General features: G+C 44.6%; 70 protein-coding genes (1 of these 70 running past the window's edge). 38 read left to right on the top strand and 32 right to left on the bottom strand.

Going from position 1 to position 55,180, the window contains the following annotated elements; all coding sequences use genetic code 11:
* The 4 genes in view from QUB25_RS13930 to QUB25_RS13915 are tightly spaced (at most 5 nt apart) and all read left to right on the top strand, a layout consistent with a single transcriptional unit that may run on beyond the window.
* Positions 1-823, top strand: the 3' portion of a protein-coding gene (locus QUB25_RS13930) for a phage terminase large subunit family protein (protein WP_333183794.1). Its footprint begins 419 nt before the window's first position; 823 of the gene's 1,242 nt are visible here — the last part of the coding sequence; its start codon lies off the left edge, out of view; the stop codon is at positions 821-823.
* 5 nt (positions 824-828) lie between these two features.
* Positions 829-2,196 carry a hypothetical protein gene (locus tag QUB25_RS13925; RefSeq protein WP_333183793.1) on the top strand — a complete coding sequence of 456 codons (1,368 nt, stop codon included), beginning with the start codon at positions 829-831 and terminating at the stop codon, positions 2,194-2,196.
* The gene (locus QUB25_RS13920; protein ID WP_333183792.1) at positions 2,196-2,513 is read left to right on the top strand and encodes a hypothetical protein; all 318 of its coding nucleotides are present in this window, start codon (positions 2,196-2,198) and stop codon (positions 2,511-2,513) included. The genes QUB25_RS13925 and QUB25_RS13920 overlap by 1 nt, the downstream gene beginning before the upstream one ends.
* Before the next feature lie 3 nt (positions 2,514-2,516).
* The gene (locus QUB25_RS13915) at positions 2,517-3,440 is read left to right on the top strand and encodes a hypothetical protein (protein WP_333183791.1); all 924 of its coding nucleotides are present in this window, start codon (positions 2,517-2,519) and stop codon (positions 3,438-3,440) included.
* On the opposite strand, the gene QUB25_RS29810 is transcribed toward QUB25_RS13915, so the two are convergent.
* On the bottom strand, positions 3,378-3,632 hold the full coding sequence (locus QUB25_RS29810) for a helix-turn-helix domain-containing protein (protein ID WP_445251947.1): 255 nt from the start codon (positions 3,630-3,632) through the stop codon (positions 3,378-3,380). The genes QUB25_RS13915 and QUB25_RS29810 overlap by 63 nt on opposite strands.
* Before the next feature lie 104 nt (positions 3,633-3,736).
* Here QUB25_RS29810 and QUB25_RS13910 point away from each other — a divergent pair, with 104 nt between their 5' ends.
* The 23 genes from QUB25_RS13910 to QUB25_RS13800 all read left to right on the top strand — a co-directional run bounded on the left by QUB25_RS13910 (position 3,737) and on the right by QUB25_RS13800 (position 25,651).
* Positions 3,737-5,656, top strand: a complete 1,920-nt coding sequence (locus tag QUB25_RS13910; RefSeq protein WP_333183790.1) for a hypothetical protein — start codon at positions 3,737-3,739, stop codon at positions 5,654-5,656.
* A gap of 52 nt (positions 5,657-5,708) precedes the next feature.
* Entirely contained in the window at positions 5,709-5,966 is a 258-nt protein-coding gene (locus tag QUB25_RS13905; RefSeq protein ID WP_333183789.1) for a hypothetical protein, read from the top strand.
* Positions 5,966-6,769 carry a phage tail fiber protein gene (locus QUB25_RS13900; protein WP_333183788.1) on the top strand — a complete coding sequence of 268 codons (804 nt, stop codon included), beginning with the start codon at positions 5,966-5,968 and terminating at the stop codon, positions 6,767-6,769. Before QUB25_RS13905 ends, QUB25_RS13900 begins: the two co-directional genes overlap by 1 nt.
* Entirely contained in the window at positions 6,769-7,425 is a 657-nt protein-coding gene (locus QUB25_RS13895) for a hypothetical protein (protein ID WP_333183787.1), read from the top strand. Before QUB25_RS13900 ends, QUB25_RS13895 begins: the two co-directional genes overlap by 1 nt.
* A gap of 5 nt (positions 7,426-7,430) precedes the next feature.
* The gene (locus tag QUB25_RS13890) at positions 7,431-7,868 is read left to right on the top strand and encodes a hypothetical protein (protein WP_333183786.1); all 438 of its coding nucleotides are present in this window, start codon (positions 7,431-7,433) and stop codon (positions 7,866-7,868) included.
* 1 nt (position 7,869) lies between these two features.
* Positions 7,870-8,259: a hypothetical protein gene (locus QUB25_RS13885; protein WP_333183785.1), complete on the top strand. Its 390-nt coding sequence runs from the start codon at positions 7,870-7,872 to the stop codon at positions 8,257-8,259.
* On the top strand, positions 8,238-8,678 hold the full coding sequence (locus tag QUB25_RS13880; RefSeq protein ID WP_333183784.1) for a hypothetical protein: 441 nt from the start codon (positions 8,238-8,240) through the stop codon (positions 8,676-8,678). The genes QUB25_RS13885 and QUB25_RS13880 overlap by 22 nt, the downstream gene beginning before the upstream one ends.
* A complete protein-coding gene (locus tag QUB25_RS13875; protein WP_333183783.1) occupies positions 8,668-9,375 on the top strand; it encodes a hypothetical protein in 708 nt (235 codons plus the stop codon). Before QUB25_RS13880 ends, QUB25_RS13875 begins: the two co-directional genes overlap by 11 nt.
* Positions 9,375-9,599, top strand: a complete 225-nt coding sequence (locus QUB25_RS13870) for a hypothetical protein (RefSeq protein WP_333183782.1) — start codon at positions 9,375-9,377, stop codon at positions 9,597-9,599. The genes QUB25_RS13875 and QUB25_RS13870 overlap by 1 nt, the downstream gene beginning before the upstream one ends.
* Positions 9,586-10,128 (top strand): hypothetical protein, encoded by a 543-nt coding sequence (locus tag QUB25_RS13865; protein ID WP_333183781.1) that lies wholly within the window; start codon positions 9,586-9,588, stop codon positions 10,126-10,128. Before QUB25_RS13870 ends, QUB25_RS13865 begins: the two co-directional genes overlap by 14 nt.
* Before the next feature lie 107 nt (positions 10,129-10,235).
* A complete protein-coding gene (locus tag QUB25_RS13860; protein ID WP_333183780.1) occupies positions 10,236-10,517 on the top strand; it encodes a hypothetical protein in 282 nt (93 codons plus the stop codon).
* On the top strand, positions 10,518-10,961 hold the full coding sequence (locus QUB25_RS13855; RefSeq protein ID WP_333183779.1) for a hypothetical protein: 444 nt from the start codon (positions 10,518-10,520) through the stop codon (positions 10,959-10,961).
* A gap of 66 nt (positions 10,962-11,027) precedes the next feature.
* A complete protein-coding gene (locus tag QUB25_RS13850) occupies positions 11,028-11,843 on the top strand; it encodes a C39 family peptidase (RefSeq protein ID WP_333183778.1) in 816 nt (271 codons plus the stop codon).
* A 38-nt stretch (positions 11,844-11,881) separates the two neighbouring features.
* Positions 11,882-13,945 (top strand): hypothetical protein, encoded by a 2,064-nt coding sequence (locus tag QUB25_RS13845; protein ID WP_333183777.1) that lies wholly within the window; start codon positions 11,882-11,884, stop codon positions 13,943-13,945.
* 96 nt (positions 13,946-14,041) lie between these two features.
* Positions 14,042-14,380 (top strand): hypothetical protein, encoded by a 339-nt coding sequence (locus QUB25_RS13840; RefSeq protein WP_333183776.1) that lies wholly within the window; start codon positions 14,042-14,044, stop codon positions 14,378-14,380.
* Positions 14,381-14,471: 91 nt separating this feature from the next.
* Complete coding sequence (locus QUB25_RS13835; protein WP_333183775.1) at positions 14,472-14,927, top strand: hypothetical protein; 456 nt, start codon at positions 14,472-14,474, stop codon at positions 14,925-14,927.
* Positions 14,928-14,929: 2 nt separating this feature from the next.
* Positions 14,930-22,489, top strand: a complete 7,560-nt coding sequence (locus QUB25_RS13830; protein WP_333183774.1) for a hypothetical protein — start codon at positions 14,930-14,932, stop codon at positions 22,487-22,489.
* A 60-nt stretch (positions 22,490-22,549) separates the two neighbouring features.
* A complete protein-coding gene (locus QUB25_RS13825; protein WP_333183773.1) occupies positions 22,550-22,708 on the top strand; it encodes a type II toxin -antitoxin system TacA 1-like antitoxin in 159 nt (52 codons plus the stop codon).
* Positions 22,709-22,763: 55 nt separating this feature from the next.
* Entirely contained in the window at positions 22,764-23,357 is a 594-nt protein-coding gene (locus tag QUB25_RS13820) for a hypothetical protein (protein WP_333183772.1), read from the top strand.
* A 151-nt stretch (positions 23,358-23,508) separates the two neighbouring features.
* Complete coding sequence (locus tag QUB25_RS13815; RefSeq protein ID WP_333183771.1) at positions 23,509-24,231, top strand: GIY-YIG nuclease family protein; 723 nt, start codon at positions 23,509-23,511, stop codon at positions 24,229-24,231.
* Between the two features lie 203 nt (positions 24,232-24,434).
* Positions 24,435-24,929, top strand: a complete 495-nt coding sequence (locus tag QUB25_RS13810; protein WP_333183770.1) for a hypothetical protein — start codon at positions 24,435-24,437, stop codon at positions 24,927-24,929.
* A complete protein-coding gene (locus tag QUB25_RS13805) occupies positions 24,904-25,263 on the top strand; it encodes a hypothetical protein (RefSeq protein WP_333183769.1) in 360 nt (119 codons plus the stop codon). The genes QUB25_RS13810 and QUB25_RS13805 overlap by 26 nt, the downstream gene beginning before the upstream one ends.
* Before the next feature lies 1 nt (position 25,264).
* On the top strand, positions 25,265-25,651 hold the full coding sequence (locus tag QUB25_RS13800) for a hypothetical protein (protein WP_333183768.1): 387 nt from the start codon (positions 25,265-25,267) through the stop codon (positions 25,649-25,651).
* Between the two features lie 18 nt (positions 25,652-25,669).
* Here the strand turns inward: QUB25_RS13800 and QUB25_RS13795 are convergent, their stop codons facing one another.
* Entirely contained in the window at positions 25,670-26,161 is a 492-nt protein-coding gene (locus tag QUB25_RS13795) for a KilA-N domain-containing protein (RefSeq protein WP_333183767.1), read from the bottom strand.
* 145 nt (positions 26,162-26,306) lie between these two features.
* Between QUB25_RS13795 and QUB25_RS13790 the strand changes: the two genes are divergently transcribed.
* Genes QUB25_RS13790 through QUB25_RS13780 form a run of 3 tightly spaced genes read left to right on the top strand, consistent with a single transcriptional unit; the run spans position 26,307 to position 31,631 of the window.
* Entirely contained in the window at positions 26,307-28,946 is a 2,640-nt protein-coding gene (locus tag QUB25_RS13790; protein WP_333183766.1) for a hypothetical protein, read from the top strand.
* 6 nt (positions 28,947-28,952) lie between these two features.
* Positions 28,953-29,249, top strand: coding sequence for a hypothetical protein (locus tag QUB25_RS13785; protein ID WP_333183765.1), 297 nt, complete (start codon positions 28,953-28,955; stop codon positions 29,247-29,249).
* Positions 29,250-29,252: 3 nt separating this feature from the next.
* Positions 29,253-31,631 (top strand): hypothetical protein, encoded by a 2,379-nt coding sequence (locus tag QUB25_RS13780; RefSeq protein WP_333183764.1) that lies wholly within the window; start codon positions 29,253-29,255, stop codon positions 31,629-31,631.
* On the opposite strand, the gene QUB25_RS13775 is transcribed toward QUB25_RS13780, so the two are convergent.
* Entirely contained in the window at positions 31,617-32,375 is a 759-nt protein-coding gene (locus QUB25_RS13775) for a glycosyltransferase (RefSeq protein WP_333183802.1), read from the bottom strand. The two genes, QUB25_RS13780 and QUB25_RS13775, sit on opposite strands and share 15 nt — an antisense overlap.
* 109 nt (positions 32,376-32,484) lie before the next feature.
* On the opposite strand from QUB25_RS13775, the gene QUB25_RS13770 reads away from it, so the two are divergent.
* Positions 32,485-33,303, top strand: a complete 819-nt coding sequence (locus QUB25_RS13770; protein WP_333183763.1) for a sulfotransferase — start codon at positions 32,485-32,487, stop codon at positions 33,301-33,303.
* Between the two features lie 354 nt (positions 33,304-33,657).
* Positions 33,658-34,110 (top strand): lysozyme, encoded by a 453-nt coding sequence (locus QUB25_RS13765; protein WP_333183762.1) that lies wholly within the window; start codon positions 33,658-33,660, stop codon positions 34,108-34,110.
* Here QUB25_RS13765 and QUB25_RS13760 read toward each other — a convergent pair.
* The 7 genes from QUB25_RS13760 to QUB25_RS13730 all read right to left on the bottom strand — a co-directional run bounded on the left by QUB25_RS13760 (position 34,098) and on the right by QUB25_RS13730 (position 38,219).
* A complete protein-coding gene (locus QUB25_RS13760) occupies positions 34,098-34,556 on the bottom strand; it encodes a hypothetical protein (RefSeq protein ID WP_333183761.1) in 459 nt (152 codons plus the stop codon). The genes QUB25_RS13765 and QUB25_RS13760 overlap by 13 nt on opposite strands.
* Entirely contained in the window at positions 34,557-34,949 is a 393-nt protein-coding gene (locus QUB25_RS13755; protein ID WP_333183760.1) for a hypothetical protein, read from the bottom strand.
* Positions 34,950-35,092: 143 nt separating this feature from the next.
* On the bottom strand, positions 35,093-35,317 hold the full coding sequence (locus QUB25_RS13750; protein ID WP_333183759.1) for a hypothetical protein: 225 nt from the start codon (positions 35,315-35,317) through the stop codon (positions 35,093-35,095).
* Complete coding sequence (locus tag QUB25_RS13745) at positions 35,317-36,072, bottom strand: hypothetical protein (RefSeq protein ID WP_333183758.1); 756 nt, start codon at positions 36,070-36,072, stop codon at positions 35,317-35,319. Before QUB25_RS13745 ends, QUB25_RS13750 begins: the two co-directional genes overlap by 1 nt.
* Positions 36,073-36,313: 241 nt before the next feature.
* Complete coding sequence (locus tag QUB25_RS13740; protein WP_333183757.1) at positions 36,314-37,576, bottom strand: DNA cytosine methyltransferase; 1,263 nt, start codon at positions 37,574-37,576, stop codon at positions 36,314-36,316.
* Positions 37,573-37,890, bottom strand: coding sequence for a hypothetical protein (locus QUB25_RS13735; RefSeq protein WP_333183756.1), 318 nt, complete (start codon positions 37,888-37,890; stop codon positions 37,573-37,575). Before QUB25_RS13735 ends, QUB25_RS13740 begins: the two co-directional genes overlap by 4 nt.
* A gap of 65 nt (positions 37,891-37,955) precedes the next feature.
* The gene (locus QUB25_RS13730; RefSeq protein WP_333183755.1) at positions 37,956-38,219 is read right to left on the bottom strand and encodes a BRO family protein; all 264 of its coding nucleotides are present in this window, start codon (positions 38,217-38,219) and stop codon (positions 37,956-37,958) included.
* A gap of 97 nt (positions 38,220-38,316) precedes the next feature.
* On the opposite strand from QUB25_RS13730, the gene QUB25_RS13725 reads away from it, so the two are divergent.
* On the top strand, positions 38,317-38,853 hold the full coding sequence (locus QUB25_RS13725; RefSeq protein ID WP_333183754.1) for a hypothetical protein: 537 nt from the start codon (positions 38,317-38,319) through the stop codon (positions 38,851-38,853).
* Positions 38,854-39,594: 741 nt separating this feature from the next.
* Here the strand turns inward: QUB25_RS13725 and QUB25_RS13720 are convergent.
* The 4 genes from QUB25_RS13720 to QUB25_RS13705 all read right to left on the bottom strand — a co-directional run bounded on the left by QUB25_RS13720 (position 39,595) and on the right by QUB25_RS13705 (position 42,469).
* Positions 39,595-40,281, bottom strand: a complete 687-nt coding sequence (locus tag QUB25_RS13720; protein ID WP_333183753.1) for a hypothetical protein — start codon at positions 40,279-40,281, stop codon at positions 39,595-39,597.
* 85 nt (positions 40,282-40,366) lie between these two features.
* The gene (locus QUB25_RS13715; protein WP_333183752.1) at positions 40,367-40,600 is read right to left on the bottom strand and encodes a hypothetical protein; all 234 of its coding nucleotides are present in this window, start codon (positions 40,598-40,600) and stop codon (positions 40,367-40,369) included.
* Between the two features lie 75 nt (positions 40,601-40,675).
* On the bottom strand, positions 40,676-41,983 hold the full coding sequence (locus tag QUB25_RS13710; RefSeq protein ID WP_333183751.1) for a hypothetical protein: 1,308 nt from the start codon (positions 41,981-41,983) through the stop codon (positions 40,676-40,678).
* A 147-nt stretch (positions 41,984-42,130) separates the two neighbouring features.
* Positions 42,131-42,469, bottom strand: a complete 339-nt coding sequence (locus tag QUB25_RS13705; protein ID WP_333183750.1) for a helix-turn-helix transcriptional regulator — start codon at positions 42,467-42,469, stop codon at positions 42,131-42,133.
* 139 nt (positions 42,470-42,608) lie between these two features.
* Between QUB25_RS13705 and QUB25_RS13700 the strand changes: the two genes are divergently transcribed.
* From QUB25_RS13700 to QUB25_RS13680, 5 genes are all read left to right on the top strand, one after another.
* Positions 42,609-43,361 (top strand): BRO family protein, encoded by a 753-nt coding sequence (locus tag QUB25_RS13700; RefSeq protein ID WP_333183749.1) that lies wholly within the window; start codon positions 42,609-42,611, stop codon positions 43,359-43,361.
* A 41-nt stretch (positions 43,362-43,402) separates the two neighbouring features.
* The gene (locus QUB25_RS13695; protein WP_333183748.1) at positions 43,403-43,807 is read left to right on the top strand and encodes a hypothetical protein; all 405 of its coding nucleotides are present in this window, start codon (positions 43,403-43,405) and stop codon (positions 43,805-43,807) included.
* A 110-nt stretch (positions 43,808-43,917) separates the two neighbouring features.
* Positions 43,918-45,501 carry a hypothetical protein gene (locus tag QUB25_RS13690; protein WP_333183747.1) on the top strand — a complete coding sequence of 528 codons (1,584 nt, stop codon included), beginning with the start codon at positions 43,918-43,920 and terminating at the stop codon, positions 45,499-45,501.
* Positions 45,502-45,546: 45 nt separating this feature from the next.
* Complete coding sequence (locus QUB25_RS13685; RefSeq protein ID WP_333183746.1) at positions 45,547-45,741, top strand: hypothetical protein; 195 nt, start codon at positions 45,547-45,549, stop codon at positions 45,739-45,741.
* 70 nt (positions 45,742-45,811) lie between these two features.
* Positions 45,812-46,096: a hypothetical protein gene (locus QUB25_RS13680; protein WP_333183745.1), complete on the top strand. Its 285-nt coding sequence runs from the start codon at positions 45,812-45,814 to the stop codon at positions 46,094-46,096.
* On the opposite strand, the gene QUB25_RS13675 is transcribed toward QUB25_RS13680, so the two are convergent.
* The 18 genes from QUB25_RS13675 to QUB25_RS13590 form a co-directional block, all read right to left on the bottom strand.
* Positions 46,093-46,530, bottom strand: a complete 438-nt coding sequence (locus tag QUB25_RS13675; RefSeq protein ID WP_333183744.1) for a hypothetical protein — start codon at positions 46,528-46,530, stop codon at positions 46,093-46,095. The genes QUB25_RS13680 and QUB25_RS13675 overlap by 4 nt on opposite strands.
* Positions 46,531-46,929: a GIY-YIG nuclease family protein gene (locus tag QUB25_RS13670; protein ID WP_333183743.1), complete on the bottom strand. Its 399-nt coding sequence runs from the start codon at positions 46,927-46,929 to the stop codon at positions 46,531-46,533.
* Complete coding sequence (locus tag QUB25_RS13665) at positions 46,922-47,122, bottom strand: hypothetical protein (protein WP_333183742.1); 201 nt, start codon at positions 47,120-47,122, stop codon at positions 46,922-46,924. Before QUB25_RS13665 ends, QUB25_RS13670 begins: the two co-directional genes overlap by 8 nt.
* Positions 47,123-47,185: 63 nt before the next feature.
* A complete protein-coding gene (locus tag QUB25_RS13660; RefSeq protein WP_333183741.1) occupies positions 47,186-47,452 on the bottom strand; it encodes a hypothetical protein in 267 nt (88 codons plus the stop codon).
* Between the two features lie 167 nt (positions 47,453-47,619).
* Complete coding sequence (locus tag QUB25_RS13655; RefSeq protein ID WP_333183740.1) at positions 47,620-49,254, bottom strand: hypothetical protein; 1,635 nt, start codon at positions 49,252-49,254, stop codon at positions 47,620-47,622.
* Positions 49,238-49,705 (bottom strand): hypothetical protein, encoded by a 468-nt coding sequence (locus QUB25_RS13650; RefSeq protein WP_333183739.1) that lies wholly within the window; start codon positions 49,703-49,705, stop codon positions 49,238-49,240. Before QUB25_RS13650 ends, QUB25_RS13655 begins: the two co-directional genes overlap by 17 nt.
* 4 nt (positions 49,706-49,709) lie before the next feature.
* Positions 49,710-49,904, bottom strand: coding sequence for a hypothetical protein (locus tag QUB25_RS13645; protein WP_333183738.1), 195 nt, complete (start codon positions 49,902-49,904; stop codon positions 49,710-49,712).
* 2 nt (positions 49,905-49,906) lie between these two features.
* Positions 49,907-50,542, bottom strand: coding sequence for a hypothetical protein (locus QUB25_RS13640; protein ID WP_333183737.1), 636 nt, complete (start codon positions 50,540-50,542; stop codon positions 49,907-49,909).
* Positions 50,543-50,608: 66 nt separating this feature from the next.
* Positions 50,609-50,860 carry a hypothetical protein gene (locus QUB25_RS13635; RefSeq protein WP_333183736.1) on the bottom strand — a complete coding sequence of 84 codons (252 nt, stop codon included), beginning with the start codon at positions 50,858-50,860 and terminating at the stop codon, positions 50,609-50,611.
* 160 nt (positions 50,861-51,020) lie between these two features.
* Complete coding sequence (locus tag QUB25_RS13630) at positions 51,021-51,629, bottom strand: hypothetical protein (RefSeq protein ID WP_333183735.1); 609 nt, start codon at positions 51,627-51,629, stop codon at positions 51,021-51,023.
* The gene (locus QUB25_RS13625; protein ID WP_333183734.1) at positions 51,616-52,050 is read right to left on the bottom strand and encodes a hypothetical protein; all 435 of its coding nucleotides are present in this window, start codon (positions 52,048-52,050) and stop codon (positions 51,616-51,618) included. Before QUB25_RS13625 ends, QUB25_RS13630 begins: the two co-directional genes overlap by 14 nt.
* Positions 52,051-52,110: 60 nt before the next feature.
* The gene (locus tag QUB25_RS13620; RefSeq protein ID WP_333183733.1) at positions 52,111-52,347 is read right to left on the bottom strand and encodes a hypothetical protein; all 237 of its coding nucleotides are present in this window, start codon (positions 52,345-52,347) and stop codon (positions 52,111-52,113) included.
* A gap of 87 nt (positions 52,348-52,434) precedes the next feature.
* Complete coding sequence (locus QUB25_RS13615; RefSeq protein WP_333183732.1) at positions 52,435-52,689, bottom strand: hypothetical protein; 255 nt, start codon at positions 52,687-52,689, stop codon at positions 52,435-52,437.
* A 75-nt stretch (positions 52,690-52,764) separates the two neighbouring features.
* Positions 52,765-53,061, bottom strand: coding sequence for a hypothetical protein (locus QUB25_RS13610; RefSeq protein WP_333183731.1), 297 nt, complete (start codon positions 53,059-53,061; stop codon positions 52,765-52,767).
* Positions 53,058-53,408 (bottom strand): hypothetical protein, encoded by a 351-nt coding sequence (locus tag QUB25_RS13605; RefSeq protein ID WP_333183730.1) that lies wholly within the window; start codon positions 53,406-53,408, stop codon positions 53,058-53,060. The genes QUB25_RS13610 and QUB25_RS13605 overlap by 4 nt, the downstream gene beginning before the upstream one ends.
* The gene (locus QUB25_RS13600; protein WP_333183729.1) at positions 53,405-53,911 is read right to left on the bottom strand and encodes a hypothetical protein; all 507 of its coding nucleotides are present in this window, start codon (positions 53,909-53,911) and stop codon (positions 53,405-53,407) included. Before QUB25_RS13600 ends, QUB25_RS13605 begins: the two co-directional genes overlap by 4 nt.
* Before the next feature lie 62 nt (positions 53,912-53,973).
* On the bottom strand, positions 53,974-54,261 hold the full coding sequence (locus QUB25_RS13595) for a hypothetical protein (RefSeq protein WP_333183728.1): 288 nt from the start codon (positions 54,259-54,261) through the stop codon (positions 53,974-53,976).
* Between the two features lie 326 nt (positions 54,262-54,587).
* Positions 54,588-54,956 (bottom strand): helix-turn-helix transcriptional regulator, encoded by a 369-nt coding sequence (locus QUB25_RS13590; RefSeq protein WP_333183727.1) that lies wholly within the window; start codon positions 54,954-54,956, stop codon positions 54,588-54,590.
* Positions 54,957-55,180: the final 224 nt, after the last annotated feature.

The following is a 55,180-nucleotide window of genomic DNA, read 5'->3' as shown; positions in this document are numbered from 1 at the left end:
CGTCGCAATTTGGAGCACCCACAACGGTAAAGACAATTATTTTAATCAGCTAATCGAGAAGTGCAAAACCGGGGAACTCAATTATTCCTACCACCGCTATGATTTGGCTACGGCGATCGCAGATGGACTTTACCGCCGCATTTGTTTAGTGTCAAATCAGCAATGGTCGATCGAGCGCGAATACGCATGGATTGAGCAACTACGCAAAGACTACGGCATCAACGCCAGAGAGGAGTTAGACTGCATCCCATTTGAGGCGAAGGGTGCGGGTTCAGTCTTTAAGCGCGAATGGTTTGAGGTGGTCGATCAAGTACCAGCGGGCGGCCGAATTGTTCGGTTTTGGGATTTAGCAGCAAGTGCCAAAATCTCTGCTTGTTACACTGCCGGGGTTAAGATGAAAAAAGTTGACGGTATAATTTATGTTATGGATGCGATCGCCGAACAATTTGAGCCAGCACAAACTAACAACTTATTGAAAAATACTGCTGTTCGCGACACGGTAAACACAAAAATTGCTTGGGAATTAGAAGGCGGTTCTTCCGGCCCCCGCGATCAAGTTCGCATCCGGGAATTATTAGAAGGATTCCACTGTGCAGGCATTCGACCGCGTGAGAGTAAAATTGTTCGAGCGAGTCACTTTGCCAGCGCCGCACTTCGGGGCGAAGTCCGAATACTAAGGGGCGATTGGAACGAACAATATTTAGATGCGCTCTACCATTTTGACGGTAGTTCAAAACCTAAGATTACCGATTTAACCGACGCCAGTTCAGGAGCTTATAGCTTTTTGGATGGGCAAAAAATCATCCAACCCGACTTTAATTAACCCTAATGCGATCGCCAACCCCAACTCCCGGCAGAAACAAAACTCTAGAGAACATTTGGCAAAGCATTGTCAACTACAGTCGGACGCTGGTTGGCGGTCAATCCAAACCTGTCTCCCAATATCACGGATATGCCAGCGACAGCATCCACGGTCGTCAGTATGACTTTGAGATTCGCGAACCGATCGTGCGAGATAACGGTCACACCCGCGAACTTGTGCGGATGATTGAGCTGTCATCTGAAATAACTCTGGCGCTCGACTTGCGACGGGATGCAATTTGGAGCAACCCCACAGGCGATGACCAGGGTTGGGATATTGCTCCCACACTCAACGACAACGTGACGCCGATCGACCCCGGAGTTTACAAGGTTTTGCAGCGGTTGCGGGAGGAGGTTATCGGCGGGTTGGCGCTGAATGCAGGGCCGGAGTTGTTGATGGCGTGGGGCGATTGGTTTTTGTCGATCGGGGTCAATCTTAAATCTTCTCGGATTGAACGGGTATTGTTCCCGCCAACTTTTGAGATGTTCCGCATTGAGTCAGTGACAGGGGAGTTGTTGGGATTTCAACAGCGCAAGAATTCAACCAATGAAGTCAGCGCTCTGGATTTTCACCCGATCGTCTGTGCCCATGCCCGTTACCGCTGGAGGCCTCCACATCTCTACGGGCGATCGCTTTTTGAAGAGTGCATCCCCGACTGGGTGGGAGCAGAAAACATTAAAGCTGACCTGCTGAGCGCTGCTAGAGCCACCGGGGTAAACTCTCGGTTACACTTTATGCCGTGTGAGTACACGGACGCGGATGCCCAACAGTACAAAGAAGCGCACCGAGAAAGACTTCGACAGCACGGTAGCATTACTGACTATTACTTGATGAATGGCGCAGAAATTAGACAACTGTCTAACAGCAACCCAGACTTTTCTGGGTTGATTTCAGTGCTTAAAGAATTTCAGTTAATTATTGCTAGAAAGTCTAAAGTCCCTTTATATCTGATGGGATATAGCTGGGGGGGCGCTCAGGATATCGCGACTCAACCAATGCTTAATTATGCAAGAAGCTTAAACGCCGATCGAATGCTGATAACTTATTCAATAATTAAGCATTTGTGCAATTTAGAGTTGGCGCTTCAGGGCTACAGTAAAGACCAATGGATTTATCGAATTATCTGGCCCAAACTATACGTCAATCCTTTTGAGGAACAGATGAACCCATTGGAAGCGGAAGAATCTAACACAAAAGGAGTTGAAGATTTAGACGTTTTGCCTAAGCCAAGCTTGCACCATCTTGACTGGTTAAGCACTGCTACCGATGCTGATATACGTTCAGGATTAGAGGCACTTAAGTCTAAAGATTCTCGACTGTTGGAGGTAGGGTGATGCCGATTGGAACAGCGGAAAGAGGAAAAATATTGAGACATTTGGAATTGCCAATAACTTCGCTGCCCATCATTAATGTTTTGTGTGATTCAGTCCAGCAAACCTCTGAACAATTGGCGCAGCAAGTAAACGAAATAATACAGCAGCTTGACGCTAACTCCGAAGAAATTAGAAAAGCGTCGAGCGGAATTGTCAAGCTAGATGTTATTGAATGGAAGCCTGATCGCAAATGCGATTTGCACAGTTATCGGAAATACTTAGTCAAGCAATTATCTAATGCGATCGGCTACACAATTATTACAATGCACCCTTGGTAAAATATGAAAACTTTATTTAAAATTGGCGACGAAGTTAGCTGGGATTCTTCCGTGGGAACGGTTAGCGGGATTGTAGAACAAGTTGTTTTAGATGGATTAATCCCCAAAATCAGTATAGATATTGCCACAACAAAGACCACACCGGGTTACTTGATTAAGCTAGCCAACAGGCAAGATGATGTGTTTGTTGGTAAGTTGCACTCGGATTTGCGAGAGCCAAAGACTGAAGTTGCAGTAACAGAAGTTGCGCCCGATCGACACGACACTCTCCCCTATCTGACTAAACCGCAACTTGCCAAATTAAATAAGTTCAGACCTTCTGGCTTTCCGTTAATAGCGGACGAGACAATGGTTGCAATTTCTTTTGTCGTTGCCGACAACTTAATTAACAGAAGCAAAGGCAAGTGGACAGAAAAAGATTTGGCAAAAATGGCAAAAATGCTCGATCGAATGGGATTGCCCCACATCTTGAACCACAACTGGGAATCTGTGGAGGATGTGCAAGGAATAATTATTGAAGCTAAACTGGTCAAGTCTAAGCCACCTTCTGAGCTTGTAGATGCACTGCAAAATGGCGAGTTAAACCGCCAAATTGTTAAGAATGAAGAGTTTGTGCAGGTTGTGGCGACAGTCGCTTTTCCTGCAAATTCTGGAATTGTTGACAAACTTAAAATAGGGCTTGGTCGGGCGGTATCGTTGGGCGGGTTCTCGTTTAAGGATTATGTTTGCCCATTGTGTAACACCAGCTTTTCTTTCAAGAATTGCCCGCACTATATTCCTGATAGCTGGACAGAATGGGACGCTGACCCGTCTTTGGTTGCACCCTATTATATCCGCGATGGGCTTTATGACTTGGGCGAATTATCAACCGTGGTTATTGCAAACCTGCCGGGGGCTTCTTTGGTCACAGCCGGGAATGGTGTTTAGTATTAACGACTCTGGTTCAACGCCTAAAGCTTTTGCCCATACAAAAATTTCTGAGTAAGTTAGCTCCCTATCGTTGGTTTCAACTCGACAGACGATCGAAAGTGATCTACCGACAGATTTTGCAAAACTTTCTTGAGTTACCTGTTTTCTATCGCGTAAAATTTTAATTCTTTCACCTATTGTCAAAATCATACTTGACTAATTTTTGCGTGTACCGCTAATTTTTGCGTGTACCGCAATTTTAGCATAGTGTTAAAAAAACTTTGATAAGTTGGTCATAGTATCCTGGTAAACCAATGCCAACAAAATCAAAACCTAAAATAATTGGCAGCGATGCAGTCGCAGGTGTTAATGAACGCGACGCGATTAATCGAATTAATGCTACAAAAAAGAATAAGTCGGGAAACAATAGTTTTAACTCAGACGGCGTAGTTCCAGCAGAGCAGTTGCCACCTCTATCTAACGTGACTGGCTCTGATTCCGTTACCGAACCAGCGCCATCTTCACCTGCACCAGCCCCTCAGTCTTCAACTGTCACTGCACCTACTCAAGCGGCGATGACTTTTAACGAAGACGGAACCATGACTCTTACCGAGTCTCAGTTCCGAATGCTGGTTGATAGCGGTGTCCGACAAGAGACTCAACAAACTCTCGCGCAACTGCAACAAGCAGCCGATCAAATTGCACAATTGAAGCAACAGCAAGACGCTGCGGAGGAGAAGGCTAGGAAAGATCGAGAAGAACTTGAAAAGCAAGTTGAGAACGAGCGCAAGCAACGCGACACTTTAGCTAGGGTATTCGGTCAATTTGGCTATGCTCACCCCGAGACTGCTGGAGCCGATCGCGCACCTCTTCCCTCCCAAGCTTTTATCTCCCCGTTGGCTAACCGGGGCGGTATTTCTGCCAAGGATGCGGTTCGGGAATTCGAGCGCCGATGTAATGACGCAGCCACAACTGAAGCTCGACTCATTACGACATCTACAGGTAGTTACGTTCAGCGAAATTCCCGGTACACCGATCAGTTTTTTGTTGAAAATCGCAAGGTGTTGCGCGAAGGTATTGACGCGATCGCCCGTCAACATGGATTACTTCAAGGTCGGAACCAAGTCTGGGGCGGTAAAGACGCGCCAACAACTTTTGCTAACTTCCCGATCGCGCTTCGCGAATACCTTAGCCAAGTTGTGCGGATTGAACACAGCGCCCGGTTCGTTTTGTGGCAATTCTGCAACAAGGCAATCCACACGGGCATTCCTATCAATCAGACAGTCTTGGTTCCCCGCGTCCGCCATCTTAACGTCGGTGTTACCTCTTCTGATTGGCGTTTGACTCCGGGTATCCCGATCGTCCCAACTCGTCAAAACTTAAACGGCAATGGCGTCTCTGTTCCGATCTTGGAATGGGGTATGGGTAAAGATGCAGTTGTTGAACCGTTGGGCATTCACGAGCTGGTCAACGCGGTGACGATTATTGATATTGAGCGACTTGTGCAGGAACGGATTGGCTACAACTACGGGATGTGGGAAGATTTGTTGCTGTTTGAAATTTTGCTCAGTTCAACAGTTGTTAGCTACAACAACAACGGCACAGTTGTTAATACTGCCGCTGGAGTTCCGGCGGGTGGTGGCGGTCAATTAACAATGAACTTTTTTGGTTCGCTGCGAGCTCGGATGGTGAACGACAAAGTGCCGCCCCTCGACGATGGCTGCTTTATTTTTGTTGGTACCCCCGATCATTTTGCATCCCTAGAAAACGACATGGCTGAGAAATCCCAATATGCGGATAACTCCCAAGTTGAAGGCTTGACCAATATGTTGCAACTGAAAACCCGCCAACAATACATGGGCAAGGTTAACGGTTACAAAGGTCGAGTTCGCGGGTTCCACTGTTTTGAATCTACTAATATCAGTTCGGGTTTGCCCGGTTCTCCCGGTGTTCAGACTGAGACCTTGGGAGGCAATCCTGTTACGACCCGATCGGGTTTTGCTCTTGGTGCCGATGCGTTGGGTATGGCTGAATCTATGCCGATGGAAATTCGGGAATCTGACGACACCGATTTCGGTCGGATGCGATCGCTGATTTGGAAAACTCATGCAAACGCAACTGGTTTGGATGTTGACCCAAATCGTACACTTTTACCAAACGAAGTGGCTCGCGCTGTTGGCGGTGAGGAGCAGTTACGGGTTTACGAAGTTCGATCGTCCACAACAAAGGTCTAATAGTATGCCCTCAAGTTCTGCGCCTGCACCTCCTCCTAGTCCTGAGAATCCTTTGTCTCCAGAGACATTAGAAACACCAGACCCAGCCCCACTAAAACCAAAAGTGGAGGCTGGTGTTAAGAAACCAAGTGATGCCTCAAAAGTAACCGCACCGTCAGGTAAAGCTGATTATGCGTCAGACTATTTCAAAATGTTGGGTTTGCAAGTTTGCCCTAAATGCGGCAATAAAAAACAAACCGATGGCTACAACAATGTGATTTGTGGAATAGGTGAATCCAGTTGTCCAATGGTTGAGGAGTCTAAAAAATAATGGCAGTTGGACACTTAACAAATACAGGTAGCAACATCTACCTCAATCACCTTTTTCGGGGTCAACAAAAAAACACTGGCACTCCCTACCTTGCGCCGTTTCTGACGATGCCTTCCAAGCAAGGTCCCGGTTCTGAACCGACAGGTGCAACCAGAATTATGATGACTGCCCAAGACTGGCAAGCGCCTGTAGGTGGCTCAACGACTACTATCAAAAACTTGGTTTTTCCAAGGTCTACCGGGTGGAACGGCAACATCGTTGCGCTTGGAGTTTTTGACAGTGCCTCCGGTGGCAGTTGTCTTGCTTATTTCATCCCTGACGACGGGGAATTGATTGAAGTCAACGATTCTTTAATTGTGCTTGCGGGTGGATTGCTGCACCGGTTTGACACCGGGTTCATGTCCTTGAATTTGCAAAATGCAATCCTCAACGATTTATACCGCAGCATTCCGCTGCCTCTGTTCCCCAGCCTGTCGGTGGCTCATTACAGTAGCGCCCCCGCGCCTAATGTTTCTCCAACGATCGGCGGGACGGAACCGACAGACAGCGCGTACAACCGCCAGCCAGTAGCGGTTAACGGGACTGCTTTTGGCGCTGCAACTGCTGGAAAAATTTCAACAATTATTCCTTTTTCTTTTGCTGCGGCGACGGCGGCACAGGGGCTAAGAACACATTGGGGCTTGCATGACGCTCCTACTGCAGGCAACTTCCAAGTTGGTGGCGTGCTCGTTCCACCTAAAACAGTAGATGCGGGCGATCCGTTTACGTTAACTGAACTCACGATCGGATTGGATGCAGCGTAATGCCTACTCAATTCGCCACAGCGACGGCAACAGCCACAACAGTGACAGAGACAGACGATGAGTTGATAGTTCGCAATCGGCACTCAGCCGGAAGTGGGTTAGTGTCAACCAGTGCGATCGCGCTGTCGCTAGGTCGAGACAGGTACGTTCTCGGTATGAACGCGCAGACCGCTGTTTTTGGGTCGGCTGTTGCAACGAGAGAGCGAGCTGTCAGCGCGATCGGGATGCAGTCAACTCAAACAGGTTGCAACAAAGTTGTGTCAATGCCTGCTGTCTTGGCTCCTGAAGGTAAACTCTGGCTTAACGGAAAACCGTTAATAAACCAGCCATTACAAAAAGGTCAGTCTTTGCAAATTAGGTTTGAGCTTTTAGGTCGGAAACTTTCAAACCTTAAAGCAAGGTTTAGGTTGTTCAATTTGCAAGGAGTTAGTCTGCTTGACAAACTTGAAAATATTGCACCGGGTGGTTTAGAAGTTGATTCAGAAACTGTCCAGCCCGGAGGATTGACAACTTACATCGGTTACATCTTCATTGATCGAATCGAAACTCTTTTTGCAGAATTCGCCCGCGAGTTTGAGACAGAATATGAGTTTGAAATTGGTAATTCTAGACTCAATTATCCGATCGAACGCGGCTTTTTAACTTTTAACGGATAGCAACTATGAACTCGCTTTACATAGATATGCGTTACGAAAGCAACAATATGAAATTTGATGGAGCAGAGCAGCCTGTTTTTGTTCGATCAGATAGTGTGGTTGTTGTTGGGCCGATTGCTGGCGCTAATTTAACCGGATTGACCGTCAAAGCTTCGGTCTGCAAAGTGTTGCCCGATGGTTCAAATAGCCCACCAATCTATTCTCGAACTGTTGGCAGTGGAATTACGCTTAGCACTTTAAATGCTAGTGAAAAAAAAGCAGCCATAGTTTTAATTCAATCAGGCGACAATGCCGCCGATGAACCAGGGCAAAAGTATGTTGCGGATATTGAGTTTAGCTACGATCAAGATTTTACAGTCGGCACAACAGTTGGAACGGCAACACCAATGCGAAAAACAATTAAAGGAGGGTTTAGCATTGAGGAAGATTACACGGTGATTTAGTATGGCTTCTGAATTTCTAGAGTATGCAAATTCTAAATTATTTGTGTTGGTAAATTCAATAGAAATAGAGACAGACGAGTGGGGAAATATCCAACCTAAAAAGCAATTAGTAGAAGTCGAAACTTTTCTTAAAGAGTCTCGTGGAACAGGTGGGCAACCAGTAATTTCTAAGCCAGATGACAAACAAGGAGCAAATTCATTGAGAACTTACTTAAAAGGTTATTTAGTGAACCCCATGCAATGGCCCGGAAATATCAGACCGACCGAATGTGAGGTTGAATACTACGGAAAAACAGGAAAGCTTCAAGTTTTGTCTCAATTTCCCCGACCGTTTGACACTGAGCTATTAACAGGAGCAATTGTGGAAGGATGGGCAACGTTTCAAGCTTAAACGACGAAATTATTGCACTTAAGACAGCAATAGAAACGCTGGCAGGATTGGGGACTTATTTATTCCCAACTGGTCAAACTTTAAAAGCTGTTGCAGTAGCCAAGCCCAACTTTCCACCAGCAGGGACACAAACGCAGGGGTTAGAAGTTGTAATTATCCCAGCAGAAGAGTTAACGGTGACGCCAATGCTCAACCAAGGAATGGGTTGGGTGCGATCGCACAAGATAACTCTTAAGCAATGGGATAACCAAGACACAACCTTAAAAATAATTGAGCCGTTAATCCAGTTGTTAATGAATCTTAATTATTCAGTAAATGTCGGATTAAGAATTATTCCCAATCCCAAAATTGGCAATATAGAAACTAGAAATCTGACAATATCTAAAACTATTGTAAGCAGGAGAAAACATGGGAACTAGCTATCAAAACCGGGAGTTACAAAAAGGTTGGAAAACTTCAGTCTACTGCTGGAAACAAAAAACAAAACCTACATTACCTTTTGCGCCTGTTACGCTGACACTGACAGCGGCAGCAACAGAAGGAGCTACAACAATGACTGTGACTGGCGCTCCTGCTGCCGCAATAGAGAAAGGCAACGTTTTGCTTTTTGTTGATTCTGACGAACTAGCTTATTTAGCAGAAATAACGACAGACAGTACGGGCGGCGCGTTGACTGTTCGAGCTTTGGCTGAAACTATTCCATCAGGTGCAACGGCGATGTGGCCGCCTGAATTGCTCGATCGGACAGATGCTGAGATTAGCCGAACGGTTGACACCACCGATACCCAAACTTTTAACACGGGTGGCAACAAGTTAATCACTACGACTACCAGCAGCCGATCGTTGAGTCTGCCGGGTCCTTATATGCTGAAAAATGGCGGGTATTGGACGGCGTTTTTCTCAGCAGAAGAGAAAGTTGCACTGTGGTTTGCAATCCAACACGAAGCGCCCGATCAAGATTTGGGAACTATTAAGGAAGCCCCATTTATTGCCAAGGGTTATGTCACGGACAACACGACATCGGCTGCTGCTGATGGGTTTAGAATGGGCGACTTATCGGTCGATATTACGGGCGCTCCCATTAGCGATTTTAGAGTTGTCGGAATTGCCGCCTAATGGCTAAAGCTTCGTCGCTTCAAACTAAAGGTGTTTTTGCTTGCTGCTGCAATATTCACGATCGCACAATCCATTGTGAAATGTTGGCTGTTAGCGGGAACCAAGAAATTGAAGCAAGTTTACTAGACGTAGAAACAGGTAAGCGCTATTCGGTTCGTTTACCTGCTGGCGCACACATACTATGGGATTACACTATGGAGAGAGTTGTAGATGTTGCCATTTAAGACTACTGCCACACAGCAGGGAGAAAATATAGCGCTGGTTGAGGATGGTTTTGGCAATTCGATCGAGATTCCGAAATATGGATGCCTGACATACAACGAAGAGAACGCCATCAGCCAGTATTATATCGGACTTAAAGATGGGGTTAGTCGAGTTGATGCACGGTTGTCAGAAATTACCATTTTACTTCGCTCTAGATTTAAACTTCCTGAGTTGACAACTGATCAAGTTGCCGATCAAGCCTCAACAATGCCAATGATCGATCGCCTGTACGAATTTGTACTGGGCGAACGCACTCGGTGGATACCCAAGGAAGTTTTACTCGAACTGACTGGAGAGGTCGCTAAAGAAATGGCGATCGAAACAGCCCGCCAGTATAAAGGCATTGTCGCCGGACGCCCTGACCTTGAACTAGAAAAACGCTGGGTAGTGTTTGCAAAAAAAGGGCCTTGGCTCGAAGGGTTTGAAATTCTCAAAGACTTTGCGGAAGATGAGCCGATGGGAAAGCCACTGACTCGAAACCTCAACTGATTGACTGGGAGAGTATTTACTGGAAACTAAGGTTAAATTATCCATCAGACGATCGGTTTAATTCTGATAATTTTGCAGACCAACCCCTGATAATTATTGAACAAGCTTTGGAGGCGATCGGCAAAAGAGAAATTGAATTAGGCAACCTGATAGCAACTCCAATCAGTAGAGCGATGTTGTACATCCTTTCTAGTAAGGGAGTTAAACGCCCAGAAAAAGAACTTAATTCAATTAACCCGTACAACCAAGCGATTGAAAGCGAGATTGCGAAGAAAAAATATTCTAAGGAATTTGTCAAAACGTTTTTAAAGTTACTTAAAAACGGCAAAGTCCCTCACTGGCTCACAGGTCAGCTAGATATTGAATCCATAACATTAGCAGGAGAGTAAATGAGCGTTTTAAAGTTTAAATTATTAGCAGAAGTTGTTACACGAGAGATTGATATTTCAGACAATGTAGGAAATATTATCAGTATTCCTAGCAAGGGTGTTTCTGATTATCAAGAATACAAACAAGCAATGGGACGTATTTTAAAAGCACAAAACAACCCTAATGCGGCTGCTGGAATTGAGATTGAAATTGTTCTTGTGTGTCTTAGATATAGGTTTTCTATTGATTCCAAGATTAGTGATGAAGAAATTTTACAACTAGACAATGGAGAATCAATGAATGTTTCAATGATCCAAAAATTATTTAGATTTTTTGCCAACGAGTTAGGAATAGAAGGGCTTGCGCCAAAACAATCTGGACAAATGGAAGATGCCACGCCCTATGTAGATCAATCAAAAAATGAGGGAACTAAAGGATTTAAAAAGTCTAAGCTGCTACATTAATTTACCTGCGTGTTTTGCGTTTGATTCAACGTTCATGAATACAAAATGTCTTTAAAAATATAAACGATGGTTACTCTAGAGTTAAAAGTTCCTTATCTTTCTCAGCGTGACAATTCTCTACATCCCGGCGGAACGTGCAACACGACCTCGATCGCGATGTGTATGGCTTACCACGGGGAACCTATTAAACGTCTGGACGGGGAGCAACTAGAAGATTATTTGACTAACTATTGCTTAAGTAATGGGTTGTCCCGCCACTCTCCCGGCGACCTTGAGGTATTGGCACAGAGACACGGGTATCGCCCTAAATTTAGCGCTCACGCCACATGGGAACAGGTCAAGGCTCACATCAATTCGGGTAAGCCATGTGTGACTCACGGATGGTTTACACCTTCCGGTCACATCATCACCATAATTGGGTACAACGAAAAAGGCTGGATTGTTCACGATCCTTGGGGTGAATGGTATCGAGACGGCTACGACACCGGGGTTTCGGGAAAAGGTTTAGTTTATTCCTACGGCATGATGTCAGACTTGTGTGGCCCCGATGCCGAAGGTCAGCTTTGGATACACTTCTTTTCTGGTAAGTCCGAGGACAAAAGAGTCTGGCAGCCCGGAGAGCTTGGGGGTCTTCGACTTCAGGATATCTATGAACGCAAGCTAAATCTGTCTCTAGTAGAGGTAAAGAAAGACATTGGACTGGTGAAGCAGATCCAGATTTGCCTTGCTCGGTTCCCACAGTTTCAACCAGGAACTCCGGATGGTAGTTGGGGCCCGGTAACTCAGAAAGCTTTTGAAAATTTGGCTTTTAACTTTCAGATTGACGCAAAAGCGATCAACTTTAAAACTGCAAAAATTCTGATTGAGGGTAAATATAGATAGTTTGTAATCTAAGCTAGATTTAACTTAAGAATTAAAAGATGCCTAACGCTTACGGACGCGCTTTTACCACTGCTAATTTTCTTTCCAATTTGGCTACTTTGAAGGCCATAAATTTTGGCGCGTCCGATCCAGCAGGAGTTTGGTTTGTTGTGCCTAACGCCTTCACTAATAATATTGAGGTTTGGGTGTGGCAGCCGGACTCGATCGTTGCAACTGATGAAGTTTCTGTAATTCGACCAGATTCAATACTTCCCGGTAGTCCTGGGCGTTGCATTCAAAGATTAAAATTTGATGCTAGCCAGTTAGGAGGGATTCTTGCAGCGATCGCAGCGTTGACAACAACAGGATTGATCGAGCTTTCCGTTGGTGGCACGGTAAGCACTTCTCCAGTAACTGATTTTATAAAAACACTGTTGAACGATGTAGACGCAGCAGCCGCGCGATCGACGCTTGGATTAAGCGAAGCTGCAACGCGGGCGATCGGGACAGACAGTGGACAAATCCGAGATGCGGCAGATGAGGCTTACTCAAATGCTCGCAGTCCTCTTTCTCATGCGAATACCCACTTATCAGGAGGGGGAGACTCACTTGGACTGGGGGCTGCTGCTTTTCGGTCGATCGGGAATAGTGGCGGGCAAATCCGAGACGCAGCAGACGGAGCTTACTCAAATGCCCGCACTCCAACATCTCACGCAAGCACTCACGCAGTTGGTGGAACAGACGTTGTTCCTGTTTTTGGCTATCTGGCAGTTTTGGCAAACACAACGCTCACGACTGCTAATCAACGCCAGTTGATTGACGTAAATGCCGCAGTCGCAGCTATCGCTATAACTTTGCCTGCCGCCGCAACAGTTGGCAGTGGTTGGGCGGTGCAAATTCGCAAGTCAGATAGCTCGGCAAATATAGTCACAATTTCTAGGTCGGGAAGCGATACTATTAACGGTGCAACCACACTGCCACTAGCGGTTCAGCATCAAAGCTTTATTCTGTTCAGCTTGGGTGGAACGAGTTGGGGTGTTATCGCTGGATTCCCCGGCTCCCTCCCGGCTAATAGCTTACTTGGCAGAGGTGGAACGGCGGGCGCTCCAGAGGTGATTGCAAGCAACACCTTTGCTCTTAGCTCTGCTTTGACAACTAAGGCAGATTTGGTTGGTGGCTTTGTCCCCAGCTCTCAGCTTCCAAGTTATGTTGATGACATTTTAGAATACGCGACCCTTGCAAATTTTCCAACAACGGGAGAGATAGGGAAGATTTACGTTACGATCGACACAAATCTTACTTATCGGTGGTCAGGAAGCGTTTATGTTGAGATATCAGCGTCTCTAGCATTAGGGACTACTTCTGGCACAGCTTACAGAGGCGATCTTGGAAATACGGCATACCAACACTCTCAACTAACAATAGGGAATCCGCACAACGTCACTGCTTTCCAGGTTGGACTCGGAGCGCTTACTAATAACTTGCAATTGACAGTTGCCAACAATTTAAGTGATTTAAACAGTCGCCAAACGGCATTAAATAATTTAGCTGGAGGTATTACAGCAAACCGTTTTTTAAAAGGGAATGGCACAAATGTTGTTTTTGGTCAAGTTGATTTAGCTACTGCCGATATAACAGGAATTTTGCCAATTGCAAACGGTACAAACTTTGTTGCTATAAGTGGAGATCAATCAGGAATTGGGGGTAATAAAACATTTACAGGTGCAATTAATATTACTAACGCTACCCAATCTACTTCAACTACGACTGGCGCACATATAGTCAGTGGGGGTCAAGGAGTCGGGGGGAATCAATATATAGGAGGATTTACACAACTAGGAGATAATATTGCTATAAAACAAAAGCAAATATCTGGAACTACCGGGACTGGTGGAGCTGATGTAGCTGTTACACATGGAATAACCGGAACCATTAGAGGAGTTACTTGTATTGTTACAGATGTCGCTAATAGATTAATGTCCCCCGGTATGACTCTATCGGGGGCACAAAACGAGTATTATGTTTATACCACTTCTACTCAATTTATTGTTTATGTCCCCCCTACTAATTCTGCCAATGTAGTCAGCAGACCTTTTGTTGCTTTAATTACGTATAGTGCATAAAATTATGCAAATTATTCTTGTAAGATTGAGTAATATTCCTATTATCCAAATTATCAAACAACTAGAATTAACTTTTAATGATATAGGAGTTTAAAAATGCCAGTTGACCTACCAAATTCTAACGGAATAATGCGACGCGACGTTGCGGAACGATTCCAGATTCTCAATCTTTTGGAAGCTAAAGAAATGGTTTCTAAAATGCGAATGGAGGCGTATTTTGTAACTTCCATATATCTAGACGGCGAAAAGCTTTCCGAAGCATGGAATAGTCAAGTTTTAGTTTTTGACTGTGAAAATGATCCAGAACTGGAAACGGCAATGCAAATAATTCAAAATCGAATTGGGCAGAAACGATACTTACAAATTACAACGCCACCAGAAATTCCTGAGCCTGTAGAAAATCTAAAAATAATACCATTAATTGAAAACAGTTAAAAAATAATGAAACCAAAAATAACATTTAACGGCGCTGCAATTAAAGGCGCTGCGCTCCAAGCTTTTCAAGAAGTTATTGAGGATGTAAAAAATGCCAATACGCGGTAAAGTTTCTGTTAATTTTAATGGTACTGCTTTACGAGGGGCCGCTTTACGTGCTTTTGAGCGCACAATGAAAGATTTAGGTAATACTTTTCAAGAAGTCATTGGTGAGGTTGGGGCCTTTCCTGACTTTCCACAAAGTGACATCATTGACACGGGCGTGTTAAAAGAATCACAAACTGTCGCTTTCCCGTCTCCGGGTTCTGTTGTTTTTGATTGGTCTGTAGAATACGCGCCTTATGTTCATGATGGTTATACCTTGCAAAACGGCGCGCAACAACCCGGCAGACCGTGGACATCCTTGGGCTTGCAAAAGTTTGATCCAGTGGTGCAGTATACCGCAAACTTAAACGCTGAACTAGCTTTCGTCCCGATCGCGATGCGTCGAGTTGGGCTAGTTGCTCGAAGAAAACTTACAACCCGATTATCTAACTGGCAGGTTTAATTATGTACGGTGGCGTCAGTATTCCAGTCAGTTTGGGTTTAGGCGGATTTCAGCAACAAGTCGGAGTAGCTACGCGAGCACTTCAAGGTGTGGGACTAGCAGGCGGCACAGCAAGTTCAAGAGTTGCCCAAGTTGCGATCGCAGCAAAGCAATTTGTCAATCTAGCTGTCCCTGCGTCTATTTTTGCTAGCCAAATAGCACAGTCAGTTTTTGGCATGACACAACTTTCAACAAAGATAGCTGGTGTTGCCAACTTTTTTGCTGCAAATTATTTTCCATTACCTTTCCTTAGTCCAATTAACCAAGGAATACTTCAAACAGTCGTATTCCTACGACAGGCTGGAACAATTAATTCTGTAATTTCTTCTGCTATTACAGGTTTTACTAATCTTGGATTTTCGGGGAAACTAGCTTTTTCCACAATCTTAACAGGTGGATTAGCTGCTGCGCCGCAAGCAATGGCATTTTTGCTTAATCAGTCTGCACTTGTTAATCAAGTGTTTGTTACTGGCTTGATTCCAAACATAATGACAGTTAATGCGTTGATGATGACTTATCAAAGTCTTTTTGCAACTGCATTAGCCAATCCAGTTAGATACACAGATTTAGTCGTTTTAGGTGGAATACTTAAAGAATTAGTTCCTAAAGCATCACTTCTGGGTCAAACATTAAATACTATGATAACTCCCATTAAATTTGGGAGAGCCGCTCAAGGATTTATTGCTTATTTAAATTTATTAGGTACTGAAGTTACTGCATTAACAATGCAAGTAAATACGCTCACCACGGGGCTTGCAGCAAGCGCAGCAAGTTTAATTGGTGGTGGGAGTTTTCTGTTGCCAGGGCAATTATCTCCAGGCCCTACTGTTGTCGATATGTTTCAAAATCAGCAAGGGGTAGAAGAAGCAGTACAGTATCAAATCCTTACTGATAACTTGCGAGCGTTAAGCGAAACTAGCGGCGCAACTGCCACACAAATAGACAACGTAAATAGAGCAATATTTAGTATTGGCACAAGTACCAAGCAAAATATAGACCAAGTTGCAAATAGTGCTTCTGCATTGAAACGCGCTGGGGTAGATGTAGAAGAATTGCCAGCCGCTTTAAAAAGTTTGGGTTATGCGGCTAGTGCCACAAATGAAGACATGATGGCACTTGGTAAAACCACGCTAGATCTGACAAGCGCTTTTACTGGGTTAACGATTCCCGAAGCGGCCGACGTATTAACAGCAATTAGCACACAAACAGGTGTAGCTACAAATCAATTAGCAACAAGTATAGTTAGTGCTAGTGGAATAGCCAAATCTGCGGGTTTAAATTTCAAGGAAACTGCGCTTTTAATTGGATCTCTGGGTGCTGCCGGAATTAGTGGAGCCAATGCAAGCGGTACTCTTGAAGCCGCGATAACATCTTTGCAAGGAATAGCAGGAGATTACAATAAAAATACCAAATCAAATGGCGTATCCGCTCTTAGCGCTCTTGGACTTTCTAAATCAGATATAGTTGATGCTAGTGGCAATGTAAATAATATTGAGTCTATTATTCAAAGTTTTCAGGGTCGAATAGCAGAGTTTAATAACGCAGGGAAACAAAGTCAAGTTGCTCCTTTAATTTCTCAAGTATTTGGATCTCAAAGCGCTAACGAAATGTTAGCTTTGTTCAATCAGTCTTCATCCGCAATTAATAGTTTAAAGCAGTCAATTAACAACGCAGGTGGAGTTAGCCAGAAAGTTAGCGACAGTCAAATGACTTCTTTGGCTGGAACTTTGGACAGATTAACTGACGGTGCTCGTGCAGTTTCAATTACTGTCGGTCAATTTCTAAGCCCTATATTGAGTTCGTTTTTGCAACCAGTAGCTGCATTAACAGAAGGATTTTTAAAGCTTCCTCCAGCTCTTCAGTTAACCGCTTTATCTCTCAGCGTTGTGGGGCCACTAGCTTTAGTAGTATTTCAAGGTACAAAGCTTTTAGTAACTTGGACTAAGTTATGGGCGGCAGCTCAAATTGCTGCTGGTGTTGCTGCTGATATTTTTACAGGAAAGCTAACCGCATTGCAAGTTAAGCAAGCAATTGCTGTACAATGGACGGAAATTACCACTAAGGTTACACAAGCTTATTCTTTTGCGTTAGGTGTACTAACAGGTCAAATAAGTGCCACAGAAGCTAAGCAAGCAATTTTAAATGCAAGTCAAGCATTTGGTGCGGCTAACAGTAGAGAGTTTTTTAATACCACCAAAGCGTCTATTGCTATCTTAGGTGATTATGCCAAACATTTGATTATTGGTACAACAAATATTAGATTGTTCTCAATCTCTCAGTTAGCCAGTGCAGCAGCTACTGGGATTAAGAATACAATTATAAATACAGCAATTGCTCTCACTAAAGCGCAAACCTATGTAGATTTAGCGCAAAACGCTGTTACATTAACTCAAATTGGAATCAATAAAATAGTTAGTGGATCTATTGCAGCAAAAACATTTGTTTTAGGATTGTTCACTAGGCAACAGGCTACAGCAAACACTCAACAGTCACTTAGTACAACTATTTCATTAATAGCCGCTCAAGCTAAGAATATTTATGCAATCGCCGTAGGCCGAGCATCAGCGGCAACCCTAGGGTTTATTGGTACAATGGCAACGCTGGCGGTTAGGTTTGCGCTTCTTACTGCCGCTGCTTGGGCTGTATCGCAAGCGTGGAATTCGTTTTCGGTGGGAGTCAAAGAAGCTAATGGGATTAAAGAAACCGCAGATAACATCAACAAATTAACGACAGAGTTGACCGGGCTACAGGCAAAAGCGAATGATTCTGGAAATGCTTTTCAACAGTTCTGGGAAAGCGTGCAAAAGAAAGGGCCGATTGAAGCTACTCAACAAGCATTATCTACAGTAACTGGCGGCTCTTCTGCTGACATTTATGGCAAAGATTTTTCGGTCATAACAGGCTCTCAATTAGCAGCACAACGGGCAATGTTTGCCACTGAAGAAGTTTCTAAAGCTGTCAATACTCAGCTAGAGCTAGGTGTTGGCGTTATGCAAAAATATGGAATAGAAACCTTAGACGCTGCCGACAAGCAAAGACTAGGGGCGCAAGGTATAGCTGATTTCAAGGTTGAAGCTACTCGCCAAGTAGATACTTTAAATAAAACGTTAGAGGCATTAAAAGCTCAAAAACCTGTCAATGACGAACAGAAAGTGTTTTTGCAAACAAATATCAAATTAACGGAGCAACAGATTCGGATTCTGCGCGGTAAAATAGTCGCATTAGAATCTGAAACGGCTACAACCAAAATACATATTTTAACTCTAGATGAGTTAACTAAAAAGTATAAAGAGGTGGCTTACGCATCCGAAATGGCTACTCAAAAATCATTAGCTTCGATCGAAGAAAGGGTAGCAAAAGGGAAAGGACGAGGTGGTATCGACCAAGAACGAGGAGACGAATTAAAGTTAGGGCTTGAAAAAGTTGGAGTGACCGAACGCACTCGAACAAACGCAAGTCAACTCAAAGACTTAAAAGCTGCAAGCGTTGGGGCAAAACCCGAAGATACAGCTAAAATTGCTGAAGAAATTAAGCGAATAGAACTAGACCAAGTAAAAACTAGGATTGACGCGGCTAAGCTTGAGCAGCAGGCGCGAAAAAATCTTAACGATGATATCTTAGGAAATGTCAAAGAACGAGAGGACGCTGTAACAGCTAAGCAGCAGTTGTCCAGTCAAAATCAAATAACTGCAATTAAGAAAGCGCAAGCCGCCCGCACGTATTCAGCAGAAGAAGCAGCAGCTAAAATTGCCGCGATTGAGTCTGCCGACTTGCAAGCATCGATCGCCCACGAAACCGAGAAGCAGCAAAAGCTGAATCAACTTCGGCAGTGGGGAGTAATTTCAGAGGAAGAAGCCCGGAAAGGTATGCGTGAGTCTGTCGGTGAAGTTGCCAAAATCCAAGGGCAAATTGCTGAAGCTGGACTTAAGAAAACCGAAGAACAAGCAGCGGCGCAACTCAAGTCAATCAAAGACCGCGAGGACTCGCTGACAACTGCTCAAGAACTGTCCAGCCAAACCCAAATAACAGCTATTAAAAAAGCTCAGGCGGCTAAAGTCTACTCGGCAGAAGAGGCTGCCGCAAAGATTGGGGCGATCGAGACGGCAGACTTGCAGGCATCGCTCAACCGAGAAGTCCAGAAACAGCAAAACATAAATCAACTACGCCAGCGCGGGCTAATTTCCGAAGAGGAAGCTCGGAAAGGGTTGGGTGAATCCGCAATTGCGATCGCGAAAACTCAAGGTCAACTTGCCGAGGCTGAAGTTAAAAGATCGGAAGAACGGGTTGCCGCTAGAGTTAAAGCGATCGAAGAACAAGCAAAATTTGCTAAACTCAGACCCGAACAGGAACTGGCAAAACTAGACGCCAAGTCGTTCGCAAGCGACCAGCAAGGAAAACTGACGACGGCTCAATCGGGAGTTGGCGACGCCCGATCGGAACTAGACAAACAGCGCTTAGGGTTTGCCTTACAGTTGGCTGAGCTCAACAACAATCAGTCGCAGCAAGAGCAAATAAAGAACCAGATTTACCAGCAGCAGTTAGCCTCGCTTACTCAACAGCAAGAGGCTAAGCGGCAAGAATTGGTGCTGAGTCAACAGCAGCAATCGATTGAGCTTGAGCGCAAACGCATTCAATCAGAACTCGCAGTTCTTGAGGCACAATCAGCGCTACAGATTGCCCAAGCTCAAGGTGCATCAGCCGCCGAAATTGCGGCGCTACAGCAGTCAGTCTCGCTCAAACAGCAAATTGTCGCACAGGTTGCCACGGAACAAGCTAACCAAGGTAAACTCAACAGTCTGTCCAGCGAGCAGCTAGCCATTCAACAGCAGACGGCTAAGGAAGGGCTGGAACAGCAACGCCAGATTGATTTGGAGCGAGAGGCGATCGAGAAAAAGACCAAAGCTATTGAGGAAGGGTTGAACCGGGCGCGGGCCCTGTCAGAAGCGCGATCGCAAGGACTGGAATTTAAAGGACAAGACATCGGTGCCGAAATCAACAAGCAAAAGTTGCTAGCCGACATTTCCCAGTCTCAATCCAACTTGCAAAAACAACGCCTAGAATTCAGTTTACAAACGGCAGAACTAACGGGTCAGGAGTCTACCAAAGAACAGCTTAAGCAGCAAATATACCAACAGCAGCAGGCGTCGTTAATTGCCCAGCACCAAGCTCAGAAAACCAGCCTTCAGTTATCCAATCAGCAAGCGGCGATCGAACTTGAACGCAAACGCATTCAGGGCGAAATAGCGCTCCTAGAAGCCCAAGCAAACCTGGAATCAGCCCAAGCCAAAAACGCATCCGCCGCCGAGATTAGCAGCTTGCAAGCAGTCATCGCTCTGCGCCAAAAGTCGGTTGACTACATCTCAACCGAAGAAGCCAATCAGAACAAAATCAACCAGCTAACCAGCCAGCATCTCACCCTAGAACAGCAAATTGCCAGAGAAGGGTTGGAACAGCAGCGCCAACTAGAGACGCAAAAGTTGGCGATCGAGAAGCGGACTAAGGCGATCGAGGATGGTTTGATCCGATCACGCACGGCAATGGAGGGGCAATCCCAGAGTCTCGAATTTAAGGGGCAAAACGTCGGCGGTGAGATTGACAAGCAGAAGGGCGTCACCGACCTACAACAGTCACAGGCAGCATTGCAAAAACAGCAGCTAGACTTTGCCCTACAACGTGCCGAACTTACCGGGAACGAATCGGCTAAGGAGCAAATTAAGGAACAGATATACCAACAACAGAAAGCCGCGTTAGTTGCCCAACAGCAAGCCCAAATTGTCGGTATTGGATTATCCCGTCAACAAGCAGCGATCGAACTTGAGCGCCAAAAACTCTCAGCACAAATCGCAGTCACAGAAGCCCAAGCAAATCTGGCAAAAGCCCAAATCACTAAAACTACATCGGCAGCCGAAATGGAATCCTTGCGGGCAACTGTCGGTTTTAGGCAGCAAGCGCTCGGTCAAATTACCGCACAGGCCGCGGTCAGCAAGCAGGTGCAGTCAACTGAAGATCAGAAGCTGGCGATCGAACGCCAGACGACAATGGAAAATTTGGTGCAGACTCGCGAACTGGAACGCCAGAAAGAAGCCATTGAGAAACAGAAGCAGGCGATCGAGGAAAGGTTGCAGGCTCAAAAGTCGGGATTAGAAAACCGCCAGGGCAAACTGGAACTGTCAAACCAGTTGTTAGACTTAGAGTCACGGCAGTTGTCGGCGCGATCAGGATTAGCCGAAGCAACCAACGGTTTAGAGCAGCAGCGGCTTGAATTTTTGATGTCTCAGGCTGAGATTACAGGCAACACCGCTCAGCAAGAAAGCTTGAAAACTCAGCTTTACCAACAACAGTTAGCGGCGATTGACAGGTCACATCAAGTGCAGTGGCAGTCGTTTGAGATTAGCCAGAAGCAGAAGCAGATTGAACTTGACAGACAAGAAATTCAAGCTAAGATTGCTGCATTTGAAGCTGAGGCTAACATAGCAAAAGCCAAAGCCGACAACAGTTCACCCCAGCAGATATCGGCGCTGGAGTCAGTTTACAAACTGCGGCAGGAAGCTCTGGGTCAGCTTGGTCAAATGCGAACCGCCGAAAGACAAATAGCAAATCTTGAGCAGCAAAAATTAAACACCGAGCAATTGTCAGCTCGGGAGAAACTACGCCAGACAAACCAGCTTGAAAAAATGAAGCAAGCTTATGACGCAAACAACAAAGCTCTTGAAAAGAAAAAAGAGCTAGAAAAACCAGAGCCTATTAATACAAGTGGTGGCATCACTTGGATGGATCAGGCTGAGAGCCCGTGGTTTGAAAACGCCAAAAACCCATTTCAAGAAACTGCCGAAAATTTCTTTGCTGCGTCAATCCCGCCTGACTTAGCGCCGATCGCACCGGACGCACTTAAAACCGACCCTTTGCTAACAGGTAAAACACCAGACACCGCACAGCAGTTGGCTAATATGCAAGTGACTGCTCAAAATGTGTACCTGACTGGAACCGTTGCAGAGGCTCAAAAACCTGCTGATTGGTTATCCCAGACACTTGCCGACATCAGTGCTCCGGTCGCCCAATCTCAACCGATGGATACAACGGCTCAACGCGAAGCGGCCAAAGCAAAAATTGAACAGGCGCGATCGGCACTGTCGGCGGCGCTTGCTCGTCAGAACGCAGAGACGGTCAACATCGACCCTGCTGAAGCGGCACGACAAGGGTTAGATGCGGCGGCATCGGCTAGAGATTTTGCGGCTCAGATTCGAGCCGATCTAAAATCAGGTGTGCTCAAAAACCAAGTGACCGGGCGGACGGTTTCGCTAAACCTACCCCCCACCTTGGCAGAGTTGGCGTCAAATGTAGCAAAGGCAGAGGCGGCGCTGAAAGAGATTAAAGACCCTGTTACGTTAGACTCAATCTATAAATCAATGGAGGAAATAAAAGGAATATTGAAGAACTTACCTACAGGAAACTTGACCGTAGTTTCTCAGAACCCTGTTGCTGAATGTGGAGAAATCCTATCTGCCCTTACTAGGAGGCGATAAATAAAAAGTTGAGTTATTTTGAACAAACAATACTAATTTAATACTAAAACAACAAACAATATGACTCCTAATCAAGAATCTAAAACAGTTATTCTCAAACTCAATCAACAAGATAGTGAAGTGTTTGTGGAAGCTTTGCTTAATCCCGCTTTACCTAACAAAGCACTTTTGGTTGCTGCTTTTTTGTACAAAAAAACCATAAGTAATAATAATTTTTAGTATTTAGCAGCGAGGTAGTGACAAATATATATATATTCAAGAACAGAGTTAAATCATGTTAAAAAAAACGAAGTTCAAAACACCAGAACTTGCTCAAAAAGTTGCTCGACACTTGCATCATGCAACGGTAGAAGGTGATTGTCTTATTGTAATAGATTTTGACTACGCAGCTTTTAATTTAGCTATTGCTTTAGAAAAGTTAATTTGGGAAAATGATTGCTACATCACAGAGCCACGTTATGAAAATAAACTTCATTATCGCTTTAAGCCTGAATTTTTTATTAACGAGAAGCGAGAAATGTTTTGGACAGTGTGTGGATATAGTAGGCACGTTGGAGAACGTTTAAACCTTCCCAAATCATTTATATCAAACAGGGTTCGAGAATGTTTGAAAGCTGAAACAATAAAGCTAGGAGACATACCAGAATATAGACAGGAGATGCCAACGTATGTCAAAATAATCAAAGCCAGAAAAAATATTCCTTTAATTCCTGAGACTGTGCTTGCAGATTGGTTTATGCAGGATTCTGCGGAATTAACAAAAACTCATTTAATAGAAGGATTAAAACACATGAATTGTATACTGTTAGAAACTTCAAGTAGTTTTCACTATAGTAGGAACGAAGGCAAGCTTCCGCGCAGTGCCTAGGCTTAATTTTCTTATTAATTATAGTGTGACTGTGATACAATATTTGGAAGCTGAAAGGGCAACGTGAACTGCCCTATTACCATCAGCGGTCAACCTGAAAGCAAAAAAGTTGACTATTTGGAGTCTAGCACAAAAAAGAAGAAAGAACTTTATGATTCACTTAATAGAGAAATCAACAGAGAAATCAACAGAGACCTCAACAGGAATAGCAGAGCGTGTTAATGGTTTCTTTTTGGGTTATCTATTTGCATACCTTAAAATTGACATTATCCGGGATGAATTTTCATTTGTTGATTTTGAAAAAAGTACGGCAAGACTAAACATCAACACTCGGTACAGACATCACTTTTCTTACAAATTTTATCACTCTGTTGTAGCCGATCCAGAAATTGAAGGATTCGTCAAAACAAAAGAAGGAAATTTGGATGAAAGAAGTTTGTTAGAATGGGCTAGACACATAGAGATAATCTCGCCCTATACCCGTAAAGTGTTGAGAGACTGTTATAGGTCTCAGGTAAAAAGATTTACGCAGAAACAGGATGAATTTAAAAGGTTGCAATATGAACTACAGCAAAAAATTGTAGATAATATTTTTGCTGTTGGTGATAATTTTCCTTTACGTTTGGAAGATCCGACAGGAATTGTTTATTTAATTGGGTGCGACAGAAGCCAGAGCCTGAAGATTGGATATACGCAGCGCGATATAAAGACACGATTGAGAGAATTACAGAAAGAACATCATTTTCCTCTCCGTGTCTTAGCAACGAGAGAAGGAACAAAGAAAGCAGAAGAAAAACTGCTGAATCGTTTCAAGCTTCTTAAAATTAGAGGAGAATGGTTTGAGTGGGATGAGGTTATAATTGAGAAATTTTGAATGATTTGATGTTAGCAAAACTCTTGACGACAAACTATGCGCTAAGAGTTTTCTCATGCTAAAATAAGATTGAACTGATCGGAGTATTGCAAAATACTCTACGTGCCATCGACAGTCTATCTACGTTAAAAAATAGTAGGAGAACTCCGTTACTCAAAAATTTTGAGAAATGAAAAGGCAAAAAGCTAAAAAAGGATGCGGTAATGCCTTATCCAACGATCGAAGATTACCCATATTTGCAGCTAGACATTGACGGTAAATCGGTTAAGCTGAATCAGTTTACCAGCTATTCTAGAAAGGTGTTGCACGGCGCAAAAATAGATTATGCGTTCAGTGGTAACGCCATCGTCAAGCGCACGCCGCATGAACCTAAGCATTTATGGACGGTGACGGCGCTGGTGGATTGGGCAACTCGCAACCAGTTTCTATTGGTAGCTAAGCTGGCAGATACTGAAATATTTGCTCCGCCGTTTAACGGTTACAAATTGACTTTGAGCGATGTGTTTTTGAGTATAATTGAGCCATCCATATCCCGTCCAAAAGCCGATGTTTTTCAGTCTGTGGGGATGATTGGGGATATTGAATATTTTGCTAAGTTTTTGGTGGCGATCGACTTGAGTTCGATCGAGGAACAGCCGCTAGGCGATTGGGTGCAGTTGAGTTTTATAATGAATGAGTTGGAAAAATTTACAACGTAAAACTGAAATGAGCATCAAAAAGTTTTTATTAATTATCAAGAGCAAGTTCACAAGTAGCAACCCTGTTACTTTAGAGCAAATAAATGAAATTCTGCAAAAGGTAAACGAATTAGAAATTAAATACCAAAAATTAGTAGAGGAAGTGTCAACCAAATTACCTACGAATACTTTAACCATTGTTTCTCAAAAACCTGTTTCCGAATGTGGAGAAATTTTAAATGCTCTGACCAAAAGGCGGCAACATCCTGACACTAAACAATGCTTAGACGCTTTTAGCAAAAGGCAAGACGTACTAGAAGGCAATCCGTCAAGTAAAAATGACTACATAAACTAATATGACAAACGATGACCTAAGCTTACTAAGTAAAACAAAACAAGCAGAAAAAATTGCTCGCTTCTTTAATACTTTTGATGTGTTGCGTCAAGAACATAAGGAGTTATTAGGTACGCCACCAGAAGCATTCAGTAAGGAAAATTGGATCACTTTCCACCTACTTAATAAATTTTTCATAGACGAGTTTTTGTTTAAAGCAAAAGAAGAAATGAACGAAGAAATAATGAAAATAGAACAAAAGTTGATAGAAGAAACGGGTAGTTTACCTGTCGGTCCTCAAAAAATCGTTTCAAAAGATGGGTCAACTACATATTTTTTCACTCCACGAACTAAGCAGCCTAAGCAACGGAACACAGAAAATCCTAAACCGCGCCCCACTCATTCTTAAGCGAGGCGCGGCAATTTTCTACCTGCTGTACATTTCGTTAATATCGTCGCGGTTAAACTTCAAGCCCCGCTGGAACTCTTCTTGAGTCCAATTTTTAACATGAGGGTTAACTGTCCCCATTTCTTGCATCTGTGACAACCACAGGCTGATCCGAGCAAAAAACTTAGCGTCTGACATTGAGTAAGCAAACGCTACCGATGGATGGACGAACACTGAACTCTCATCGCCTCTAACGTAGTCTATCAGAGCTTTTGAGCGACTACTCACTTTTGAGTACCCGCTTTGTACAGCCAGCTCTGTGTCGGAATTTGCTACAGGAAGACCTGTCAGGGCAGAAAGTTCCTCAAGTACCTCTTTGGCAAACTTGGTTCGAGTCCAGTTGTTAAAGCGCTTGTTGATAGCTTTGTTGATGTCTCGGACAGAAACGTATCCATCTTTGCCCCGAATTTCAATTTCCTGACCGTTATATTCTGGAAATTGGTCAAACCACGATATCATTAGTTTAGACATTTAACTCTCCGTTTCAGAGTTGAGTGTTTAGTTAAGGGCAAATCGTTAGCGCGATCGCCCTTAACGCTATAACTATTTTATCTTAAATGTCTGCAATTATTCAAGGTTTAAGTATTTAAATATAGTCAATATTTGCTAACAATTTATGACAGTAAACGCCGCATCCAGACCGAATAAATTAATCATCGCCGGACTAGAATTCCCCGGTTTTATTCGCTATGTCTGCGATGAAAATGAACTCGACACAAGCGGCACAATTCTGGCGACGGGAACGATCGAGATTGACAACCATCACTCCAATCCGCAATCGCTCAACGACAGGATTAACCGCTGGTGGTGTTGGGGTAAACGGATAGAAATTCACATCTTGGGCAGTGACGGCATTTATCGGTTGCACCCTCGTGGCGTAATGTACCTGATCCGATCGTTCTACAGCCTTGAGGGGCGGTTGACATTACAAGTCGGTTGCCTGCTGTCGCTGCTCAAGAATCGTTCGATCGACGACTTTCGAGAAGACAATAAAATCCCCAAAGAAACCGAGTCTACAGTCGAAGAACCGCAGGATGGGTACACAGAAGAGACAGCGCTGATTGTAATTTCCTACTCTTCCCCCGGTGTGGCGTTCTCGTCATCAAGCAGTTCATCACCGTCGCCGTCTCCCTCTCCAGCACCGACGCCCGCGCCGACAGGTGATTTGACACTGCCCCCAATTTTTCGAGAGTTTCAAAAGTCAAAATTCTATGAAATTCAGTCGATCGTCACATTCCTTTTAGGACGCGCCGGGGTGACGACAATTCGCGGCAGTGTTGGGGGGAGAATCCGGGGCCCGATCAGTTTCACCGGTTCGTTGGTGCAGCAGGCAGGGGAGTTGTGTTTCAAAGCTGATCCGCCAAGCTATATCTGGGCTGACGAAGATACTGTCAGGATTACGCCGATCAATATCACCAATAACCCCACAGCCCTGATTGTAGTTATCGGCAAAGACGAGGTAGAGTATGCGCCGCTAGACAGCAGTTTGGATGCCATTAAGGAATTGGTTGTCACAGGGAATATCGACAAGAAAAACACTGACAAACCCGAAGACGCAACCGAGACAGTTAATCCAGACGGCAGTAAAGAAAAAACATCGATCACGCAGGACTTTGGCCCTGAGACAATCATTAATTTCAACGGCGACCCAAGCCTTGAAATACTGCTTTCAACAACCACAACAACCGAGCGAATCCAAGCAAATCAGAAAATTGTCACCACAATTCGGGTGGAACGCCGGGGGCTTGTCGTACCAAATACTAAGGTCGATCGCGGTTTATTTGTTGAAAGTTTCCGCAGTACCTTTACCCAATATTTCAGCCCAGTTCCTGCGAACAACGGGCGGTTAGACTACGAAGAAGAAGAAATAAAAGAGCCAGTGTGCAAGGTGTTGGCGGGGTTCTTCGGCACTTATTCGGATGTCAATTTTTCCATGCCGTTGGGGTTTGACGCGATTGGCGGTCAAACCTGGCCCGCTGACAAGTGGCTGCTAAATACCACTCAAATCCTCAGCAGTAGAACGCGCACAAATTACAGCTACGACTCCAAAGGAGTCCAGACGGCAAAAACCGCTGTGACTCAGGAGTATGTCTCGAAAATTCTCACGAATTATTGGCCCTTCGTCGGCACCCTTGCACCCAGTAAACAAGTGACAGAACAGTGGATGCGGTGGGGAAATAACGAGATGCACCGCACGACAGCCAAAACTACATATCAGGAGCGATACTCAACCGAGCTCGAAGCGCTAGATGAGAAGTTGTGGGAGGACAAAGCATCAGCGGGCGTCACTGAAATTACCAGTATTCCGACTTATACCCGAACCGGGGATGTTGAGGGGTCTAGCACCGTCAGTTATTCGGCTAGAGATATTAACACTTTTCAGGTCAATCACGGGACGCGGATGTCGCTAATGACTGAGAAAGACGGCGACAAAGTTGAGTTGTCCCGCGCAGGACTTGCCAATGCCCCAGCTACCGAATATCTGCCAGCTTATTCATCAGCCGGAGAGGACGGGGAAGCGGCGGACGACTGGGAAGAAGAGGAAGTAAAGGTCAAGAAATATTGGGATTTTGACTTTGATTGTTCTGGGCAGATGCCGCCAAAAGAAACCGTCAGTATTGGCAAAGTTCCAAGTCAATCAATCTTGTCGCAGATTGCTGATATCCTCTATTTTTATCGGCAGGGGAAGAGCAAGGCTTACGAATTGACCGTTGAGATTGGCGACTGGTGGCTGTCTAGTTTGTATCGCCCGGTGGTGACAGTACAGGTGATCGAGCCAGACGACAACGCGCTGACCTATCTACTAACTGGCATTAATTATTCCTGCGAACCGGATGCCAATTTAATTCTTGGGGATTTGTGGTGGATGGGTGGCACAGCCAATTCTTTAGTCAGCAGCGCGTTAGGTAACTGGCTGGAGACTGGAGTTAGGATTGTGGATGAAGGAATTGGTTTTCAAGTAGGCGATCGGGTGGAGGTAGGTGCGATCGGCGGAACTATCCCTGGAATTGAACCCGATCGATACTGGATAACGGCGGTGCAGACTGTTGATGGTGTCCAACAAATTCAATTATCTTTCACTCAGAATGGGGTAGCAGTTGCTGTTACGGGTGCGATCGTCGGAGAACCAAGAATCACAACTGTCGTCGCCAAAGAGCCGACACTGGCATTCGCTCAACTCAAAAAATGGCTGCAAATTACGCCTACAGATTGGGTTCAAACAGATTTAAATAATTGGCTAATTCTAGAAGTTTAAAATATTATGACTCCCCACCGCTTGAAAGTTAGAGCCGCGATGCGACGGTACGGACAATCACAATCACCCAACCAAATTCAAAATGCGCTCGTACAAACAGGCACGTCGTCAGCCGATCGCCTAACTCCCGCTGCTGAAATTGGAAAATTTCAGCAATTTGACGCAGAGGCAGGGTGCTACGTGTTTGCTAGCAACACCCAGTCCGTGCAAGTCCCACAAGGGCAAATCCTTTCAAACGGCAGGCTTGGAGTAGGGCAAAAAGCTCTGTTAGCTCAAGGTACAGCCGACTTTATCCCCGCGTAACCCATGCCAGACATTAGCGAAGTTAACGGCAATCCTGCGATCGAGACAGATGAACCGCTGTCAATTCAAGAGGCGAACGAGTGGGCGGTCGAGACTCGGGGAAAAGCAGATCCGCTCCGGGATGCGATCGAGCGGTTGAAGTGTGCGGCAGCAAAGCGTCGGGAGCGGACACCTGTTAACCCTCTTAATTCGTTAAAAACTAACCCTAGCTACAAGGTTGGAACGTTTAACGCTGAAGCGGGGGCGTTTAATGTTGAGAATAGCGACGGGAAAAGTTTGCTAGGGCAAAGTTTAAGCAATGGGAATGTGAGAAACGGGCAAAAGGTGCGATCGTTTTTTGCGCCTACTGGTCAGGCTGTTATTGATGTTAAGCCAAAAGGCAGGGATATTGTACTGCCAAAACCCGAAGCAAAACCGAAAACCAAAATGACCACTGAAAATATAAAGATTTTATTTTATGTGAATTCAGAAATATCTCCTTTTGTCGGGTATGACGAATTAACTGTTGAACGACTATGGAAAGAGTTGTGGATTGGTGGAACATGGCCTGTTAAAAAAGTTTACACCGTTCCTGAAGGTTACAGGTTAGCAGACGCATTTATTGTAAATACAGGCGAAAAAGAAGACGAATATATAATCATAGGACGATTATTTCCACTAAAAAAAATCCATAGATGGTTTAACGTGCTTAATGTTGCTGATAATGCCGTACCATTAGGAACTCCCGCAGCAATTCTTTTTACAATAGAAAAAGGTATTATTGAGCAAACAGAATTTTTTGAGGATTCGTGTCCTCCTTACTTCTGGCGTTATTGCGGCGGAGGATTCTTTTATTCAGGTGGCAGCGGTATAGGAATAAATACTATAGACGCATCTTCAGGTCATGTTAGAAGTAATTGGCCAAGAATCTACAGTTGGTATAACAGCTTAGGAAGTGATATTGGGTTTGCGTATGTAAATACATATATTGCGTCAGGAAACTATTCTAACTTTCTTAATATAGGATTAATATATACCGGAATGTACGACGGGCAAGCTTACTACCAAAATCCAAGTTTGTCTCATATAGTTAAACCTTACAGCAGCTATGTACCTTTAGTGTCAGATTACGACAAATATGGATTGTTGGTTGGGATTTATCCTGATGGAACCACAGGACTCCCTCAAGTATTATTTGGTGTAGACGCGACATCGAATTGGTATTTCAAAACCAAAACAATAAAAACTGAAAGTATTAACACTTTTTATTCTTACTTAAGTCCCCCGTCTGGTGGTAATCAATTTGCAGATCCAGGTATTTTAGGATTTAATGGCGAAATTTGTGTTACTCCGACTATGAATTATACCGTAAACTATCAAGCAACTAACGGAGGGTCTGATGAATATGCGCTCGTTCACTCAAGTGGTTTTCTCTATGAACCATTAGTAGTCAATGAGAAAGGAAGTAAAACTTTAGCGATTAAACAAGTTTCCACAAAACCCTATCAGTCTCAACAACAAAATCGTCTTGTATGCCTTTCTAATGACGGCGAAAGCCCAGTATTTACGCAAATATCAGGTATTCCCGAATTAAATAATTTCAGTTCACTAGGAAACAAATTAAAAGAAAATTCAGTTATAATTTCAAATTACCTTCCGCCTTTTAATAATATTTTATACAATGTTTACTTTGATTACCTCTCGTCTATTTGGAATAACACATTGGATTGTGAACTGCAAACCTATTATTATACAGGAACTAGCTATACTTATGCTCTATCCTTAAACCAATCAGAAGTCAACAAAGAGATTTTGTATTTAAAAGATTTTTTATTATCTTTTTCTCAGTTTAGCGGATTAAATGTCTTGCCTTCCACAGACTCTCGTAACAATGTGTATAATTCTTTTACAAGTTATCCTGAATGCAAATATTTAAAACCTTTAACTTCTTACCTACAAGAAAGTCTTTATATTCTTTATGGGTTTACTGATACTAATAAAAAATTTTATGGCAGTCAATTTCTGTCTTATTCTGAACCAGAAAAAACCAGAGTGTTACCACTAACTAGCAAGGCATCGGTTAAAATAGTAGAACTAGAACTAGACGAGGTTGCAACTCAAATCAATGTTTTACCCAATATAAAATCATTGCCTATTTACATGGTAACTCCTGAAAATACTGGAAAATCTACGATTGCACTGGCTTCTGCAAATTATTGGTGTAAAGAAAAAAGCAAAGGAGAACCAATGCCCGTTTTTACTCCAACCCCTTCAGAAATATCAACTCCAACGCCAACCCCAACCCCAACCCCAACGCCAACCCCAACGCCTACCCCAACACCAGGAGACGGGTATGGTTATGGCTATGGCAGCACAAATAATAGTGGCTCAGGTGTTTTTTAGCTCAGTAATAGAAAATGTCGGATTAAGAAAAACAGTCAATTTGTGAGTTTTGTCCATCCCTCTTCTTTTTAAGGCTTGAGTTATTACTTCTCTGCACAGATTTGTTCGTGTTAAATCATCTAATGTTACCTTCAGTGAGTCCTGATGGACTCGATACAAATATAAATAATCATTGATTTTCTTGATGTTTGTTTTTTCTGAGATTCGCAAACATAAATCATAATCTTCTAATTGGTTAAATCTAACGTCAAATCCACCTATTTTCCTATATACTGATTGACGAATTAACCTAAAATGAAAAGTCATAAAATCAACCAGGAGCCTGTCAGCAGAATAAGGAATTGAACAGCGTTTGCCTGGTCTAAGCTTGCGTCCATTAACGTCAACGTCTATATAGTTTGTGTAAACCATTCCACAATCTAGATCGTTGTCCAGTATCGCCGCTGTCAATTCAACTGCCTTCCATTCAATCCAGTCATCCGAATCAACCTGCCCAACATACTTTCCCCGCGCCGCCTCAAAGCCTCTCGTGAGCGCATGAGCCGCCCCCTTGTTAATAGGGTTTGATAACACTCGCACTCGATCGTCCTCCCGTGCAAATTGCTGGGCGATCGCCAGCGAACCATCAGTCGATCCGTCATCTACAATTATCAGTTCAAGGTCTGTAAAAGTTTGGTCTAACACGCTGCGGACGGCGATGCCTAGATACTTTTCGCGGTTGTAAACTGGGATGACGATCGACACCTTGGGAAGCTTTGAGTCTTTTACTTGTAGATTACCCTTTTCGGGTGATGGTGGCTTATTCACGAGATTGTTAAAGTAAGTGCATTATTGATAATTTTACTCATATAATATGAAACGCATATTTTTAGTTGGAGCCCCCCGCAGCGGAACCACAATTCTACAAAGTCTGCTAGCAGCACATCCCAAAATCACAAGCTTTCCTGAGACAAAGTTTTTTCACCACTTGTGGACAGATAGGCTATCTCGCAAGTTGCCCAATCGTTTGCGCGAATTCTTCCACAAAGAAATCCGTCGCCCTGACCTTTACAACGAAGCAGAAGTATACCGTCGCCAATCCACCACCGATCGCATCAACTGGTTTATCGGCGTTCTCGACAAACTAGCGATCGAAGAAGGGAATCAGGTTTGGCTGGAAAAAACCCCCGAACACATTTATTTTATTGAAGGTATTTTAGATTATTTGCCCGAAGCTAAATTCATCCATATAGTTAGGCATCCGCTCGACGTGGTGGCTTCTATGCGGGAGGCGACAAAAGCCCCCGGCTCTGATGTTTTATGGGGCGGGGAGTGGACTGTAGAATTTTGCGTGTCACGATGGAACAGTTCCGCGCTCATTACCCATCAATTTTGCCCCAAACCTCATCAGCATTTGATTGTGAGGTATGAGAACTTGCTAAAGGACAAAATCTGGTTACTGTCCCAATGCTGCTGTTTTATTGATATCGACTACGATAGGGAAATGCTTCGCAACTACCAAGCAGAAGGGCTTAGACTGGGGTTGGGGCATCCGTGGCACGAAGGGATTGATCGGGTGATCGAGCCTGCAATAGTTCCAAAATATAAAGATATTCTTAGCCAAGACGATATCCTGTACGTGTTGAAAAATACAGCAGAGCTACGACAAAAATTTGGATATGGATGTGATTGACTTACTATTTATCAAACATTGTATAAAAAGCTAACTTATGGATTTTAGTTTAAGAATTTTGGTGCTCAAATTACAAATACCCAAGCGCGTCACCGATAGCAACAGCGACCCAACACGCGCGACCTGCGACGCTTGCAAATATTGGTCAGGCAGAGTTGGAAATATGCCAAGTGATTTAATTTGCGCTGTTAACATCCCCAGACCCACACATGAGGAATTAGAACGGGTAAGTTTTAGACTTGCCTATGCCCGCCACGACTGCCCGGATTTTGAGCGGAAGGAACGATCAGGCTAATCTAGCAACTTTGCTGTGTCATCTAGCTAAAATACAATCACTCGTTAAACCGTGGTCCCATGCAAATTAACCAAAATGGCTTAGATCTAATCAAACAGTTTGAGGATTGCCAGCTCGAAGGCTATTTATGTCCTGCCGGAATCCCGACAATTGGGTACGGACACACCAAAACCGCAGAACTAGGAGCGATTATTACTGAAGCCGAAGCGGAAGCAATGCTTAAGGACGATCTGAAAGACGCAGAAGCGGCAGTCAATCAACTGGTAGCTGTTCCAATCAATGAAAACCAGTTTTCAGCGCTTGTTAGTTTTGTTTTTAATATTGGCGCGGGTGCATTTGAGAATTCCACTTTGCTAGCTATGCTCAACGCTTACGCCAGCGCTACGACTGTGGCTGCTCAATTTCTTCGGTGGAACAAGGCGGACGGGCAAGAATTGCCAGGGTTGACACGTCGCCGTCATGCTGAGCAGGCATTATTTCTAGGGAAAGATTGGAAAGTTTATCTGTTTTGATTTGACGGATCGATTTCTTGTTCTTGACTAATCTGCATCCTTTCTCTAGGTTGCGAGGAATCGGGTTCTCCGTATCCAGAATCGCTAAATTTCGTTATAGTTAAGAGAATAACAACAAGCCCGTGAATAGATGGGGCTAACTTTTCTGGAATTAGCCTTTCAGCCCAGATTAAAGAATTATAATTGACAACTAAAAATAATTGAGTGACAGATAACCCCATCAACGAATAATTGACAAAAGATCCTTTAACAGAACCTTTTAGTTTAGACTTACTTTTTAAAGCACCAGCGGCAACTGCACCAGCAGCAAGGGTAACACCTACAGAAACCATGTCCGAAGGGATTTCTTTAGTAGTCCAAGTTAATAATATGTAACTGAATAATATAATGATTGCGGAAGTTGCTACAAAAACAATTACAAAATCCGCTAATGTTGATGCTTTCATTTAATCTCCTTTGTAATAATCATTTTCATTGACAGCTCGCTTTCCTTTCACTTTTGCCCATTTTACCAATTCTCGCAATTCTTCAATAACAATACTAGAATCTTTTTGTCCTTCTTCGTTACGAATTAAATTACTAATACTTAAAACTTCTCCTAGCCATTGATGCACTTGGTTCATCTGCTTTCTAAGCAAAGAAACTGAATCAGCATTAGATTCGACAACCCGAAACATACGATTTACTGTAAATTGCAAAGCAATTATTTGTTTTGCTTGTACTGCCTTTGTGTCTTTTAATTTGCTATTCTCTAATTTTAGACAAATTACAATTACTGCTAAAACAATTAAGCCTAATATCAATACTATTATAATAAAATCTTCATATTTCCCAAACATTTGTTTTAAGCGTCTGAACTTAAGTTATTCATTTTTGCTTGACTACTGAAAACGAAATACACCACTAGCATTATTGTAGTGGTGTATTTTAGAGGTTGCAAGGTAGAGTCTAAACCTTGTTTTATTTTGTGTAGTGTTTATAACTAGCCCCGCCACGCATTGCCCTTGATGATGGCTCCGATCGTACTTTTGCTGACTCCGAAGCGCACTACCAAGGACTTGCGATTGACTCCCTCAGCAGCCAGACGGCGAATCTCAGATACCTGTTGCTGGCTTAATTTTGCGTTAGGGTGTTGTTCCCTTTGCTTTCTACTGGGGCGATGGTTGTCGATCGGCTGGTTAGTGTTGGGGTTGATCGGGATGCTCATTATTTGTACACCTCGTGTTTCAAGTCTGGGGAAATTAAACTAACAATTTTTGTCTTTGGGCTTTGAGCCGATTCAAGAGCGCGTTGTTTTGCCTCTGTTTGGGAACCCTTAAAAATTTCTTGCATATCCACTTTTACGATCCACATCGGCTCAGTGTGCTTGGGAGTAACGATCGGGTCGGGACGTTTCCATTCGGCGATCGGATGGAACGGTGGATGTTTTTTTGGATCGAAATTTTGCTCAATCCATTTGAGAGCCTCAACGCTGCCCACTCCTTTAATTATTGCTTGATACTTTACGGGTTTTGAGAAGCGCTGTTCAGTTGCAACATCCCAGTTACCCGATTTGGCGAATGAGTGAGATTTAGTCAGGAAGTAAACCCAACTATCTATCAAGCCTTTGTTGTTTCCTCCCATATATAAAATACCGTCCACAAAGTCGAGATACGGCGGTGGCTCAATCGCTGGCACTTGCCGGGATTCCAAACCTCGCAAATAATCCCGAAACAGCATCACATTAAAAATCGGTACATTATCCAGCCGGATAGCCCCAGTTTGCTGGTGCACTAGAAATTCCAGCATTGCATTGTCAATATTTAAACGATTTTGTTCGGACTTAATTTGTTCAAGCAAAGTTGTACGCTGATTTTTTTGCTCGTCGGTTTCTTGCGGTGGCTCGGCAAAATTAGCAGCGGTAAATTCTTGAAATCCGGGATTGGCTTTTTCTATTATTCTTGGAATTGACTGAGTATTCATTTTGCCCACCTATTTATTAACAATGAAAATTAATCCCACTCCGGCACCGCGTACCCCATGTGTCGAAAAACAACCGCTTCGGACTTTGACCGGGGCATCCTATGCGGTATCCTCACTACAAAGTCTGATCGATCGAACCAAGCACCGAACCCGCCGGAAAACCGGAGGAAGATTTGATCGGGCGCGATATCAGCAATCTCGCCCCAGCCCCAATCAGGATGTGGAATCATAAAACCCTCACTTAAAACAGTGACAACTGAGTCCCTTCGATTGCTTTAAATCGATCGCGCGCCATCCGCTCTTTTGCCTCGACTTGAAGCCCCACCAAATAAATATCAAGCGCATCCGGTTGGTCGAAAAATGTTTGATATCGCTGCAACACCATATCTAAACAATCGCTTATGTAACGCAAACACGGCACTGCCATAGAGTTGCCTAAAGCCTTGTAGCGCAAGCTGTTAGGAGAATATGGCTTGTTTCTCCAAGGGATATTAGTGTAATCATCTGGAAAACCTTGCAAGCGTTCGCATTCGATCGGGGTTAGCCTGCGAATCTCCCAATTAATACCAATACCACGGGCGATCGACGCGCCACTAGCCGTGCTGCTGATATGCGATTTGTGAAAATTACCGGCCCGCAAGGTAGGGGCACATTCTTCTCTAGCGTCGCCGCCTGCATCAACTTTGCTGAAGCCAACCGCGATCGGGATGTAGTAACCTACTCCGTCAATTCGGTTTCCACCGCCTCCGTGTCCTTGCCCAAGGGTGTCAGAGATCGATGGAGGAAATTCAATGCGTGATCCAGTGTCGGGTGTAATTTTTTCCCTCGCGCTTTGCTGCGGCGAAGCAACCCGGACACAGCCATCAAACTCAAACGATACCTCTCCAGATACAGAGAGAAATCGTCGGCTGTCGAACCAGGATGGCGCATTAACCAGTCTTCCAAGTCTTCCAGAATCGACGATAATTGCGTAGACTCGCTCCCTATTTTGGGCGAGTCCGAAATTTCGAGCATTGAGGGTTCTCCAGGCCACCGAGATATATTTTCCGGCAACCATACCTGCACGTCGCCATTTTCCGCCTGGTGGGTTGATTTCGTCTGAGCCGACAGCGCAGCCCAAAAATTTGCCCCAGGGATTGTCTTTTGAGGTGAGGATTCCGGGAACGTTTTCATATATTGCTAGTGCTGGTTCAATTTGCTTGAGTAATTCTAAGTATTGAAAGGTCAGCATTCCTCGCGGATCGTCTAGCGACTGCCGATCGCCTGCTACCGAGAAAGATTGACATGGCGGGCCACCAATTACTATGTCAATTTCCGAGTGCCAGAGTGTACCGTCTATCTTTGTGATGTCACCAAGGTTGGGTGTTTCTGGGTAGTGATGAGCAAGTACGGCGCTTGGGAATTTTTCAATTTCGGCGCAGAATTTAAAGTCATACCGATCGGCAAGAGCATATTCTGGCGCTCCGATACCGGAACACAATGTGGCAGCGCGTAGTAGCTTCATTGCTTTGCCTCAACTCTTGACAATTGACCTGGTACCACAAAACCATTTTTGTCGCTATCCAAAAATTTGACACAAACCAAAATATTCTGTAGAAAATCTAATACGATTGCTTTGTGTCGATAATTTCCATAATCAACCAGGACAATATCATTCGTTTTGAACTGTTGCTCAGATAAATCTGAAATTTCTTTAGCATTCAACGTCAATAAAAAATTGACCATTAATTCTATTGTTGGGGTTGAAGGCAACACCTGTTTGTAGATCCAGCGATGGAATACCTCAAAACTCAGCAAACTTGATTTGTATCCGCTCAATAATTCGGGGCGGACTACCCACTCAAGAACGATTTGGCGTCATTTGAGGTGCATCGTTGAGCGATTTACCCCGGATTATTGAGCGGATACCTTGATTTTATGATTAATTCATAGAATCCGACTTCGGATATAAAGACTGGCTTTCTACCCCTTTTTTCTAAATCTAGTAGTTGGCGATATTTAGGGGAGACATTATCTGCAATTGCCTGTGCCGGATTTCGATACCCGATCGCCCGCGCCACATCAGCACCACAAAACCAAATTTGACCATCGTTCTTTTGGAGCTTAATTGACTGGCTGTTGAAATTGAAAGTTTGTAGAGCTTGCATGATTTGAGTTTTTGCTTGGGATATAGTTAAATTGGCGGAACCGAGGTTGCAGTTAGTTCCGCCGAAATTGTCGGCGTCAAGTGAAGGCGGAAAAACCATGAATTATGACGAAAACGGCTTAGAGCAAGAGTTTCAGCTTTATAGTGCTATTTTGGATATTGAAACAACACTAAAAGAGTTGAACGAGCTTATGCCAGCGGATATCGCAACCACCATCAGAGGGCTATCGGCGGGCATCGATAGCATTAAGAAGCTTGCTGAGCTAGCTAAAAAATCTCAAAATGTTGAACTCAGGGAAGGGATTCTGGATCTTAGAGAGCAGCTATTGAGCGCAAAAGAGGCTCTTTTAGATGTCAAGCAAGAACTGTCAGTTTACAAAGAAGAGAGTATAGCGCTCAAAAATGAGAATGCACAACTCAAGCAACAACTAGAGAACCCTCAGAACAATAAGCCTCAAGTTGTCACCAAAGATGGGTTGTATTTCCTTGTCAAGGAAGACAAGACTACTGATGGGCCATTCTGTACAGGTTGCTACGACAAGGAAAAAAAGACTATCAGACTTAGTAAGACGCCAGAAGTCCTGAAAGACTTGGGTAGTTACAAATGTCCGGTTTGCAATGCTACTTATCGTTAAAAAGTTCAATCCTCTTGAACTTTCTAAGTCGTTTCAGTGCCTGAGCGCAAAAAACCCTTCCTCGCCTAAAGCCCTAGCGGGATTTTTCCGACGGGCTACTAAATTTTTGCTAAAACAAAAAATTACTTTCAGCTCGTCGGAAAAATAGCCGCCTACCCGTCCGGCAGAGGACACGAAGTTCGTGTGTCACGCGCTTGGTTTACTGTCTTACAAATATTTCACAGTGTTTTACAGTTGTTTTACAGTTGTCTAATTGATTAAATCAGAACCCACTAAGCGAGCGCTACAATTAAAAGCGCAAGATTGTAACAAACCTCGAAAATACCAAACAACAAAGGCTGAGTATAAAGGTTTAATAGTAGAAGGATGAATCGTGGGTCAGGAGGGGTAGCTGGGCTGGCCCGCCCCTCCTGACCGCGCTGCTTGCTTGCAGGGTAAATCAACCGGAGTGAGTGATACCCGGTATACTCCCCAAACAAAACTAATATGTGGTATATTTTCCAATCTCGAAAACAGGGGACTGTAAACACCCGATTGAGTTGGTAAGCGTTTATAGTCTCTCGCAGATCTGGAGATAGCGTTGAGCTAGTGCGGGGCCGCTCTTGGGGTAATCAGCGAGAAAATAAGCGACTTGCTCTTGTACGCCCTCTGGTAGATTGTCGGGGATTTCAACTGTTGGGTATTGCATTGCTGTGAAGTGCGATCGGCTAGGTAGAAATTAACTACCTAGCCTTGGGTAAACTAGCTAGCGGACGGTAGCGCGGGAACGTCTAGCACGTCGTCAACGGCTGCAAACGCTGGCTGAGAGTAAGTGTCACCACGCATAATGTATGCAGCTTCTTGTGGCGAGAGGTTGTCGAGGCACTGCATAGCCTTTGTCCCATCCCAATCAACCATTTTTGACTGGCAACTAGCATCAGATAGAATTGCTGCGGCTTGGTCAATAATTGCCCAGTCTTTACGCTCTTGCCACAACCACTTTAAGCTGTAGTAATTAACTGGCTTAACTACGCCACTGTCGTCTGGTTTCTGACCGCTATGTTTGACAAACTCAGGAACAAAAACCCCTGTGGCTGGCTCAACCCCTTTAGATTGAACAGAAGCCACTAAGCGATTGAAATCATTTAAGCTGCGGTTTTTGATGTATGTAACCATTACCGTTCCTTGTGGCAATTCGCCGCTTTCGGCAATGAACCAAAGCTGCCCCCACAACGTGTGTTCGGTTTGACCGAGAGCACCGAAGAACTTAGAAAATTTGAGAATTGTCATTGAACATTTGGAACCGTAGTCCGTGTCCCCAATTGTCCACTGTCCCGATTGGCAATTGTTGCGAACTGCGATCGGGATTTCTGGAACGAGCAACTCGTTGGCGGCTTTGCTTCCGAAGACTGAAAAGGTAGAGCGTTGATTTTCTGTTTGTTTAGTCATGGGTTTTAGATTTGGTTTAGTTCGGTTTGTTTTTTGTTTGATTGTTGCGGTTCTGTTCGGCCTTACCGCTGGTTGGCGAGGACAGTTACCACCAATTAGTAAACCGAGGGTGACAGCCTTTTTTTAAGACCATTCTTGACAAAATTTCTTGGTGAGGATCGTTTCCTTGACCTGCGGGAGAACCGTCCCAATTCCTAGCTTGGGTAGCAGGAATGATTTGCCACTCTACTGTCATGTCTTTTAAAGTCCAGACAACACTTTTCTTTTGTCTTGCCTGCATCCGTCTTGTCGCTTCGTTTTTGTCCAGTGCGAAATTCATTTGTACTTGTGCAGAGTTTATTTGATTTAGTTCTACCAGCCGTTTTACCGCTCCCGCTGGCACTGAGCAAATTCACTACTTCGCGCAAGTTGCGCTTTGTCTTGCAAGTTGGTGGTGCTGAGCCATTTTATCTAGATAGCCGATCGCAATTTCCCTTGAGAAAAATGGATGACCAGTGCCAGTTTTACTCCAAATAGACCATGCCCACCAGCGGCCATCCTGTCCTTGTTTGATACGACCCTTTCCGTTGTAATTTTCTGTCTCTCGTGCAAAACAGGCGTACTGTTTGTACATTTTGGGATCGAAACTGCGTCCAGCTTCAATGGCTGCCCTGATTTGTTGGTGTCGCACATTTGGATGTTTGGTTTCAGAAGCGGTAAATCCCGCGTTAATAATGATAAAAATCTCATCGTTGCGGATATAAAAAGGACGGGTTGCGCCTTTCTTGCCTACGATCGTCCCTTCAAGAGGCGTCCGCCAATGAATAGTTCCTTCCGCCTCTTCCGTCGGTGGTTGCTCGTCTAAATGTTCGTCGTGTGTGGACAGAATGGACGAGTCAAAAGGGGTAATCTTGAACAAGCTCAGGACATCTTTTTTGAGTTCTTTCATTTGTGTTTCTAGTTGTTGGATTACGGGGGAAGGTTGCGGTTTAGATTCTGGGCGATTATAGAACTCAATATCTCGTTCAATCTGCCATAAATGAGTGTAGGCAGTCGCTTCTTCTTCTGAACCAATCACAGTTCGCTCAACAGCCAATTGAGCCTCCATTTCCAATTGGGTCAGATAGGTTAAATCGTTGAATTTACGATCGCCTTCACTCTCTTTCGTAAAAGCTGTCATGAAATTATCGTCAGCCTTTGGCTTTATCGCGTGGGGTAATATGATCGTAGCCTCCGGCAAAGCGGTCAATGCAGTCACCCGTCCGCGCCCGTTATCGCCTCGATTTGGGGGTGCGTCGTCAGTTGTCGCGGTCAAGGATGATTGAGCTAAAATCCGAACTTCATAGTCGCGGCGGGTGCGCGATTTGGCGGTTGCTTTCAAGCCGAGGCTGGTGTGCAGTTTTTGAATTTGATTCCAAGTTAAGGTTTTGAGCATTTCAGCGGTGTAGGCGGGTGCGCTGGCTGCTGGCGCTTCGACTTCGACTGACTCTTCAACTACTGGGGCTGCTACTTCGCCTACAACCCATTCTTCTGTGTGGCGATCGCGGCAGTTCGGGAAAGTCACGATCAAGCAAGTGCGGCCGTTTTTCAGGGTTTCTTTGCCGACTACGAGGGCGATCGGGGCGTAGGGTTTGCGGATTACATCTCCCACTTGGCATTCGGGTGTGGCATCTTGCCAGATTACTTGGGCGGGGGCTTGGGGTTTGAGCGCTGCGAGTGTCATAATAATGATGTCTCTATTGAGTCTTGGCTCTTTGGGGATGCCCCTTTAAAAGGGGGCGGTTAAGCGGGCGGTCTGCATTACTTTTCGACGAGTGGGTGCAGGCCGCTTTTGCTTGTAAAACCAATATAACTACTTTTAGTAGTAATGTCAACCCCCAGTAGTAAATTCTTCGGGGTAGTCCAGATTAGCTACGGGTAGAATTTGACCTAGGCGAATCTCTAAAATTTCACAAATCGCCAAAACCAAGTCTAGCGGTACAGTTAAAGCTCTGCCGTCCTCAATTTTTTGAAGATATTGATGGCTGTAATCATAGTTTGCGGCAGTTAGTTTTTCGGCGAGTGCTCGCCTAGATGTTTTACCCCTAAGTCGCTTAAGTCTGGCTCCAAGCTCCTCAGTCCACGATATTCTAGCGACATATTCAAGCGGAATCATTGGCGTCCCCTTTTCGTAATATTTAGATAATATTTTATTACCTGTGGTTGACATTATATCTCCAATTTACTACACTGAGTAGCATTGTTTCAGTAAATAAGGAGAATTCACTAGCACGCAATAACTGTCATCAAAAATAAAAACCCTGCGATGCGCGAACATCCAGGGATCGGTCAACCCCCATAAAAACAAAATGAATGATCTAACCATCTTCAACTTTGAGGCTCAAAGAGTTCGCCTTGTAACCCTAAGCAACGAGTCCTGGTTTGTCGCAGCAGATGTGGCAACAGTATTGGAATATGCAGACCCGTCAATGATGCTAAAACTGGTTGACGAAGAAGACAAGCAAACAATAAACCCGCAAAAATTGGATTCCGTCAAAATGACGGAATCCTTTAGCGACAATACTTTCAAGGTTTCCTTGGTCAATGAGTCCGGTCTGTACGCCTGCATTTTTGGCTCAACCAAACCACAGGCTAAAAAGTTCAAAAAATGGGTAACGGCTGAAGTCTTACCTAGTATCCGCAAAACAGGAACATACTCAGTGTCGCCGGCACCTCAAACCAGAATGGAGATGCTGGCAGAAATTGCTCAGCAGATGGTAGAGCAGGAACGGCAACTCAAGCAGCACTTTCAAGTCTTAGATGAACTGGTCGCCAACAAAGAGCAAGCAGAGGAAGAACTGAAAGCCCTTCCTCTGTCCGCAGACACGCCTGCAGAAATCCCTACTCGCGGTCGAATTAATATGATCGTCCGCAATTGCGTTAGGCGCAGCAATGCCGCATACTCTGCAATCTGGGACAAGCTTTATCTGGAACTGTATTACCGCTACAAATTCGACGTGAAAGCTCGATGCCGGCGCAGCGGCCGCAAGCCGTTAGACCAAATAGAAGTTGATGGAATGCTAGAGGCTCTGTACGCGATCGCATCTGAAGTTCTGGCTTAGACATAGACTTTTAGTGTGTCAACTAAGCCGATGTCAACAAAATGCACAAATCAATCCAAATAATCACAGCCGCAGTATTAAGCCTTACCGTTGCGATAGCAGTTCAAGCTCAACAGTCGCAATGGGTAGAAATAACAAAAAGCGAGAACGGCGATCGAGTTTTTTTCGATCTCTCCTCGCAAGTTCAGTTGTTTGATGCTGGATACAAGCGAAACACTTTCCGAACTCTAGTCTTAGCTGGTTCCGCGACAAGGCGATCTTTTAGGCAGAAATACAGCGCTGACTGTCTTAAGGGAACTCTAGCTTTGTCCGAGATTGACTTGGTAAACCGCCAAGGTACTTTTATCCAAAACGTCCCTCTAGAACGTGCAGATAAAGACCCGATCGTACCGGCCAAAGATACGATCGCCCTGGATATCTGGCGATACGCCTGCTCTCGGTTTTAGAAGACTAACGTTCATCAAAACAATCAACCCCGAACAGTAGAAGTGTTCAGGGCTGATAAATGGCAAGTTCGCAAATCCTACTCTTTGAACTTTTCCAAAAATACAATACCATGCCATCGCAATTCTTACTCGAACAAAACTCAATCCCGCTACCGCGCATACTCGCCACAGCGATCGGACTTGAAGAAGCAACCGTGCTTCAACAACTCTACTATTGCCTGCAAAACCCAAAACTAACAGGGACGCAAGCCAACGGGCAAAAGTGGATCAGAAATCCGATTAAGTGTCGGAACTCAGAAAAACAGCAACGGGCGGAAGATCACGGCAAGGCGATCGACTGGTTGAGCAATTTCCCTTTCCTATCTCCGTACAAAATCAGAAGGATATTCGCCAAGTTGGAACAGCTAGGTTTGGTCATCAGCAACAAGCTGAGGGCCACAAAATGGGATCACTGCAAGTATTACACCATTAACCAAGATAAGCTGACTGAGCTGCTGAAAAGCCTGTCACTACCGATTTGTCATTTTTTAACAAATCGATTTGTCGAAACTGAACATATCGATTTGTCGTCTGTCCGCAAATCATATCAAGATACTATTTCAACTGTAGTTATTCAGAATTTAGAGAGAGAGGGAGGTTGGATTGAAATTTTAGAAAAGGAAAATCTGGACGCAAGCAGAGACAACCCACTCCGTAGCAACATCAAACAAGATTATTCGTCAAACCAGAGGTCTAGTCATGAGGGTAAAAGTTCCGCCGGCGCGCTCGGTTTTGAGTCGATCGTACCCAACGACCTGCGAGAATTCCATTCCCAGTTAGAAGATTTAGGCAAACGACTGGGGCGCAAATCTCCGGTAGCTTGGGCGTTTACGATCGTCAAAAACCTGAACACTGGCAAACCCTGCACTTACTGGAAAGAGTTTAAGGCAGGTATTCCTCTGGGCACGTCTGAGCAGCGTGAATGGGAAATTGCGCCCGGTGTGGCGTGTACGATCGCCGTTCAGTGTCTGGAGCAAGATTACCTCTCGCGTCCCGGCACAACCCCGCAAGAAGCGGCGCGGAAAGCCGCACAGACGATCGCCCGACCGAAGGAAATGGCGGCAGTGTGGGAGTCGATCAAATCACAGGTGATGTTCCGGCGATCGGAGTGGGAGCGACAGTCGGCACTTGGGGTGCAATCTCCGGTAATTGATTCTTGGATGGTGCCGCGCCAATCGGTAGCGGTCGAGGAAGTGGCGATCGCGCTGCAAAAGATTCAGTCGGCTTTGCCCGAAGCGCTTAAAAGCAAAGCCGAGTTTGGGCATGGCCAGGAGTTGCAAGCTTTACAGGGTCAGGAAGAAAGTGCTTTAACGCAAACCGGGGCAAGTGGGCTAGAGCCGACTGCGGGGATTGAAAGTGCGATCGGTGACGAGAACGCAGAAACTACTCTGGTAACAGCTTTACCGGATGTCGCCGTAACCGATTACGGTAGCAAAACAGCGCCCGACAACGAACGAATTGCCGCAGCAGCTAAAGCCAAAATCAGCGCTGTGTTGAGCAAGTTTGCGCGGCCGACTAAGCGACCTGCGACATTGGCAGTAAATATGGCGGCGGTCAAAGGCGGAGAGATTACCGCACCTGTGAAAATTTTAAGGTCTGGCGGGTTAGCTGATTATTTGCACCAGATTGAGGTGGCAGAAGATGAAATTTGGTAGGCATGATTTCAGCTCACGATACAAAGGGATACAAACGAGACAAAGATGACTAACGACAGGCGCACAGGCGGAAGAATCGGAGGAAGCGACTTCTCAAGAATCGAACCTTCCGAAACTCCCGCAGAAGAACCCAAGGCAAAGCCACAACGATTTGGTGGCTACCAACCCACAAAGTCAGATCCCCCCGAAAAACGAACTCCACCCAGAGGTGGCTCTAATGTCACTCCGCCGCCTGCCTAGATTCACTGATGTCTGAAGTCCTGGCTTAGGCATAGACTTTTAGTGTGTCAACCAAGTCAAGGCAACCAATATGCACAAATCAATAATCAGAGCGATCACAGCGTCAATATTGAGCTTTACCGTTGCGACTGCGGTTCAAGCTCAGGGTCAGCAGCAATGGGTGCAAATCAGCACAAGCGCAAACGGTGATCGAGTCTTTTTCGATACTGCTTCCCAGATCAAGGTGTTTGACGCTGGCATCAAGCAAAATACTTTTCGCACCCTAATGCTGGCCACTTCCCCCGAAAGGAGGTCTTTCAGGCAAAAATATCACGCTGATTGCCTGAAGGGAACTATTGCTTGCTCCTTTTTCTAATCTGCAACAACTTCTTCCGAAATTTTAAATCCATAATCTTTGCCCATTGACTGCCAAGAACTGCCAACCATACTTGGGATATGACTTTTGCTGTAAATTTCAAGCGTTGCGCTTACGCAGTTCGGTTCGTCGCGCACTGCGTATTTCCAGCCCCCCGCAGCTAAACCGCTTTCGCTTTCAAATGATACTTCTTCCTGTCTTGTCAATTCCATTAATTCTTCATCAGTTGGCTTTTCCCAATCTGACAGTTCCGGTATAAATTCTAAATATTTTTTTAAATTTTCGGGATTTTGGGCAAATTCTAAATTGACTTTTTTGTAAATCTCAAACAGCATTTTCTGGATTATCTCGTGTACGTTATTAGCCAACACCGGAATAAATTCTGGCTTAACGCTGTTTTTATCAATATACAGTCTTAGAATTTTGCGGCTCATTTAAATTACTCCAGAAATTACAACAACAATCAGACCGATCAACGCGATCGCGCCCAACACATAACAACCATTAACTGCCCAGCATTTACCCACCAAACAGGCTTTGGCATACGGCACAGTCCACCAATCAAACGCAAACCATTCCGTACCGCCATCAACCTTACCCCGGTACGTTCTCACCAATTTAAACTGTTTGTGCAGCAATTGTTCTACAAACAGCATATTGAACGTCCAGACAACTTGCAACAGTTTTAATTGAGTGCCGTAGGATTGTTTGAGGTATCGCAGTCGGGTTGCGGGCGATCGGGATAACCCTATTTTGTAGAGTTGCACGGCGGGGTCGTAAATTAAATAGACGTAGCCGGGGACGGCGTGATTTTGTTGGTTATTTTTACTCATGGCCGTATCTTTTTCTTATTACGTCTCTAACAAAGCCTTTTACTAAACCGGGTTCCACGTTGCGTTGATTAGCTGTTATTTCGTGTACAGTTGCTGAGCCTAAAGATTTGTCATACACTAAGAGATTGATAGCGTCCACTGCGGCTTCTGTTTTGGCATCATGCACTTTTTCTGGTAAATCAGAATATTTCATATTTGTTACAATTGTTTTTCACGTTTTTTAGTTAAACTTCAATTTCAGATTTACTTCATTAAATTATTCTTTCCCATAATAGCTATATAGCAGTCCTTTAGTCTTGGTGGTCAGCTTGTATTGTTTTTCGCCAACTTCCTCTACCAATCCCGCTTGCACCAAGTTTGGATGGCGGTGCGTTGTGGTCACAGCATCCCAAGAATTTTGCTCAATACATTTGGTCAATAGCCAAACAAGCATCGACTCGCATTCGCTAGTATGCGACAAGCCCAATCCAGCTAGCATTCCAAAAGGGTGTTGCTTAGGTGCGTTAAAGTCTTGTGGTTTCATGGCGATTTTCCAATTAGTTTTTGTGTGACGAATTAAATTTCAACTTCTGATTTACTTCTAACTTGATATTGGATATTGTAAGCATCCAACACTTTATGAAGGCGTTCTCGCGCTTTTACCCATTTTTGATTGTCGCCGGGACTCGCTCTGTAAACGCGGTTTTATAGCTAGTTGATTTCATTGCTAATTTGCTGAAACACTTCGCGAGCCAAATCGTAATTAGGATTGTTGCCCGACTTGGTTATCCCGAATACTTCTTGAATAGTTTTTGTTTGTCCCCAGCCTGCGCGAATACAAGCCACAATTACGCCACGCACCACAGGAGTAATATCGGCTGGGGATGCCACCCGCCAGCCTTGAGGGATGGGATGGTGCGGTTGGTGCGAATCGCTGAAAGCCTTGTCCAGTAATGGTGTGGACGATGGTGTGGTGTCGGTGCTATCGGGTGCAAGAGATGGTGCGGCTGGTGCGCTGTGTACCTCAATTTTAGGCATTAACCCTAGTACAGGATTACCAATAGTTGAGAGAATTATTGGGGTTTGCTCAGCCATTGAAATAGGGATTAGCAAGCTCAAATCTGACGCCAATCTGTCTCGTGTTTCCTTGCCTGCAATGACATTTGAGTTATTAATCATTTGCTCAATTACACCATAAGAACCTTGCTCTTCATCATTGCTAGTAGTCCGTACCAAGCCTTGCGCTAACAATGCTAGGTTAAGCCGAATATTTGAGTCGGCAACACCGCTAGAGGCAATGTTAAATGACTGGGTGCAGATGAAATAACCGACGTTATACTGACCACCAACCGTTGCAATCATTCCCAATTTAGCGGCGACGGATTCCCACAGTTGTGCATTTTTTTTCTGGACTAAGCATTGATGGGTCGCAAACCAATCCTCAAGTATTAGCTTGACCGGATAATCGCGGTAAGTTTCTTCTGTTGCAGGTTTGGACTTACGCTCTAACAATTTTTCGTAAACTTCATCCAAAAAATTCATCGACTCTTCCGGCAGCATGGCATCAAACACGGTCAATCTGTTGCTAGAGACTCCGGGGAAATCTTCGTACTTTTGGGAAATCACGTATAAACTAGCTCTTGGAAATCGAGTTATCAGGTCAGCCAGCCACTTGTGCAGGGTGTGAGTTTTTCCGCACCGGGTAGGAGCCGCTAGAAAAATTGAAGTATTGATGCCAGCTAGCGAATTTAAGATTTTGGTTGCTATTTGTCGGGAGATGTCAAGGTTGGGATTTGACTCAATCACTGGTGTTGTTGTTGCTTCCACTTTATCGCCGGGATTTATTATCTCCTCAAGTGTCCCTGGCTTTCCGTAAGGCAGTATTGACTGCTGTGCTATAGGCTTCCAGCCGATCGCCTCCCTGAATTTTTGCTGAATTTGTAATGAGTGGTAGTCAACGTCTGCCTGAGCTTCCATTTGTAGCTTTTTAAGCCTTGCACCAGCATAGATTTCGGCAGTTGCTTCATGTTCTTTTATCTGGATGCTGTCGATCGCCCCTTGCTTCTGCCAGAACAAAACCTGTTGTCGTTCGTCGGTTCCAGCAAGGTGCATCGCAATACCAAAACCTACACAACCTACTAAGCCACCAAACAATCTAATCAAGCCGGAACCACCTTCCGTTTTGACAACCTTACTGTCAGCGGGGACAATCCAGTGGGGTTGCGTGCGCTTGCCTAGCTTAGTGCGGATTGTTAACTGAGTATCAACTGGCAAGTTAGCACCAGCCAGTATCAATCCGCAAACTCCAACTGATAGCGCAAGAGAGATTTTAAGCCTGCTGGACATGACGTCCTCCTATTACCCACATAGCCAAAATAGCGACCATTAACAGCCCTAAAACGATCGAACCACCATACATACTCAAAAAGTCAGCAACTGCGCTTATAATCGCAAGAATTGCATCCCATTCCCCAGCAGCAGAACCGATCGCAATAGCAACCGCCGCTGCCTGATATCCGGGGCGCTCCTCGTCAATCCCAAAAATTGCTTCGCGACCAACAATGGCGATCGCAATTACCCGCAATGCGAAACTGCCAAACGACAACCACGGAACCATCCGAAAAATCAATACAGCGGTAGCCGTACCACTAGCCAGCAATCCGAAGTGCGCTATCTTGTAAGCAGCTTGTGAAAAAGCGATTCGTTTTTGGCCTTGCTCAGCAGTCAAAACTTGCGGCTTTGGCTGTTGAGCTTCCCAAGTTTCATAAGCGGCGTAACCTTCCAAAACTCCGTCCATATATCTACTCCACGTATTCTTCAAATTCTTCTTGACTGAGGCAGATTTCACTACCTAAGTTTTTCGTAACAGGCGTGTTAACCTGAACTATGACGTTTCCAAAAAAGTTTTCGGACTCACTAATTTCAGTGCCTGCCGGAACCCTGACAATAATTTGATTATCCCATTGGCGACGAACATACTCTTTTCCAAACTGCATAATCAGACCTTGAACCACGACGATAAAGACTTGGAAATCGATTGAAATAGTCCGCCACCACCTAGAGACTTCTTGCCACCGCTAAAGCTAGTGGACTCACCACGCCAATAAGCTTCTTGCTGTTGGCGGGCGACTGCTTCTTGATTTTTGGCGTCGGCACTGGCTTGAAGTTGCGATCGGAATGACCCAGCCTGAAGCTTGAATCCTTTCTGAAGAAAAGCAACCTCAATGCCGTAGCGAGTAGCAATTAACTCAATTTCACCGCCAGCCTTAACTCCAGCAATTCCCATGTCAGCAACAAACTGGGCTTCTGTTTTAAGCACATTGAGTCGCGCTTTTTCCATGCGGTACAAGACAGCAGCTTTGTATTTAGCTCCTTCTTCAATACCGCTGGCAATATAATCTGTGATTTCTTCGTCAGTCTTTAATCCGTATTTCAAAAGCTCAAGTGCTAATTCTTCAAGCTTTTTTTTACAGTCCATAATCTTTTTTTGATTTTGGACAAACACTTTAGATCGGCGAGACTGCTCTTGCCATTTTTTAGCATCTAGGGAGCTTTGATGAACTTCTTCATCTGTGCAATTAGCGACATTGTTTAATCCACTTTCTCCCAAGTTCTTGCGAAGAATTGGAGACATTGGGTTGTGTTGAATAACTCGTGAAAGCATCTTGCTCCTTTGAATTGATGTAATAGTCCTGTCTTTCTAAAGAAAGAGTTTAAAAAACTTAGCCAACCCGCTTTTTTCTTTATCTTCTGCCACAGCCTCAACATCAATCGTCTCGCCGTCCTGTGAGTAATCTTTGCGTTGAGGAGTTGGCTTAGGAGTATAGTTGATAACGTTGCCCTGAATGAAGTCGCCTTCAATCTTCTCGGTGTAGTTCCCGCCCTCGGTATTGATGATGCGGGTTCCGGGCTTGCCGTCTTCAAAAAACTGACCATTGATAATTCTTGGCATTGTTTAAGTCTCCTGTTTTGAATTAATTAGCAATATCCGGTCATACACAAAACCGCTTCGATTGACCTCTCAGACTGCGGGGCGAATAAACCTTGTAACCATTTCAGCATCTGTTTTCTCCTGATTGAATTCGGGTCAGTGTTAATCAAAAACACTAAACTTACTCGCTCTTTGTCGCAGAGGGTGACGATTTGCCGTGCAAGTCGCTCAGGATTTGATTCAAATCGGTTTGAACTGCCGTTGCACCCGATCGAGCTTTTGCCAATAAATCCTCGCTCTCTGAATAGCTCCTGCAAGGATTCCGCAACTCCCCCAATACGCTGTTGTCCTGTGACAAGAAGTTAGCGCGATCGGTTGCTTGAATATTTAGATCGGCTTGACCGACATCAGCAAAGGCTTGAGTAACTGCCATGTAGGCATCTACAGCACCTTGTTCATTGGCTAGTCCCAACAGCAAACCACGGTCTTGTCCGCTGGCATATTCAGCTTGTACAGCAGCTTGAAACAGGTTGCTTGCTTGGGCGTTTTTGGCTTGCCGAGATTGCGTCAGTTGGGCGTGGGATTGAGCGGCGATCGACTGAGCGGGAGTCTGTTCTTCGGTGGCGACCATTTGCTCATTTGAGGGCAATGGTTGGTCAATCTCACTTTGACCGGGAAGCTGTGGACGGGCGATCGGTACTTCCTCAACTTTCTTAAGTTGGGCGATTTGTTCGGGCGTTAATTGGGTGTCGTGGTTGATTTTCAGGTTGGACTTTTTAGCCCGCCCCATGAGTTCCTGTACTGGAGTGTTCAGTGTTTTCGCAAGCTCGCTTAGTCGCATAAAATTCCTCAAATTCTTTCCAAAATTGTTGGTGATTGTACAAGTGCTGATTGCTGGCTAAATGCTCTTCTAGTTCGGTGTATGTTGGCTTTGGAGTGCGCGACATCCACTTTTTAACCTTTTTGAGTACCCATTGCTGATGAGCATTCCAAGCCTGTCTAGGCGCCCAGAGATATTCACCCGTTGCGGGGTCGGTCAGATAGTCGTCAAGAGTAAAAGCAAGCAACTTGTCCCATTCGTTGACAGTGACCCACGATCGCCGGAGCTGGACTTTACAGAAATCTCGACGCCCCCATTCGGGATTGACTGAACGAAGTGCGAGGGCTTTAACTTGCCGTCCCGTCTGCACTTCAGAGACTGCGGTGAACATTGTTTTTGTGTTTTTCGGTGATGTTCAGCGTTCGATGTTCAGTGGTTAAATCAAAAAAAATTATCGTCCGTTTCCCCGATCGGGTGCGGGTTCCTCTGGGGCGGGCGTGACGCAAATGGCATCAGCGTAGCCATAGGTTCGGGCATTTCGATGGACTCGATCGGCGGCGTCTTGAGGATTGTGACCAAGGGCTTCAATCGTCACATCGGGATTGTCGGCACGGTGAACGACAACCAAGTGTTTTTTCGGAAATGGTTGTGACAAGCGTTGTTGAATAAGAATCTGGTGCAATAGCATTAAATCTTCTCCTTCTTTTGAACCAACAATAAACCCCTCGCTTGGAGGGGTCAACGATAAAAAATCGATACTTTAAAAATGTCGGCGTCAAAAGCCGTAATCTCTCTCCCACTCACGTTTTAGAGTAGCTGCCCTGATTCTTGCTTGCCTTGAAAACTTCTGCCTCTCTTTCCACTTTTGGATTGTGCTAACCTCCCAGCCAAAACTAATCGCAAATTGTTCGAGGCTCCAATTGAATCGGTTTTGAGCTTTGAAAAGGAGTTCTACGGGGTCAAATTCTTCTGGTTCCACAACCGGAGGGGTTAGGCCCTCTTTGTGCAGATTTCCTGATATATTAGTCATATCGTTGTTCTCCGTGCCTGGATTGAATAATGATCGACCCCGAGTGTTTGCTGCACTGCGGGGCATTTCAATGAATTACTGATCGATGTTGAGCGGTTTACGTAAATCTGCAAGTAGAGAAATGCGAGGCTTGGCATTGTCAATGTGCTGGAAATCACTACAAACCAAAGTCAGCAAATCTTTGAAATACGCTTGACCTAGCAGGTCTTCAGTAATGGTTACTGAACTGGGAATCCCCCTGAACCACAACTGCAACTCGTTTTGAGCAGTCAAATGAAAAGAAACAATTTCATCGGTATCAATTCCCAAATAAGGAATTTCACCTTTAAACCCGATGACGTGTTGATTGTTTAACGGAAATCTAAATTTCACTCCTTTACCTCCATAACTTTCAACTCTCTCTCGGAAAGCCCTAAAGCTTCCTCTGCTTGTCGCAAAAATTCTAATAGTTCAGCGTCGCCCATATTCACAATTTCTTGCCACTTCGCTGCAAAACTTTTGCAGTTCCCATAGAAGAACTCGTGTATCAGCTCATTGACTCGCACTGGCGGAGTCAGATCATCTGCATTCCCAGACACAATCAAAGTATTTACCAATGGCTGACGTCCTCCGGCTTCCAGGCTTTTAGAAACTCGCAAAATAGCAACTAAATCAGGAATATGTAAGTTGGTGGCATCAAATTTGGGCTGGTATGCGATCGTCTTATCTTCAGGTTTCATCGTTCCTCCTGTTTTCTCCGTTGCTGTTCGCGTTTGTTGTGGCACGGAACGCAGACGCACTGCACCGCTAAATGATTGATGGCTGCGTAGCCCAAATAGTGATCGTATTCGTGCAGTCTGTCGCTCCCAATGTGCCCGCAGTCGGTGCAAGGCACAGTTCGAGCATGGGGCAATTTACCCTTGGCAACTTCCCGGTTTACCCGATTCCGAGCTTGCTGTTTGTCGCCGTCCCGGGGAGGGTGCGCGACAAAACCTCGCGGTTTTCGCATATCGAGTGGGACAGGTTTGTACCGCTGGCGGTCTTTAGCTCGCGTACAACTTTTGCACTTGTTGCTCAAGCCGTCGATTGCTCCTGAATCTCTGTTGAAAAAAGCTAGTGGTGTCCAGGTTTGACAAGCCGAACACCACTTAAAACCCGATTGGCGTTTTTGATAATACTCTTGGAAGGTGCAGCCAATTCTACAAGCGGCTGATTTTGCACCTCCTAATTTTGTGTTAGCCATCTACTTTTTACCTCTATTCAAGACTTTCAGAATTTACTGAGTCTGCCTGTAAACCGCGACCACTATTCCCATTCTTTTGCAACAGAGTGCGCGTCGTCTTTTGCGCGTCTCGCTAGATCGGTTCCATCCTTTGACTTTAATAAAAAATTCTGTGCAGATCCGATATAGCCCTCCCTAAATACAGCGCTCAATTCAGTACAAATCTGCCGAGCCAAGTTAACTTGATCTGGTTTGCAGTTTATAGCGACTGCACCTGCACCAATAAAAGCATCAATGCCTGACAGCTCAAGAGCCTTTACTAATTCCAAGGCTTTGTTATATCCGCTTGTTTCTCCTGAAAATATCGCCATCCACCACCTCACTACTAATTGGATTCATCTGAATTAAAAAATGGACTTTTGCAGTCGCCCTGACTTGTTCGTGCATAGGACAATATCTTGTTTCTACTGATTCGCCAGAGTGGAACTTTACAGTAGTTTCGGATGAACTATACTGTTGCTCCAATTTTTGTTAGTAATCTTCGGGGCTAGAGTCATTTTCCATTAGTCATTCCCTCCTGTTTTTTAGTTTTGAGCTGATTGTTGTCATTGAGGTCGCTAGTTCTCAGGGGTTTCGGCGGTATTACCTCATAATATATTAAAAGAGTCAAACTGACTAGCCAATTTGACTCTTATGTTTAAGCTGTTAAGCTCTGATCTTCATCCACAAATCCTGCCAAAGTGCGGGGCAGGTCCTCCCACCTCACGTTAAGAGCTTCACAAAGATCGAGCCAGTCCTCACGAGTCATGGCCGGTTCCTTTCCAGAAATCTCCCAGCGCTGGAGGGTTTTGAGCGCTACTCGGTTATCAAGCCTTGCTACCAATTGCTCACGCGTTAAACCTGCATTCTCTCGTAGTTGTCGTAACACACTGATTTTCCTAGTTTTTGGGGGTTGACTTAGCCTTTCTTCTGCCATAATATCAAAAGACAGGTCAATTTGGCTAGCCGTTTTGACCTGTGTTAGTAAAGGACAACAAAAATAGACAGGCCGGTGATTGACGTCCACGGCCTGCCTACATCAAATATAAAGTTCGCTCACCGAAGAAATAACAACCAAAACGAAGCTATGTAAATCCTGCGGGTTTTAGCATCGCTAGGCGTTGTGTCGTTCAAGAGCTTTTCCTTTTTGTATCTCGGTTTGCACCGTTTGGCAATAAGGGTATCTACCAGCAGGGGTAGATAATAACAGGGTTATCTACCAACAGGGGTATTACCCCTCACCGCATACCG

The sequence above is a fragment of the Microcoleus sp. B3-D7 genome, assembly GCF_036705305.1.
Lineage (GTDB): Bacteria > Cyanobacteriota > Cyanobacteriia > Cyanobacteriales > Microcoleaceae > Microcoleus.
Note: the sequence above shows the minus strand (reverse complement) of the source record. Positions and strands in the feature narration are given on the sequence as shown.

Coding starts and splice junctions, on each gene's coding strand:
- QUB25_RS13925 (WP_333183793.1), top strand. CDS start 829: ATGCGATCGCCAACCCCAACTCCCGGCAGAAACAAAACTCTAGAGAAC.
- QUB25_RS13920 (WP_333183792.1), top strand. CDS start 2,196: ATGCCGATTGGAACAGCGGAAAGAGGAAAAATATTGAGACATTTGGAA.
- QUB25_RS13915 (WP_333183791.1), top strand. CDS start 2,517: ATGAAAACTTTATTTAAAATTGGCGACGAAGTTAGCTGGGATTCTTCC.
- QUB25_RS29810 (WP_445251947.1), bottom strand. CDS start 3,632: ATGATTTTGACAATAGGTGAAAGAATTAAAATTTTACGCGATAGAAAA.
- QUB25_RS13910 (WP_333183790.1), top strand. CDS start 3,737: ATGCCAACAAAATCAAAACCTAAAATAATTGGCAGCGATGCAGTCGCA.
- QUB25_RS13900 (WP_333183788.1), top strand. CDS start 5,966: ATGGCAGTTGGACACTTAACAAATACAGGTAGCAACATCTACCTCAAT.
- QUB25_RS13895 (WP_333183787.1), top strand. CDS start 6,769: ATGCCTACTCAATTCGCCACAGCGACGGCAACAGCCACAACAGTGACA.
- QUB25_RS13890 (WP_333183786.1), top strand. CDS start 7,431: ATGAACTCGCTTTACATAGATATGCGTTACGAAAGCAACAATATGAAA.
- QUB25_RS13885 (WP_333183785.1), top strand. CDS start 7,870: ATGGCTTCTGAATTTCTAGAGTATGCAAATTCTAAATTATTTGTGTTG.
- QUB25_RS13880 (WP_333183784.1), top strand. CDS start 8,238: ATGGGCAACGTTTCAAGCTTAAACGACGAAATTATTGCACTTAAGACA.
- QUB25_RS13875 (WP_333183783.1), top strand. CDS start 8,668: ATGGGAACTAGCTATCAAAACCGGGAGTTACAAAAAGGTTGGAAAACT.
- QUB25_RS13870 (WP_333183782.1), top strand. CDS start 9,375: ATGGCTAAAGCTTCGTCGCTTCAAACTAAAGGTGTTTTTGCTTGCTGC.
- QUB25_RS13865 (WP_333183781.1), top strand. CDS start 9,586: ATGTTGCCATTTAAGACTACTGCCACACAGCAGGGAGAAAATATAGCG.
- QUB25_RS13855 (WP_333183779.1), top strand. CDS start 10,518: ATGAGCGTTTTAAAGTTTAAATTATTAGCAGAAGTTGTTACACGAGAG.
- QUB25_RS13850 (WP_333183778.1), top strand. CDS start 11,028: ATGGTTACTCTAGAGTTAAAAGTTCCTTATCTTTCTCAGCGTGACAAT.
- QUB25_RS13845 (WP_333183777.1), top strand. CDS start 11,882: ATGCCTAACGCTTACGGACGCGCTTTTACCACTGCTAATTTTCTTTCC.
- QUB25_RS13840 (WP_333183776.1), top strand. CDS start 14,042: ATGCCAGTTGACCTACCAAATTCTAACGGAATAATGCGACGCGACGTT.
- QUB25_RS13835 (WP_333183775.1), top strand. CDS start 14,472: ATGCCAATACGCGGTAAAGTTTCTGTTAATTTTAATGGTACTGCTTTA.
- QUB25_RS13830 (WP_333183774.1), top strand. CDS start 14,930: ATGTACGGTGGCGTCAGTATTCCAGTCAGTTTGGGTTTAGGCGGATTT.
- QUB25_RS13825 (WP_333183773.1), top strand. CDS start 22,550: ATGACTCCTAATCAAGAATCTAAAACAGTTATTCTCAAACTCAATCAA.
- QUB25_RS13820 (WP_333183772.1), top strand. CDS start 22,764: ATGTTAAAAAAAACGAAGTTCAAAACACCAGAACTTGCTCAAAAAGTT.
- QUB25_RS13815 (WP_333183771.1), top strand. CDS start 23,509: ATGATTCACTTAATAGAGAAATCAACAGAGAAATCAACAGAGACCTCA.
- QUB25_RS13810 (WP_333183770.1), top strand. CDS start 24,435: ATGCCTTATCCAACGATCGAAGATTACCCATATTTGCAGCTAGACATT.
- QUB25_RS13805 (WP_333183769.1), top strand. CDS start 24,904: ATGAGTTGGAAAAATTTACAACGTAAAACTGAAATGAGCATCAAAAAG.
- QUB25_RS13800 (WP_333183768.1), top strand. CDS start 25,265: ATGACAAACGATGACCTAAGCTTACTAAGTAAAACAAAACAAGCAGAA.
- QUB25_RS13795 (WP_333183767.1), bottom strand. CDS start 26,161: ATGTCTAAACTAATGATATCGTGGTTTGACCAATTTCCAGAATATAAC.
- QUB25_RS13790 (WP_333183766.1), top strand. CDS start 26,307: ATGACAGTAAACGCCGCATCCAGACCGAATAAATTAATCATCGCCGGA.
- QUB25_RS13785 (WP_333183765.1), top strand. CDS start 28,953: ATGACTCCCCACCGCTTGAAAGTTAGAGCCGCGATGCGACGGTACGGA.
- QUB25_RS13780 (WP_333183764.1), top strand. CDS start 29,253: ATGCCAGACATTAGCGAAGTTAACGGCAATCCTGCGATCGAGACAGAT.
- QUB25_RS13770 (WP_333183763.1), top strand. CDS start 32,485: ATGAAACGCATATTTTTAGTTGGAGCCCCCCGCAGCGGAACCACAATT.
- QUB25_RS13765 (WP_333183762.1), top strand. CDS start 33,658: ATGCAAATTAACCAAAATGGCTTAGATCTAATCAAACAGTTTGAGGAT.
- QUB25_RS13760 (WP_333183761.1), bottom strand. CDS start 34,556: ATGAAAGCATCAACATTAGCGGATTTTGTAATTGTTTTTGTAGCAACT.
- QUB25_RS13755 (WP_333183760.1), bottom strand. CDS start 34,949: ATGTTTGGGAAATATGAAGATTTTATTATAATAGTATTGATATTAGGC.
- QUB25_RS13750 (WP_333183759.1), bottom strand. CDS start 35,317: ATGAGCATCCCGATCAACCCCAACACTAACCAGCCGATCGACAACCAT.
- QUB25_RS13745 (WP_333183758.1), bottom strand. CDS start 36,072: ATGAATACTCAGTCAATTCCAAGAATAATAGAAAAAGCCAATCCCGGA.
- QUB25_RS13740 (WP_333183757.1), bottom strand. CDS start 37,576: ATGAAGCTACTACGCGCTGCCACATTGTGTTCCGGTATCGGAGCGCCA.
- QUB25_RS13730 (WP_333183755.1), bottom strand. CDS start 38,219: ATGCAAGCTCTACAAACTTTCAATTTCAACAGCCAGTCAATTAAGCTC.
- QUB25_RS13725 (WP_333183754.1), top strand. CDS start 38,317: ATGAATTATGACGAAAACGGCTTAGAGCAAGAGTTTCAGCTTTATAGT.
- QUB25_RS13720 (WP_333183753.1), bottom strand. CDS start 40,281: ATGACTAAACAAACAGAAAATCAACGCTCTACCTTTTCAGTCTTCGGA.
- QUB25_RS13715 (WP_333183752.1), bottom strand. CDS start 40,600: ATGAATTTCGCACTGGACAAAAACGAAGCGACAAGACGGATGCAGGCA.
- QUB25_RS13710 (WP_333183751.1), bottom strand. CDS start 41,983: ATGACACTCGCAGCGCTCAAACCCCAAGCCCCCGCCCAAGTAATCTGG.
- QUB25_RS13705 (WP_333183750.1), bottom strand. CDS start 42,469: ATGTCAACCACAGGTAATAAAATATTATCTAAATATTACGAAAAGGGG.
- QUB25_RS13700 (WP_333183749.1), top strand. CDS start 42,609: ATGAATGATCTAACCATCTTCAACTTTGAGGCTCAAAGAGTTCGCCTT.
- QUB25_RS13695 (WP_333183748.1), top strand. CDS start 43,403: ATGCACAAATCAATCCAAATAATCACAGCCGCAGTATTAAGCCTTACC.
- QUB25_RS13690 (WP_333183747.1), top strand. CDS start 43,918: ATGCCATCGCAATTCTTACTCGAACAAAACTCAATCCCGCTACCGCGC.
- QUB25_RS13685 (WP_333183746.1), top strand. CDS start 45,547: ATGACTAACGACAGGCGCACAGGCGGAAGAATCGGAGGAAGCGACTTC.
- QUB25_RS13680 (WP_333183745.1), top strand. CDS start 45,812: ATGCACAAATCAATAATCAGAGCGATCACAGCGTCAATATTGAGCTTT.
- QUB25_RS13675 (WP_333183744.1), bottom strand. CDS start 46,530: ATGAGCCGCAAAATTCTAAGACTGTATATTGATAAAAACAGCGTTAAG.
- QUB25_RS13670 (WP_333183743.1), bottom strand. CDS start 46,929: ATGAGTAAAAATAACCAACAAAATCACGCCGTCCCCGGCTACGTCTAT.
- QUB25_RS13665 (WP_333183742.1), bottom strand. CDS start 47,122: ATGAAATATTCTGATTTACCAGAAAAAGTGCATGATGCCAAAACAGAA.
- QUB25_RS13660 (WP_333183741.1), bottom strand. CDS start 47,452: ATGAAACCACAAGACTTTAACGCACCTAAGCAACACCCTTTTGGAATG.
- QUB25_RS13655 (WP_333183740.1), bottom strand. CDS start 49,254: ATGTCCAGCAGGCTTAAAATCTCTCTTGCGCTATCAGTTGGAGTTTGC.
- QUB25_RS13650 (WP_333183739.1), bottom strand. CDS start 49,705: ATGGACGGAGTTTTGGAAGGTTACGCCGCTTATGAAACTTGGGAAGCT.
- QUB25_RS13645 (WP_333183738.1), bottom strand. CDS start 49,904: ATGCAGTTTGGAAAAGAGTATGTTCGTCGCCAATGGGATAATCAAATT.
- QUB25_RS13640 (WP_333183737.1), bottom strand. CDS start 50,542: ATGTCTCCAATTCTTCGCAAGAACTTGGGAGAAAGTGGATTAAACAAT.
- QUB25_RS13635 (WP_333183736.1), bottom strand. CDS start 50,860: ATGCCAAGAATTATCAATGGTCAGTTTTTTGAAGACGGCAAGCCCGGA.
- QUB25_RS13630 (WP_333183735.1), bottom strand. CDS start 51,629: ATGGGGCGGGCTAAAAAGTCCAACCTGAAAATCAACCACGACACCCAA.
- QUB25_RS13625 (WP_333183734.1), bottom strand. CDS start 52,050: ATGTTCACCGCAGTCTCTGAAGTGCAGACGGGACGGCAAGTTAAAGCC.
- QUB25_RS13620 (WP_333183733.1), bottom strand. CDS start 52,347: ATGCTATTGCACCAGATTCTTATTCAACAACGCTTGTCACAACCATTT.
- QUB25_RS13615 (WP_333183732.1), bottom strand. CDS start 52,689: ATGACTAATATATCAGGAAATCTGCACAAAGAGGGCCTAACCCCTCCG.
- QUB25_RS13605 (WP_333183730.1), bottom strand. CDS start 53,408: ATGAAACCTGAAGATAAGACGATCGCATACCAGCCCAAATTTGATGCC.
- QUB25_RS13600 (WP_333183729.1), bottom strand. CDS start 53,911: ATGGCTAACACAAAATTAGGAGGTGCAAAATCAGCCGCTTGTAGAATT.
- QUB25_RS13595 (WP_333183728.1), bottom strand. CDS start 54,261: ATGGCGATATTTTCAGGAGAAACAAGCGGATATAACAAAGCCTTGGAA.